We start from the raw sequence: 57,671 nt of genomic DNA, 5'->3' as shown, positions 1-57,671 counted from the left end.
TCATCGGGTCTTACCAGAAAAGTACCTTTCTTTCAGAAACCTGATTTTCAGGTTTTGCAGAGGCGTGAATATGCTGCCATGCCGTGACGGATATCAGCCCTCCTGCAATAAGGCTGCTGACTATCATGGCAGCGTATTTTATTTTTAAAGATGCCATGCTACTTCTCGCTATTTAATGCTCTTCAGTAAAGAGATATTGCCCTGCTGGACAAACGAAAAATCAACGTGGCTACCGACTTTCAGGGCCGAAATACTCTCGTCAGCCTGAAGAAAGGTGAAACGCATCGTCATCGCGGGCCAGCCCACCGCCGGGATAGCATCATGGGCAATAGTGACTTTTTTACTCGTGAGATCAATATCCTTGATAATGCCGGTCCCCTTAATAATCTGCTCTGAGGTTCCTTCACTGGCAACATTCATTCCTGCGTGCTGATGAACCTCGGCCTGAAGGCTGGCAGAAAACATTACGGCGATCGCACCGAGGACAACGGTTTTAAGTGAATTACGCATTTTTACTTTCCTGTTTAATTAAATGAATTTATTCGACCCAACCGCCACCCAGTGCGGTGAAGAGCGTAATTTCATTCACCTGACGGGCATAAATAAGGTCGAGAAGAGTTTGCTGCGTGGAGAACAGAGAACGTTCTGCATCAAGCACTTCGATATAGCTCACCGCACCGCTGGAATATAACCCTCTGGCACGTTGCAGGGTGATATTTAGCGAATCAAGATACCGCTGCTGGGCATTAATTTGCTGGTTAATGCTTTCCCGCAGCGCGAGCGCGTCAGCAACCTGTTTAAAGGCGGACTGAATTTTTTGTTCGTAATTCACAACCGACTGCTGCTGGCGAATTTCAGCCAGCTTCAGGTTGGCTTTATTTCTGCCTGCATTAAACAGGGGGATATCAATTTTAGGGATAAAATTCCACATCCCACTGCCCGTCGTGAAAAGGCTGGAGAGTTCCGTGCTGCCCGTTGAAAGTCCGCTGGTCAGTGAAATGGACGGGAAAAAGGCAGCACGTGCCGCACCGATATTCGCATCGGCCGCTTTAAGCTGATACTCCGCCTCCATAATATCCGGGCGCTGCAGCAGTATCGCTGATGAAAGATGAGGCGGCAGCCTGACCGGCGCAATATCGCTGGCGTTCATGCCGCTGTTGCCCGGCAGTGCGCGATACGTTCCGAGGACCAGCTGCAGGGCATTATTGGCCTGCGCCAGTTCACCCTCTCTTTTGGCTATCTCTGCCTGAGTGCTTTCAATCTGCCCCCGGGCCTGCTCCAGCGCCAGGACGTTTGTACTGCCGGTCACCAGCTGTTGCTCAACGAACGCGTAAGATTGCTGGTAATTCTTCAGCGTCTCCTGCGCAATACGGCGTTGTTTATAGGCCAGCTGCTGGTTGAAATAGCTCTGCGACACGTTAGAAATGAGCAGAATATGCACCGCACGACGGGCTTCTTCGCTGGCAAAAAAGTTTTGTTTGTCAGCCTCGCTCATGTTCCTGAGCCTGCCGAAGAAATCGAGTTCATAGCTTATTACTGCAAGACCTGCGTCGTACTGCTGCGAGGCAGGTTTGTCACTTTTCAGACCGCCGCTATAGGTGATACCCGAGGAGGCATTCAGCTGAGGATAACGATCCGCATCCGTCACCGTGAACTGCGCCCGGGCTTCTTCAACCTTCAGGGCGGCCATTTTTAAATCGCGGTTGTTTTCCAGGGCTTCGCTGATCAGCCCAACGACCTGGGGGTCGACAAAAAAGTGACGCCAGCCGGTATCCTGATACCCCGCCACCGCAGGTGTCAGGCCATTTCGGGATAACGAAAACTGCTGGGGCACCGGTGACGCGGGTCGCTGGTACTCAGGCGCCAGCGAGACGCAGCCTGTCAGGAAAAATACCGTACTGATGCTAAGTCGTTTTAACAGGAACATAATGGTTCAAATGAAGTCCAGAGTATTTTTAGGGTCACTCTACTGAACGCATCCTGTTTGACGGGTGACAGGATAATGACAATGTTGTCATTTTTAACGTAAGTCATTGTTAACGGCCGCGAGCACAATAGAATGTCGTCAGCAGCCAGTCAGGGGAGCAAGATGAAGATACTGATCGTCGAAGACGAAATGAAAACCGGTGAATACCTCAGCAAGGGACTGACTGAAGCGGGGTTTATCGTCGACCACGCTGACAATGGCCTCAACGGTTACCATCTCGCCATGACTGCGGAATACGATCTGCTGATTCTGGATATTATGCTTCCCGACGTGAACGGCTGGGATATTGTCCGCATGCTGCGTTCGGCCGGGAAAGGAATGCCCATACTGCTCCTCACTGCGCTCGGCACCATTGAACACCGGGTCAAAGGGCTTGAGCTGGGTGCGGATGATTATCTGATTAAGCCTTTTGCCTTTGCTGAACTTCTCGCCCGGGTAAGAACGCTGCTGAGGCGCGGAAATACGGTGATTGCGGAAAGCCAGCTTCAGGTGGCAGACCTGACGGTTGACCTCGTGTCGAGAAAAGTGAGCCGGGCGGGGAATCGCATCCTGTTAACCAGTAAGGAGTTCAGCCTGCTGGAGTTTTTCCTTCGTCATCAGGGAGAAGTGCTGCCCCGCTCCCTGATTGCCTCTCAGGTGTGGGACATGAACTTTGACAGCGATACGAACGCCATTGATGTGGCGGTAAAACGGCTTCGGGCAAAAATCGATAACGATTATGAACACAAGCTGATCCAGACGGTGCGCGGTGTGGGCTATATGCTGGAGGCGCCGGATGCGCATTAAGCCTTTCCGGCGCCCTTTTTCGCTGGCTCTTCGGCTGACCTTTTTTATCAGTCTCTCCACGATCCTGGCGTTTTTCGCCTTCACGTGGTTTATGGTGCATTCCGTTGAAAAGCATTTTGCTGAGCAGGACATCAGCGATCTGCAGCAAATCAGCACCGCGATGCACCATATCCTACAGTCACCTGCCGAACCCGAGCGGAAGAAAATCAGTAAACTCAACGAGTCGATCGCCAGTTACCGCAACGTTGCCGTTCTGCTTGTGGATCCGCAGGGAAATACCCTGTTCAGCTCGGCACACGGGGCAGCATTACGCCCTGCGATGAATACACCGGATTTTAACGTGCACCGTCGCACCCAGGATGTCTTTCTGTGGACGGTGGAGGACTCTGCTGCTTCCATGCACGCGGGGCCCGACATGAAAATGGACACGTACCGGATTATCGCCTCGTCAGGCACGGCGACATTGCAGGGCAAATCGCAGGACTACGTGATGCTGATTGGCCTCTCCATTAATTTTCATCTGCACTACCTGGATGCCCTGAAGAAGAATCTCTTCGCGATTGCCGCGGCAATCAGTCTGCTGATTATTGTTGTCATTCGTATTGCGGTACGCCAGGGCCATCTGCCTCTGCGTAACGTCAGCACCGCCATTAAAAATATCACCTCAGAGAATCTCGACGCGCGACTTGAACCGTCCCGCGTGCCCGTTGAGCTGGAACAGCTGGTGATCTCTTTCAACCATATGATTGAAAAAATAGAAGATGTCTTTACCCGCCAGGCCAATTTTTCCGCCGATATCGCGCATGAGATCAGAACGCCTGTTACCAATCTGGTGACGCAAACGGAAATTGCGCTGAGCCAGAACCGTTCTCAGAAGGAGCTGGAAGATGTGCTGTATTCCAGTCTCGAAGAGTACAACCGAATGACCCGGATGGTCAGCGACATGCTGTTCCTGGCGCAGGCGGATAATAATCAGCTCATCCCGGACCGGGCGATCTTTGATTTGCGCGCTGAAGTCATGAAAGTGTTCGATTTCTTCGAAGCCTGGGCGGAAGAACGTAACGTCACGCTGAAATTTAACGGAATGCCCTGCCTGACAGAAGGCGATCCGCAGATGTTCAGAAGGGCGATTAACAATCTGTTATCCAATGCCCTGCGCTATACGCCGGAAGGAAAAGCTGTGACCGTCTCACTCAGAGAGCAGGAAAACAATGTTGAACTGGTGGTTGCCAACCCCGGCGCGCCGATCCCGGAAGAACATCTGCCAAGGCTGTTTGACCGCTTTTACCGGGTGGATCCATCAAGACAGCGTAAAGGCGAAGGCAGCGGCATCGGCCTTGCCATCGTGAAATCCATCGTCAGCGCCCATCACGGAAAAATCCGTGTGGAATCCGATGCGGTATCGACGCGCTTTATACTTTCCGTGCCGAAGAAAACCGTTTAAGCGGTCAGCGAACCGGCCGACATACTTCCAGCACCTTCTCCCTGAGCCACCGGTGCGCGGGATCCTTTTCCATGCGCGGATGCCACATCTGTGAGACGGTAATGCTCCGGGTTTTAAACGGCAGTTCAAAGACGTGTACGCGTTCTGACATGGGCTGATTGAGCAAATACAGCGCCGGGACCATGGCAATCAGATCGGAGGCCAGCGCCACGGATAACGCCGTCGGGAAACCAGGCACAACGCTGGCGACGTTACGTTTCATCCCGCGTTCCGCCAGCGCGTCATCGACAAAACCGTGTAACGATCCGTCGGGCGAGGCCACCACATGCCCCCAGGAGATATAATCCTGCAGGCTAACTGACGGGCGCGAAGCCAGTGGATGCCCCTGGCGCACTGCGCCAACAAACCTGTCCTGAAACAGCCGTTGCAGACGTATTTCAGGCCCCATATTGCTCTGCACGCCGATTTCCAGATCGACAAGCCCCTCTCGCAGATAGCGCGATGTTTTTTCAGGTTTCGGGGAGAAACGGATACAAACGTCGGGGGCAACACTCGCGACTGCGGCAATAAGCAATGGCCCAAACGCCACCACAAAACCGTCGTTGGCTCTGATGGTGAACAGGCGCGCCAGATTCTCGACCTTCAGCGTATCGCTGGAGGGCTGGAGCACCGCCCTCGCCTCGTGTACGGCGTTGCGGGCGCGATCCCGTGTGGCTTCCGCCCAGGGGGTCAGCACCATCTGACGACCCGCCCGAACCAGAATAGGATCGCCGGTGACCTCCCGCAGCCTGCTCAGGGTTCGGCTCATGGCGGAGGTGCTCAGGTTTAAGCGTCGCGCCGCGCCCGCCACGCTGGCTTCGGCCAGCAGGACATCGAGCGCGACAAGCAGATTAAAGTCAGGATCGGTCACGAGGAATCCTCAGATAAGGCGTTATATGCAACGATTAAGTGCAAATGCTGCGTCTTCCGCCCTGTATACCTGATGATTATAGTTTCGTCATTACTATTCTTTTCTGGAGTAACGACGATGACGCTATTTTCAAACCTGCCCGGCGATGAAGGTTTATCCGGGCATGAGCGCGCCCGGGTCCTGGCCGCCGTGATGACCACCACGCTGATGGGGGTCTTTGACGGGACGATGATCAACATCGCGCTCCCCTCCATGGCAAGCGCAATGCAGGTTCCTGCCAATGTTGCTGTCTGGTTCGCCAACGGTTATTTGCTGTCAGCGGCCATGACCCTCGCCATCTTTGCCGCGCTGGCGGCGCGCGTGGGCTATCGCCCGGTGTTTCTGGCCGGGCTTGCTACCTTTACGCTTACCTCTCTCGGCTGCGCGCTGGCGAAGACCCCGGATGTGCTGATCGGAATGCGTATTCTGCAGGGCATCGGCGGCGCGGCCACCCTGAGCATCGCCCCGGCAATCCTGCGATCCGTTTTTCCCGGCAGACTGCTTGGCCGCGTTCTGGGGCTGCACGCCCTGCTCATCGCCTCCAGCACGGCGATAGCCCCGGTGCTGGGCGGAACGATTCTGAACGCGCTGAGCTGGCAATGGCTGTTCGCCATTAACCTTATTCCAGGCTGCATCGCCCTGCTGCTGGCATGGCACGCTTTACCGAAGGAATCAGCGGGTGATAAATCCTCCTTTGATGCGCCAGGCGCGGTGCTCTCCGCAACATTTCTGGGAGCCACGATCATGACGGCCAACAGTCTTCAGCGCGTCACGCAGCACATTAATCACGAAGCCATCGGCTGGGGACTTCTCGCGCTGATGAGCGCCCTCGCCTTTATCTGGCGGATTCGGCGGGCAAGTCACCCTTTATTTCCGCCCGTCATATTCCAAAACGGACGCTTTACCCTCGCTGCGCTAACCTCGCTGGCCTCGTTTGTGAGCCAGGGCATCACCTTTGTCGCGCTGCCGTTCCTGTTTCAGAGCGTGTATGGCTACAGTCCGGTGGTTTCTGCGCTGCTCTTTACCCCGTGGCCGATAGGTATTGTGCTGATTGCGCCGCACGCGGGGCGTTGGGCTGATACGATTTCCGCGCCGCTGATTTCGACCCTTGGGCTGATGATATTTGTCGGTGGGTTGGTTCTGCTGGCGACCCTGCCGGAAAGCCCATCCGTATGGAACATCTGCCTGCGCAGCCTGGTTTGCGGGATAGGGTTTGGCTGCTTCCAGAGCCCCAATAACCGGGAAATGCTCGCTAACGTGGCGCGAGACTATGCCAGCTATGCCTCCGGCGTGTTGTCTATCGTCAGGACATTCGGCCAATGTCTCGGCGCCGCTACGGTGGGCGTGCTGCTGGCGGCAACAACCGGCCAAACCCTTGATGACCGGATCGTGCATGTTGCGCTGTGGATCGCCGTCATAGCCTCGACGGGCGCCGTGTTGTTTAGCGCGAGCAGGCTGCGCCCGGCGGCGCTACACTTGCACGGGCCTACAAGATAATATGCAATATATTGATTTTAATGAACAATGTAGGCCGGGTAAGCGCAGCGCCACCCGGCAAGAAAGGCGTCTCGTTTATTTACTCCAGCGCCAGCAGCGCAAAGCTCGCCAGCCAGTGCCCGCCGCTGTAGTGGCTGCCGACAACATGCTCTACGCTTGCCATCAGGTGTTTCGCCACCGAATCACGCAGCGCCTGCTGCGCCGGATGGTTTGCGGGAAGCGCTTTTGCGATATGCTTCATACACCAGGCGCGGCTCAGGTTTAACCCGTCCAGATGGGCAATTTTCGGGTCGGTACGGTCACTCACTTGCGCCGGGCTCATCAGGGCTGCAACGGCGCCCACCTCCGGCAGAAACGCGTCGAACCAGGCCGGGAAGTCATCTGCCACCTTGCTCATCAGCAACGCTTCTGTCAGCGCACCGGAAATATACTCATCACCGCCGGGCTCGTAGTGCGCCGGGTAGCGCGTGTCGGCGAGATAAAACCGTTCCGCTGATGCCAGAATAGCCTGCTCAAGCCCGCTGTCACTCACTGTACGCGCATAGTCGAGTGCCAGCGCCAGAGCAAACGCCGTGTTGTAATGCGTCCCGACGCGGATCGGATAGGTGAGCTTGCCGAGGTAATCCACCAGACGATTGCGAATATGCTGCGTTAACGGTTCAAGCGTCTGATACCAGCCTGCGGCGTGCGGCAGCGAAGACTGTTTCAGTTCCTGGGCCAGCGCCAGCAGCCAGCCGTAGCCATACGGGCGCTCAAACGAGGCGCGGAACGGCGCAGTAAAATAGGCCAGTTCCTTAGCCACGTTCTCTTCGGTCAGGTGCTCGTCGAATAGCGCGACGATTTCATCCCGGCACGGCAATTCGGGATAGAGACGCACGCAGCGCAGCAGCAACCAGTAGCCGTGCACGGCCGAGTGCCAGTCAAAACAGCCGTAGAAAATCGGGTGCAGTTCGCGAGGCGGCAGAACATCACCATCATCATTCAGCAGGTGCATGATGTGGTTCGGGTATTCCTGGCGCAAATAGGTTAAAGGCATTCGGGCAAACGCGTCAGCCTGTTGTTGCGTTAATTTCATAACCGCTCCTTAGCGAAAAACGAGGAAATACATTAAGAACACGTTCACCACCAGCAAGGTTAACGCGGTCGGGATCTGGATCTTGATCACCTGATATTTGTCTTTCAGCTCCAGCAGCGCGGCGGGCACGATATTGAAGTTCGCGGCCATCGGCGTCATCAGCGTGCCGCAATACCCTGCGTACATGCCAATCGCCAGCAACGGCGCCGGGTTACCGTGATGCACGTTAATCAGGAACGGTAAGGCGATACCGGCACTCAATACCGGGAAAGCGGCAAAGGCGTTACCCATGATCATGGTAAACAGCGCCATCCCCACGCAGTAAATCACCACCAGCATGAAGCGGTTATCCGGGTTCACAAACAGGCTCACTACCTTTTGTACGGAGTCACCGGTATTGGCCGCCACGAATACCCCACCCAGCATGGCCAGCATCTGCGGCAGGATCACCGCCCACCCGATGGTATCGACAAGACGGCGAGACTGGCGAATCGCGTGCAGCGGCGTGCCCTTCGTCAGCCACCAGCCGGTGAGGATCGCCGCGACGCAGGCCACGCACAGCGCCGCAAGGGTGAGCTGTTTCTGGTCGAGAAGATAAACGCCGCCAATCGACACGCCCTTCAGGAACAGCGTCCCGATCACCGTCACCACGGGGATCATCAGCGCGGGCAGGAACAGCCAGTTTTTGAGCCGGTTTGACGAGGCAACCCGTTCCTCGTCAGAGGCCATTTTGTAGTGCCCCTTTCCGACAAGACCAAAGCCCGCCAGCAGCGCGATAACGATAACGCTGCCGCCGATGATTCGGTACGCCAGCGATTTGCCGAGCTCCTGAACCATCAGATCACCGAACAGGAAAATCCCGCCGAATAAAAACCAGAAAAGCGCGGTGGTGAAACGCTTCGGATTCGCGCGATCGCGCAGGGTCATGACCACCAGCAACATCACGACGAAGCCAATCAGGTAGTACACGCGGTTAATGGTGATAAGCGTCATCATTGCGCGGCCCCCTGCGTTGCCTGCTCTGCACGCCAGGCCATCACGTCACGACGGATACTGGCATCCAGGCGCAGCAGGCGTGTCATATGAATAATCAATGCCGCAATGGCCGTCGGAATGGCCCACAGGCCGATATGCAGCGGTTCAATCCCCTGAATGCCGTTCTCTTTCAGGAACGCGTCAATCAGCAGCACTGCACCAAAGGCGATAAAAATGTCTTCCCAAAGAAGACCGCGATATTGTCACACGCGGCGGCATGGGCTTTGATTTTGTCGCGGATATGCTGCGGCAGTTCACCATACTCGTTCAGAGCGGCCCCTTCAGCCATCGGCGCCAGCAGCGGGCGTACCGTCTGGGCATGCCCGCCCAGCGACATCAACCCCAGCGCGGCCGTGCCTTCACGGGCGACAAAGTAGAGCATCAAAATGCGCGCCGAGGTGGCGCTGGCGATCTTCGCGACCCAGGCCTGGGCGCGCTCTTTTAGCCCGTAATATTCCAGCAGACCAATGACCGGCAGGATCAGAATGAAGGTCGCGAGCGATCGGCTATTGACGAACTTCTCGCCAAAGGTCTCGAGCAGCATGCCGAAATCCATACCGACCAGCAGACCCGTCGCCAGCCCCGCCACCACGACCACCAGTAGCGGGTTGAAGCGCAAAGCAAAACCAATAACCACGATCGGTATCCCGATCAGCGGCAACAGCGTAGAACCGTCCATAACGTTTACCCTATCGAAAGTGAGCGTTGCGCGCCGACGGCTATTTTTTTAATTTGCGGCGAGCGATGTTGTGTTTTCGTCAGGCTTTGCAAAACCTGCGCTAAAAAGCTATATCTGAACCTCAAAAACATGTAAACAATTTATCAATAAAATGTTCTTATTTTATCGATGAGTTTACATTTCTGACTAAGGAACGTTATGACCTCAGAAAAGCGTGCTTCACCCCATCACGACGACATCAACGATGGCCGGATCGTCTCGTCCCGCCATCTGGTGTCCGAGCGCTGCGCGGAACTGTCAGAGCTGGAATACGCGCTGATCATGACCAGCAACGCGTTCAACAAATGGATGGTGCGCTGCATGACGGCTGCCGGCGAACCCGATATGGGCGCCTTTGATGTCTCACTTCTGCACCATGTGAACCACCGCGACCGCAAGAAAAAGCTGGCTGATATCTGTTTTGTTCTCAACGTGGAAGATACGCATGTGGTGACTTATGCCCTGAAAAAGCTGGTTAAAGCAGGCTACGTGACAAGTGAGAAAGCGGGAAAAGAGCTCTTTTTCTCCACCACGGAGGAAGGGAAAGCGTTATGTATGAAATACCGCGACGTGCGGGAGGCGTGTCTGATCGCGATACATGCGGAGAGCGGCATTGCAGGAAAATCCATTGGCGAAACCGCGCAGCTGTTACGCACGATTTCCTCCCTGTACGACACCGCCGCCAGGGCGGCGGCATCACTGTAAACTCAGGGCCGTCGGAAAAGAGTAATGCTGCGTCCGGCCAGCTCGAATTCTACCGCTTCGGTGATCGCCTTCCCGGTCACGGCGTCATCGGCTGTAGACAGCTCCAGCACCCATCCCCCTTCACCAAACTGTGGGATCTGGAATGCCACGCTGCCTTCAAACGGGTTGAACAGCATGAGCACATCGTGCCAGATCCCCTCTTCCTGTTTGAGATCGGGCCTGCTGATGGACACCCCGAGCGTCGAGCCCTCATCCCACTGCTCTGCCTGCTGCGGACCGCCGCCGGCGTTAAACCAGCGGATCTCCAGCCCGTCGCGCCAGCTTTCACGACGCAATAACGGTTGCGCGGCACGAAGCGCAATCAAACGTCGGGTAAACTCGCGCAGCGCGGCGTCGTTCTCGGAGAGTCCTTTCCAGTCGATCCACGAGATCTCACTGTCCTGGCAGTAGCCGTTGTTGTTGCCCTTCTGCGTGCGGCCAAACTCATCGCCGGCCAGCAGCATTGGCGTACCATGGGAAAACAGCAGCGTGGTCAGGAAATTACGCTTCTGCCTTTCGCGGGTAGCAATAATATCCGGGTTCTCCGTCGGCCCTTCTTCGCCATAGTTGTATGAACGGTTATCGTTATGGCCATCATTATTTTCTTCCCCGTTGTCGGCGTTATGCTTCTCGTTGTACGACACCAGGTCATTCAGCGTAAAGCCGTCATGGGCGGTGATGAAATTAACGCTGGCCCAGGGGCGACGCCCGCGCAGATCGTACAAGTCACCGGATCCCAGCAGACGGGCAGCAAAGTCGTTAGAGACGTTGTCCCCCTTCCAGTACTCGCGTACGGTGTCGCGGTATTTGTCGTTCCATTCACCCCAGCCTGGCGGAAAACCGCCCACCTGATAGCCGCCGGGGCCGATATCCCAGGGTTCACCAATTAGCTTCAGTCGGGATAAAACCGGATCCTGGGTCATGGCGTCGAAAAAGCCGCCGCGCGGATCAAACCCTTCCGGCTCGCGGCCCAGTATCGTTCCCAGGTCGAAACGGAAACCGTCAATATGCATCGACTCCGCCCAGTAGCGCAGCGAATCCATCACCATCTGCAGCACACGCGGGTGAGAGGTATTGACCGTGTTCCCCGTTCCTGTGTCGTTGATGTAATACCGGTGCTGGTCAGGCAGCGTGCGGTAATAGCTGTAGTTATCAATGCCTTTAAACGAGAGCGTGGGGCCAAGCTCATTGCCTTCCGCCGTGTGGTTATACACCACGTCGAGAATCACCTCGATGCCCGCATCATGATAAGCGCGCACCATATCGCGAAAGCCCTGGATCCCCGCCGGGCCGAAGTAGCGCGACGCCGGCGCAAAAAAGCCCAGCGTGTTATAGCCCCAGAAGTTTTTCAGACCGCGGTCGAGAAGATGTTGATCGTCCGGGAACCAGTGAACCGGGAGCAGCTCCACCGAGGTGATGCCGAGGCTTTTGATGTAGTCCACGGAGGCTTTATGCCCCATCCCCTCAAAGGTGCCCCGCAGTTCGGGAGGAATTGCCGGGTTCATCTGGGTAAACCCTTTTACGTGGCTTTCATACACCACGGTGTTCGGCCAGGGGATAGTGGGTCGGTTAGTGTCCTGCCAGTCACAGGCGTTCGGGTCGATAACCTTACATTTTGGCGTGAACGGGGCGCTGTCACGGGTATCAAAGCTCAAATCTAATTCGTCATGCCCCAGCGCATAGCCGAAATGGGCCTCGTTCCAGTCGATATCACCCACCAGTTCGCGGGCATAGGGGTCGATAAGCAGTTTATGCGGGTTGAAGCGATGACCGTTTTCCGGGTCATAGGGGCCGTAGACGCGATACCCGTAAAGCGTACCGGGCTTCAGATCCGGCACATAGCCGTGCCAGACTTCGTGGGTATATTCAGGAAGCTCGAGCCGGGCGATTTCCGTTTTCCCGGAGGGGTCAAACAGACAGAGCTCCACCCGCTCAGCGTGAGCGGAGAACAGCGCGAAGTTGACCCCCTTCCCGTCATAATTTGCACCCAACTGCTGGCCATGACCGGCCCGAATTTCAAACGTTGTATCCTTTGCCATTTTCGTTCTCCACGATTATTCGCAGGTAAGCAGAACCAGTACACATCCCTTTTCTGACGTTAAATCCAGCGTCTCTTGCAGCATGCGGCTTTCACCGCTGAACAGATCCCGATAGCGTTTTCCTGCCAGCGCCTCGGGTATCGCCACCGTGGTATTGCCCCACAGCGTGCGGTGATCGGTGACGCCAAAAACCAGTCGCGGCACGGCAACAATCAGCACCTCGCCGTCTTTCACCCGCGCATAGACAATCAGATGCTCCTCCCGATCGCCGGACACTTTAAGCGGCAGCCAGTCGCCATAGCGAAACAGCCCGGGATAGTGTGGACGCAGACGCAGGAGCGTAGCGGTGACAAACTGCTTCACCCTGCCGTCCTGCCAGCACGCCGGGTTTTCAAACATACCGGCATTCGCCACGCTGAGGTTTTGCACCAGCGTCGGAAAGTCCGGCTCGCGGCGGTTATCCGGATCGACAAGGCTAACGTTAAGCGCCTCGCTGCCCTGATAGATATCCGGCACGCCGGGCGCCGTCAGCTTAATCACCGTCTGGCTGAGGCTGTTCATCAGTCCGGCGCGGATAAAGGGCCGCATGGACTCGCTGAAATCATGCAGAAACAGCGTGTTGTCAGGTGAAAGCAGGTGCCGGGCATAGCGCAGCACCACGCTCTCATAGCTCTCGTTGCTGTCGATCCAGTCTGTGCGCTGTTTCGCCTCGCGCAGCGCTTTTTCGAGGAAAGTGATAAAACGCGCCTCCAGCGAGGCAAGCCCGTCGGCGTCGTCCGGCGACAGCGTGGCCGGCCAGACGCCTGCCAGCGCCTGATAGATCATCCAGGTGTCGGCGGCGTTTGGCGCGGTACCGTCATTGAGAAACCGCACCTGGGTCTGGTTCATCTGGCGCCAGCGGGCCAGATTTTCGCCCCACTGTTCCGGGGCCTCCGTCAGGGTGTAAAGCCGGGCCCGGGCATCTTCCCCGCGCTTGGTATCGTGCGTTGAGGTGCCCAGCAGCGCATCGGGCTGACGGGCCAGACGAATGCGCATCTCCTGATGAAAGCGGGATAGCGAGAACGCGCGCAGCGTCGGGTCGGCGCCCACTTCATTAAGCGCCAGCTCCAGGTTATGACGAAAGAATAGCGTGTCTTCAACGGACTTCGCCATCAGCGGCCCGGTCAACTGCTGAAAGCGGGTTCTGAAAAGCGCGGCGGACTCGCGGCACTCTTCCGGCAAATCGCCGGTAAGAATGCGGACTATCAGGCTCAGGGCGGCTTCGGATGTCTCGACGCTGGCGACCACGCGGTTAAGCAGCGCGACATCTGGCGGGGTTAACCCCTCCCGGGTGCCGTAGGTGCGGTACACCGGAAAGGCGATAAGCAGCTCGCGTAACGCGTGGCGAATATCATCGCGCTGCAGCGCAACGTCATTACGGCGGGCCAGATCGTCTGCAAGATTAAGCAGCGTGGTGAACTCGCCCTCAAAATTACGATCGGTCATCAGGCCTTTCGCATCGCGCAGTTCCGCGTGGCGATCGACCGTTACCCCCAGCGTCTCGTCGTGAATTTTTTCCAGACGCGACAGGTTATCGTCGTCGACCAGCACTTCCGCCAGCGAAGCGATAAATTCGTACCCGGTAGTACCGGAGACGGGCCACTCGGCGGGAAGCTGTTCTCCTTTAGCGAGAATTTTCTCGACCGTGATATAACAGTCCGGTCCGGTTGCCTGCCGCAGGCGCTGCAGATAGCCCAGCGGATCGGCCAGACCGTCGATATGGTCGATCCGCAGGCCATCCACCACACCCGCGTGAACCAGTTCAAGGATGAGGCGATGCGTATCGTCGAATACCGCGTCATCTTCAACACGCACGCCCACCAGACCGGTAATCTCAAAGAAACGTCGCCACGAAAGCTGTTTCGGCGCTTCCCGCCAGGACATCAATCGCCAGCTTTGTGCTTCGTGCAGTTCCGCAAGGCTCTTATCCTCGCTGAACGTGCCCGGGTTGAGCGGATATGCGGTGTCGTAATAGATCAGAGCGGCTTTGTTTGTGACAGGGTCACGTTTTAAAGTAATGGCTCCCTTCTCCAGCTCCGCCTCAAAGGTGTCCCCGAGAAACGGCAGCGTCAGCGGGCGAGACCCGTCGATATCGAAATAGCGGAAATAGCGGCTCTGCTGTCCGTACTCAATCACGTCCCGCCACCAGGTGTTTTCCAGAGAAGTCGACATATGGTTAGGGACAATATCCAGTATCAGCCCCATGCCGGCCTGCTTAAGCGCCGCGGACATGCGGTCGAAACCTTCGCGTCCGCCGATCGCAGGGTCTATTTCATTCGGGTTGGTGACGTCATAGCCGTGCGTGGAACCCGTTGTGGCAGTAAACACCGGGGAGGCATAAAGGTGGCTGATGCCGAGGTCTTTCAGATAGGGTACCAGCCCGACAACGCGATCGAAGGTCATGCCATTACGGAACTGTATACGGTACGTGGCGGAAGGGATCATAACGATGCTTCTCCATCAGCAAAGCGAACGACAATACTGTTCGGCGGCAAAATGTCGGTTACCTCCGGCCAGGCGAAACGCGTCTCCCCCGGGAGAGCGGGCGGTTTGACAGATTTATTGCCGATATTGAGCGCCAGCGAAAGCGTTCCGGACGGGAAGCGCCAGCTTACGGCCACCATCCCGGGCGCCGTCCCGATCACCTTGCCATCGACGCGACTTCCCTCGTGCAGAAGCGGAACGATATAACGATGACGCAGCGTAAGCAGATGGCGCGTGAAGCGGAGCCACGTTTTGCCGTCGTCGGTGGCAATTTTGTTCCAGTCAAGCTTTGAGCGGACAAAGGTGTTCACGTCATTCGGGTCCGGGACAGCGTCATCATGCCCGGCATGGCCAGTAAACTCTTTTGCGCGCCCTTCCCGCACCGCGTCGGCCAGATAGCCGTGAAAATCGGTGAAGAACAGGAACGGATGTGATTCACCAAACTCCTCGCCCATAAACAGCAGCGGGATATGGGGGGAAAGCAGCAGTGCAGCAAGCAGCACACGGGTTTTATTGGCGCCCGCGAGGGTGATAAGCCGCTCACCCTGGGCGCGATTCCCGGTCTGATCGTGGTTCTGAATAAAATCAACAAAGAACTGCGGTGGCTGCGTGTGACACTCCACCCCACGGGACTGGCCGGTTTGCAGCGAAACCTCGCCCTGGTAGACAAACCCTTCTGCCAGCGCCCGGGCGAATTTTTTCTCTGGTTCAAACGCAAAATCCTGGTAGTACGCATGCGTCTCACCGGTGGCAAACACGTGAGCCGCGTTGTGGAAATCATCATTCCACTCAGCGGTAAACAGCGGCGTATTGCCGTGCTCATCACGCGGATGCAGGAAAATGACGTTGCGGCTGTCTTCCGTGGTCAGGTGAACATGACGGTTCGGGATCGCCTCGCGGATCTTCTCTGCAATTTCCTGGAGAATATGCGTCTTCGAGCTGTCTTTAATCTGGTCGATGGCATCAAACCGCAGGCCGTCCAGGCGGTACTCGGTCAGCCAGTAGAGCGGCGCATCGGTAATGTACTGTCTTACCGGCTCGCGTTCGTAGGCGATCCCGTTGCCCCAGGGCGTCATCCGCTCTGCATCGAAAAAGGCAGGCGACAGCAGCGGGAGATAGTTGCCTTCCGGGCCGAAGTGGTTGAGTACGATATCCAGCACCACGGAAAGCCCGAGCCCGTGCGCAGCATCAATTAACGCGTGGAAATCCTCTGGCGTACCGTATGCGGCGTGCGGAGCATAAAGCAACACACCGTCGTACCCCCAGCCGCGGGATCCGCCAAACTGAGACACGGGCATAACTTCAAGCTGGGTAATACCCAGTTCTGCCAGGTAAGGGAGTTTTTCAATCGCGGCCCGGAAGGTCCCCTCCGGGGTAAACGTGCCGATGTGCAGTTCATAGATAACCGTCTCTTCCCACGGCCGCCCTGACCAGTCCCGGTTAACCGGCTGATAACGTCGGGGATCGATAACGATGGAGGGGCCGTTAACGTCTCTTGCCTGTGCGCGAGACGCGGGATCGGGCACCGTCATGCCGTCCTGCAGGACAAACTGATACTCTGTGCCGTGCGTAACGCCCGGAACGTCTGCCTGAAACCAACCGTTACCCACTGCCGTCATCGGCACGTCGGTGACGGCCAGACGTAGCGTCAGCGCTTTCTGTCCTTCTGCCCAGACGCGAAAACGTACAACGTCATCGGAAATAAACTCAGCACCCCACTGCTTTTGAAATGTCCTGAATTCCATTCAATGTCCTCGAATGACCCACATTTTACGCGGAACGAAGTACAAGCTTAGTTCAGGATTAAAAGTGTGTTGGCTCAGCGGATTTAACCGCTTCGTCTATTCTTTATGAACTCACTCACTACCGGGAATATTATGCAGATTCGAAAAGGATTAAATACCGACCTCGTACGCCTCGAATGTTGTGACTTCTCTTTCACCGTTAACCACATTGCACGAGAGCCTTTTCTCCATTGTGATTTGCATATTGAAGCTATCGCCGAGCCCTGGATAAAAACCTACGAGCTCGATATCCAGACACTTGAAAATCATTGTGTTAACCCGGACGCCATATTTCTTGTTGCAGAAACGAACGAGGGTGAAATAGCCGGTTTTATTACTGCATCAATTGGCTGGAATAAGTTTATCTCGGTGGATTACATAGCCGTAGATCGTACAAAACGCAGAACCGGCGCAGCACAAAAATTGATGGCCGCCGCGCATGTATGGGCGCGAAGCGTAAACGCGCCGGGACTGCGGCTTGAAACCCAAAATGTGAACGTCTCGGCCTGTCTGTTTTACCGAAACTACGGTTTCACCCTGGGCGGATACGACCGTTATCTGTACAACGCTTTACCGGAAAAAGACGAAGTTGCCCTGTTCTGGTATTACATGCTTGTGTAGCGAAAACTCGCTGCTCTACGGCCGCTATGAGTAAGATGAGCACTTTCAAAGGAGACGCGTATGCTTACCATGAAAAAACTTGCTCTTTCCACGCTGATGTCCAGTTCACTGCTTTTCTACCCTGTGCTGCAGGCTTCGGCAGAAACGCCCCAGCACGTCGTTAAACAACCGGCGGGCGGTTACCGCGTGCAGGTCGGCGATGTCATTGTCAGGTCTTTTACCGACGGAACCGTCGCGCAGGATCTGCATAAGCTGCTGCGCCGGACAACGCCGCAAAAGATTGATGCGCTGCTCGCGAAAAATTTCCAGACCAACCCGGCCGAGGTCTCCATTAACGCGTTCCTGATTGCGATCCCCGGACATAAAATTCTGGTGGATACCGGCTCGGGCCAGCTCTTTGGTCCTGATGCGGGTGGACGCCTGGTTGAAAGCCTCGCCACGCAGGGGGTTAAACCCGAGGACATTACTGAAGTCCTGCTGACCCACGCCCACTCCGATCACGCGGGCGGTCTGGTCAAAGACGGCAAGGTGGTATTCAGCAACGCACGCGTTTTCGTTGGCAAACCCGACGTCGACTTTTTCTTTAACGACGATAATCAAAAGAAAACCGGCTACGGCAAGAACTACTTTGACGTCGCGCAGAAGACCTTAAAGCCCTATCTTGACGCCGGTAAAGTGGTGCCTTTTAGCGGCACGGCTGAGATTCTTCCGGGGCTGACCGGCACGGTTCATCCCGGCCATACGCCGGGTTCAGCCTTCTACACGCTGACAAGCAAAGGCGAGAAGATCACCTTTGTCGGCGACATCATTCATGCCGGGGCGGTCCAGTTCCCGCAGCCTGGTGTGACCATCACCTACGATGAAGATCAGGACAAAGCGGCAAGCGTGCGCGAACAGGCGTTTGCGGACTTTATGAAAAACAGAGACCTGATTGCCGCGCCCCATCTGCCGTTCCCGGGTATCGGCTATGTCACCAAAGGTGAAAACGGTGGCTATGCCTGGGTTCCCGTTACCTATACCAACCGGGACGCCAGCAGCGTGAAATAAGCGGATGACGCCGTCAGGTGCGATCGAGGGTCATCAGAAATTTTTTAAGCACTTCTGAGCGAATAATTCGGTGGCACACCAGCGTCAGTTCGCTTTCCCTGAGACGGTCGAGAATGTCCACGTAAACGACATTCTCGACACTCACTGCCTTTGCTGACGCAGGCAGCAACGCCAGACCAAATCCCGCGGAGACCAGGCTTATCACCGTGGGAACATCCGTCGCATTCTGCACTACGTCCGGCTGGAAACCCGCCCCGCTACAGACGTCATAAAAGTACTGCTCCAGCCCCACGCCCTCCGGATCGCGCAGCGAGATCCATTTTTCATCCTTCACTGACGCGAGCGTCAGAGCGGAAGAGTCGGCCAGAGGATGCTGGCGATACAGCGCCAGCACCGTTTTTTCTGAGGTGAACGGCCGGCTTTGCAGATCGTCAGGCAGCGATGGCAGCGGTGCCCGAATAATCGCCACATCCAGCTGGTTACTTTGCACGGCGGCATAGAGCGTCTGCACATTGCCCGTCATCAAAGACATGGTTATCGCCGGCCAGCGGCTGTGCATCTGGCGCAGTGCAGCGGGCAGCTTACCGTCGAACATCGCACTCGACACGCATCCCAGGTTTAACACCCCCTGCTCGCCTCTCGCCGTTTGCCTGGCGTCCAGTACCGCCTGCTCAGTCAGGGAGATGGCGAGCCTGGCCTTCACCAGAAACGCGTCGCCCGCGGGCGTCAGGGTTAAGCGACGGTTCGCCCGGCTAAAGAGCGTGACGCCTAAACGTTCTTCCAGCGCCTTTATCTGCTGGCTCAGCGCCGGTTGCGCCATGTTTAAACGCTCGGCGGCCCGGTGCATGTGGAGTTCTTCGGCAACGACAATGAAATGGCGCATCTGACGAAACTGCACGGGAGACTTCCTTTTTTGATAATAAATTCATTATCAATTTAGCAGTAATGATGCAATTGATGCTATGGGTCATTGTCGTAAAAATGGAGGTATTCAACCGAGGGAGGAAAATATGGAAAACCCAGTCAACGATCTCAGAAGTGCCATCGCCTTACTGAAGCGCCACGAAGGCCAGTATATTGAAACCGATCATCCCGTCGATCCTAACGCAGAGCTGGCAGGTGTGTATCGTCATATTGGCGCGGGCGGTACGGTAAAACGCCCGACCCGCACGGGGCCGGCCATGATGTTCAACAGCGTGAAGGGCTATCCGGGCTCGCGCATTCTGGTGGGCATGCACGCCAGCCGTGAACGCGCGGCACTTTTGTTAGGCTGTGCGCCTTCTGAACTGGCAAAACATGTCGGTCAGGCGGTGAAAAAACCGGTCGCACCCGTTGTCGTCCCGGCCTCGCAGGCCCCTTGTCAGGAGCAGGTCTTCTACGCTGACGATCCGGACTTCGATCTGCGCAAACTGCTGCCAGCACCAACCAATACGCCGATTGATGCAGGCCCGTTCTTCTGCCTGGGACTGGTGCTGGCAAGCGATCCGGAGGACAGCTCGCTGACGGATGTCACCATCCACCGCCTTTGCGTGCAGGAGCGCGATGAGCTATCCATGTTCCTGGCCGCCGGTCGCCATATTGAAGTCTTTCGCAAAAAAGCGGAAGCGGCCGGAAAACCGCTGCCGGTGACGATCAACATGGGGCTCGATCCCGCTATCTATATCGGCGCGTGTTTTGAGGCCCCCACCACACCGTTTGGTTACAATGAGCTGGGCGTCGCCGGGGCGTTGCGCCAGCAGCCGGTCGAGCTGGTACAGGGCGTGGCGGTAAAAGAGAAAGCCATCGCGCGGGCGGAAATTATCATTGAAGGCGAACTGCTTCCCGGCGTGCGCGTAAGAGAAGATCAGCATACCAACACCGGCCACGCGATGCCGGAATTCCCGGGCTACTGCGGTGAGGCGAATCCGTCTCTGCCAGTGATCAAAGTGAAAGCGGTGACCATGCGCCACCAGGCAATCCTGCAAACGCTGGTGGGCCCCGGAGAAGAACATACCACCCTGGCCGGTTTGCCGACGGAGGCCAGCATCCGCAATGCGGTTGAGGAGGCGATTCCGGGCTTCCTGCAAAACGTCTATGCGCATACCGCGGGTGGCGGTAAATTCCTGGGTATTTTGCAGGTGAAAAAACGCCAGCCGTCAGATGAAGGACGCCAGGGCCAGGCAGCGCTTATCGCGTTAGCCACCTATTCGGAGCTGAAAAACATTATCCTTGTCGATGAAGACGTGGATATTTTCGACAGCGACGACATCCTGTGGGCGATGACCACCCGTATGCAGGGCGATGTCAGCATCACGAATATTCCGGGGATCCGCGGTCACCAGCTGGATCCGTCTCAGTCGCCGGATTACAGCACCTCAATTCGCGGAAACGGCATCTCCTGCAAGACCATCTTTGATTGCACGGTGCCGTGGGCGCTGAAGGATCGCTTCGAGCGCGCGCCGTTTATGGAGGTTGACCCGACACCGTGGGCACCTGAACTGTTTAAAGACAAAAAGTAAACGAACGTTCCTCTTTCTTCACCCCTCGGGGGTGAAGAATTTCACGCTTAAATTGCCGCTTCCCCTGCTTTCTTGTACCCTTTCACCGGTAACCCTGCCCCCACAAAAATTGAGACATCTGAACACCTATGACTGCACACATTTCTAACGATCCTTTGCATGGCGTAACGCTGGAGATGATGGTCAACGCCCTGGTGGCGAAATATGGCTGGAGCGAGTTGGGTGACCGCATCAAAATTAACTGTTTCAGAAAAGACCCCAGCGTTAAATCGAGCCTGAAATTTCTGCGCCGTACCCCGTGGGCACGCGCGGAGGTCGAAGCCCTGTATCTGGATTCCCTCCACGACGAGGGACATAAAGAACAGGAGGCGCCCGCCTTTAATCCCTGGGCTAACAGTCGGATTATCAAGAGCTAATACGCAAATGACGCGACACGTAAAACGGATCGGTGCGCTGGCTGGCTGCGCACTTTTACTTGTAAGCTGCTCCTCAAAACCACCAAAATCATTAGTTACCCCGCTCCCCACCGTCAGCAAACCGACCCAACAGGCAAACGAGCCGATGCGCGGGATCTGGCTTGCGACCGTCTCTCGCCTCGACTGGCCGCCGGTGGCCTCGGTGAATGGCTCCAGCGCTGACCAGCGCATCGCAATGCAAAAGCAGGCGCTTATCGCCAAGCTCGATAACCTTAAACACCTTGGGATTAACACGGTATTTTTCCAGGTAAAGCCGGACAGCACGGCACTCTGGTCATCAAAAATATTACCGTGGTCAGATATGCTGACGGGCAACATCGGCGAATATCCGGGATACGATCCGCTTCAGTTTATGCTGGATGAAGCGCACAAGCGCGGTATGAAAGTCCATGCCTGGTTCAACCCGTACCGCGTGTCGACCAACACGAAGCCGTCAACCATCGCTGCCCTGAACCGGACGGCGTATCAGACCCCGTCGAGCGTCTATGTCCAGCACCCGGAGTGGGTACGCGTCTCGGGCGATCGCTTCGTACTCGATCCCGGCATTCCGGAAGTGCGCGACTGGATAACCCGTGTCGTCACGGAAGTCGTGGCGAACTACCCGATAGACGGCGTGCAGTTTGATGATTACTTTTATGCTGAATCACCGGGATCCGCGCTGAATGATTCTCAGACTTACCGGCAGTACGGACAGGGATTTGCCTCTAAGGCCGACTGGCGAAGACACAACACGCATCAGCTGATCGTCCAGGTTTCCCGCGCGATAAAACAAACCAAACCCGACGTTGAGTTTGGCGTCAGCCCGGCTGGCGTGTGGCGTAACCGCTCCTTTGACCCGGCAGGCTCGGACACCCGGGGTGCCGCCGCCTATGATGAATCCTACGCCGATACGCGTCAGTGGGTGCAGCAGGGCCTGCTGGACTACATCGCCCCGCAAATTTACTGGCCCTTCTCCCGGGATGCCGCGCGCTATGACGTGCTGACCAAATGGTGGGCCGACGTCGTGAAGCCGACCCACACGCGTCTGTACATCGGCATCGCGTTCTACAAAGTGGGCGAACCGTCGAAAAATGAGCCGGACTGGACGGTTCAGGGCGGCGTGCCGGAACTGAAAAAACAGCTCGATCTCAATGATTCACTGCCCAACGTCAACGGCACCATCCTGTTCCGGGAAGATTACCTGAACAAGCCGCAGACGCAGCAGGCGGTCAACTATCTCAAAGGACGCTGGGGTAGCTAACCGGACGGCCGAGCAGAAACGTCCTGTTTCTGCCTGCGTTCTTTACGGCTTCGGCCCGAACATCGCTTCAAGCTGCTGCGCGTCCGGCATCCCGACAACCTGCTGCAGCTCGTTTTCCGCGTTCATATAGTAAATGGCCGGGGTGGCGTTGGCCCCCAGACTGTCCATCAGCGCCTGGTGTTTCTGCAGGATCGCTACCGTTTCGCGAGACCCTTCCCCCTCAGGCTTCGGTAACTTTTTGCCACCGGAGAGCTCGTACTCGCGCCAGGCCGAGACCGGATCTTTCGCATTCAGGATCGCGGCAGCGTTACGTCCGCTGTTAGGGTTAAGAAACGCCACCAGCAGCGTATTCAGCTGGACCTTGCCCGCCTTGACCCACGGCTGCGCCTCTGACCAGAACTGCTTGCAGTACGGACAGAACGGATCGGCGAAGACGAAGACTTTGCGCGGCGCGTTATCCGCCCCTTCCTTCAGGGGATGCGCCGCGTTGAGCGTCTTCCACATTTCGCGTCCCATAGGGGCATAGATCTCTTTCTGGAAATACCCCTCGCTGAGGTTTTTCCCTTTGTCATCGTACAGATAGCCCGAAATCACGTGCTTGCCGTCCGGGGTTAAAAAGAGCGTCACCCCCATGTCCTGATATTGCCCCAGCCAGGCCGGCGCGCCGCCGGGAGCATCCAGCTTCTTGATGATTGTAATGTTCTGCTGCTCACTGAAGTGCTTAACCACATCCGGTATAGCGTCAGCAGCCTGGACCAGCCCTGAGGTCGCCAGTGCCGAAAGTAACAGTAATTTTTTCATATCCCTCTCCGGTTTATCGGGGGCATCACGCCCCCTTCAGGTTAGCGGTTTTTCAGCGCGTCGCTGACGATTTCATCGAACTGTTCAAAAGGCACCCAGCCGGGCAGCAATCCCTCACCAATCAGCGTGGCGGGCGTACCCTGAATGCCCATTTTTTCCGCGACAAGCAGGCTGCGCTTGATCGTCATCAGACTCTCCTCATCAGGCGTGGTAACGCTGACCCCTGCCCGTTTTTGCGCTTCCTGAATGCTGGCGTCATCGTGGTACCCCTTTTTGGCCATCAGGGTATGGTTCAGTTTCATAAACGCCCCGGGATCCTGACGCCAGAGCGTGAGCGCATCGCGCGCGGCGGTCAGCGAACTTTCCGAGCGGTAAGGTAAAAACTTAAACACCACGGCGACATCGGGATGTTTTTCTACGATCTTCTCCAGATAGGGGTCGAATTTCTTGCAGTACGGGCAGTTGTAGTCGGTAAACACCACCAGGGTGAGTTTCGGATTTTTCGCGCCGATACGCGGGGAATTCGGATCGTTAAACAGAAAATCTGCGATCATCTTCTGCGCACGTTGCTCCTGATCTGGCGTCAGCGGCTGAGCGGCCATCACCTGAGCCGAGGCCAGCAGGAGCATCAGCGTGATAAGGAATTTTTTCATAATACGTTTAGCCTTTTGCATTGTTCAGGGTGGTGACCAGGGTGCGTTTATCCAGCAGCGGTGAGAGGATTTCGCCCTCCGGCAGACCAGGGCCATATACCGCATTAAACGGAATAGCGTAGCGGTTTCGCTTCGCCAGAAAATCCGCGATAAAGGCGGACGGCTGGCTCCAGTCACCGCGCAGCGCCACTACGTCCGGCTGACTCAGAGCGGAAATGATGTCTGGCTGATTCAGGACCCGATGCTCGTTAACTTTGCAGGTCACACACCAGTCCGCCGAAATATCCACAAACACCCGTTTCCCCTGAGAAAGCGCCTGCTGGATGGCGTCTTCACTCAGTGGCTGCCACGGGATGGTCTCAGCGATATGTTGCGCCGGAGCGTCCGGCGGCGAGGTAAACACTCCGCGCAGCTGATACCCGCCAAACGCCGACAGCGCGATGACCACGATCCAGAACAACGGCGAGGAGGTTTGCCCCTTCAACGCGAACAGCACCAGCGCGACAACAATCAGCACCAGCACCACGATCTGACTCACCATTGCCCCCAGATGCAGGCTCAGCAGCGTCGCCAGCCAGAGGCTGGAGGCCAGCATCATCAGGCCCAGGATCGCTTTAAGCGTGTTCATCCAGCGGCCAGGCTTCGGCAGCAGCATGGCCGTTTTGGGCACCAGGGCGACAAACAGCCACGGCAGGCTCATGCCCACGCCGAGCATCAGGAAGATGAGCCACAGGGCGTGCAGCGGCGCGCCAAGGGCAAAGGCAACTGCGGTACCGAGGAACGGTGCGGAGCACGGCGTGGCCAGCAGCGTAGCAAACATCCCTTCGCAGAAACTGCCGCCAAGCCCCGCCCCGCCTGCCGTAGCCAGTCGCCCGGTAGCGGCAGAAGGCAGCAGCATCTCAAACGTTCCAAACAGGTTCAGCGCAAAGAGGAAGGTCACGGTAACCATCAGCCCGATAAACCACGGGTTCTGGAACTGAATGCCCCAGCCCAGGGACGCCCCGGCCAGCTTCAGCCCGGTGACCATGGCGGCCAGCAGCATAAAGGAGGTGAGGATCCCGGCGCTGGTTGCCAGGAAGCGCAGCCTGATGACGCGTCTGTCCGAACCCGCCTGCAGAATACTGTTAAGCTTCATTCCCATCACCGGCAGCACGCACGGCATCAGGTTGAGGATCAGCCCGCCCAGCAGGGCAAAGAGCACCATTTTGCCCGTCCCGGCTGGGGCGGAAGGCTCGGCGGGCGTAGCGCCAACGGTCATCGTGGTTTGCTGTGCGTCACTGCCATTGGTCAGCACAAATGACAGCCTCTTTCCTTCCAGCGACGTGGGCTTATCGCCCCATTCGTCGGTGACGGGCACCGTGACCCGAAGCGTATTGCCATCGTGCTTAATGGCCGGCTCGCCGGGCAGAATATCCCCCTCCAGCGGGTCAAAGTAGATCCCCGGATTATCCCATTTCCCGTCGGTCGTTCCCGTCACCACCAGGTTGCCGTCAGAGAGCCAGGCGGACAGATCGGCGGAAACGCCAGACGTGCCCGGCACGGCCTGCATCGCGCGGTCAAAGGCGTGATGGAAACCGTCATCCACCGGCTGCGTAAAATCGAGGTGCAGCGGGTAGTCCGTCAGCAGACAAACGTTACTGCACGTGGAGAGCGTGAGCGTGCCGTCGAGCGTATCGCCCTTCACGCCGTCGAGCACGATGGGGATCGTGACCTTATCGTGATAGCCCTGCGTGGTCATACCGGAGATATCGAATCGCGACGGTACCGGCCAGGACCAGCTATCCGTAACGCCCTGCGGCCAGGTGATTTTTGGCGCGACGCCACCCTCGCCCGGCGACCGCCAGTAGGTTTTCCAGCCGGGCTTTAGCTCAACGGTGAGCAGGCCTGTAATGTGCGTTTGTTCCCTTTCCGCCTGAAAGCGGATGCGGGCGTGATCGTTTTGTGGGGAGACCAGCCAGCCGGTGTCCGCCGCATGGACAATTCCGATGCAGGACAGCCACAGGAAGACGAATCCCCTGAAGAGGTTAACCATGTTTTACTCCGTGAACAGTGAAAAATTATCGTGTGATGACGATGATTTTCATTCACGGAAAACGCAGTTTTTAAGGTGTATTCGGGGAGGCGGTGCCTGAACGGGCTGTTCCACGGGCGCAAATGCCCGCCCTTGCGTAAACAGCTGCAGCAGCGCGAAGAAGATAATAATGGCCGGTAGCGCGCCGTCGAAGAACAGCGGCTGCGCGCAAAGCAGGGAGTGCGCGCCTAGCTGACAGGGCGATGGCCCTGACTCCCCGGCGTTGCTTTGCGACGGGGCGTCTGCACTCAGGGCGATCTGCGGCTCCAGTCCCTGTAAAAAATGGTTGAGCATGACCGCACGCTGCACGAGGCAAAGCGCCATCGCGAGACAGGTAACGATCAAAAGCCATTTTCCGAGGAGCTGACGGTTGCGCATAACATTCCAGAGTGACAAGACGCCCCGATCATAAACGATAGTGATGAATCTACAAGTACCGGAAGTGTAAGGTTTTGTCTGAGGCCGCTATTCGCCCGTCAGGGCATCATAGATATCCCGCAACCGCGTGCGCAGAAACAGCACCGCCTTGTGCTTGCGGGATAACAGCGCCTGTTCGCTGGCCCCCGTCTCCTCTGCCAGCATTTTAATGCTGTAGCCGTGAAGCTCGGTCTTTTCAAACACCTCGCGCTGCGGCGGCGGCAGTTCAGACAGGGCCTGCCCCAGCTCTTCCCACAGCAGCGTTTTGAGATACTCCTCTTCCGGCGTCTGCGGGACACCGAACAGGGTTTCGGCCAGCTCGTCCTCCGGGAAGCCCTCCTCCTCTTCATCCGTAAAATAGCCGGAGAGCGACACCTCGCGTTTCTTACGCGCCCGGTCGGTCATCTCGTTACGCGCCGCGCGGAACAGCCAGGCGGCGACGTTTTCGACCGGCTGCTCCACCTTCATCAGCTGATAGGTCACTTCCTGCAAAATGTCGTCTGCGTCGTCGCGCACGGACGTTCGTCCGCGAATAAAGGCCTTCAGCCGGGCGCGGCAGGCGTTGAGCGCCGACATCAACAGGGATCCGCCCACCTCTCCGGCTTTCATCTCGCTCACTCTGCGTCCGGCGCTTTTGGCGTAGCGTCATCGCGCTTATCGTCACGATGACCGTGCCAGCCGCAGTGGCCACGCCCGTGGCGGCCAAACCCTTCACGACGCTGCTGAATAAACGCCTCGCGCTGTTCGGGCGTCATGTTCATCCAGCGCTCGTGCATCCGGCGGTGTGCGCCAAACATGCCGGGACGGAAGCCCAGTCCGCCAAAGAGAATGCGGCTAAGCACCAGAATGCCCAGCGCCTGCCAGAAACCAATGGCTTTCACGCCAAGGATTGCCGGGAGCAAGGCGTTCCACAGGGACATCACCAGCAGGCCGAGCACGATGAAAATCACCGCGCCGATGACTAAGCCCTTGCCCATACGGTGACGACCGAATCCGCGCCCGTGACTTCTGCCGTGCAGTTCAAAATCTCTCATGGTGTTACCTCGTTTATCGTAACTGATTATGGCTTGTGATGAGGTAGACGGATGAGGGAGGGAAATATTGCTGGGGGGAATGAAATAATTTTTACGGATGCGCAATCGCAGCGAGTGCCCGGCGGCGCTAACGCTTGCACGGGCCTACAGATTTCGTAGGCCGGGTAAGCGTCAGTGCCACCCGGCAGATTCAAAGAATTACGCCTGCACCGGCAACCTAAAACTCGAAATACTCCGTGAAAGCTGCTGCGCCTGCTCTTCCAGCGAGGCAGCCGCCGCAGCGGACTGCTGCACCAGCGCGGCGTTCTGCTGGGTCACGCCGTCCATTTCGGTCACCGCCTGCCCGACCTGGCTGATCCCACGGCTCTGCTCTTCCGAAGCCACGGAGATCTGCTCCATCAGCGTATTCACTTTGTTCACCGATGAAATAATCGAGTCAATCACCTCGCCCGAGCGGTTGACCAGCTCCGCACCGTTTTTCACGCTGGAAACCGACTGCGCAATAAGGCTTTCAATGTCTTTGGCCGCCACCGCGCTTTTCTGCGCGAGGGTGCGCACTTCACTGGCCACTACCGCAAAACCGCGGCCCTGCGTACCGGCGCGCGCCGCTTCCACCGCTGCGTTCAGCGCCAGAATGTTGGTCTGGAAGGCAATGCTGTTAATCACGCTGGTAATGTCTTCGATGCGCTTCGAATTCGCCGCGATGGTATTCATCGTGTCGATCACCTCGCGGGTCACCGCTTCGCCGGTATGGGCATTGTGCACCGCGTCCTGCACCAGTTTTCCGGCCTGATACACGTTATCGGTATTGTTCGCCACCGTCGCGCTCAGCTCTTCCATGCTTGCCGCCGTCTGGGTCAACGCGGAAGCCTGCTGCTCGGTACGTGATGCGAGGTCGATATTGCCGGAGGCAATCTCCTGCGCCGCGTGCGTCACGGTGTGGCTCGCATCGCGCACCTGAGCAATAGTGGCCAGCAGTGCCTGACGCATCTGCTCCATCGAGCCCATCAGGTGGTCGATTTCATTATGCGAACTCCCCTTCACCGGCACCGGAATGTCGAGCTTGCCCGCGGCGATCTGGCTGCAGTGCTCGCGCGCCAGGTTGACCGGCGCAAAGACGAAGCGCTTCATGAAGAGGCTGACGGCAACAATTACCAGCACAAACAGGCAGGCGATAACGGCAATCATCACCAGGCCGGAGACGAAATTACTGTTCGCGTCTTCGTTCAGGCTTTTGGCGTATTTCTGGTGGACGGAAAGGACCTGGTCGAGAACGATTTCGTACTGGCGGTCGAGGCGGGAAACTTCCGGGATTAGCGCGTTAAATTTAGCAACATCGTGTGCCTCAGCGGCATCGATCAGCGGCGCCAGCCCCTGGTTACGGTAGTTTTGCCAGGCATCCTGATAGGCACTCACCAGCGGCGCTTCATCCGTGAGTCGCGGCGAAGCCATAAAGGCCGCAAAGGCGTGGTCCGCTTTGGTCAGCACCTCTTTCACGGCGGCAAGCTTCGCCGCCCCGTCTGCCGAGTTGCCCGCTTCCACCATCTTCACATACTCCATCACGCGAACGCGCAGCGTACGGCTATGGTTGATGGGGTCAATAATCGACAGCACAACCTGGATCTCTTTGTTGACGTTATCCAGGGAATTATTACTTTTAATGATGAGGCCAACGCTGGTGACGGTGCTGACCACAAAGAACAAAAGCAGTGAGAACAGGACAATCAGGGATGACTTTTTCAACGACATAAACCAATACCTCAAGGAGAATTATTCCTTATGGTTATCGGCGCATCCAAAACTTAAATTAATTAAAGTTATTGATGTATCGAACGAGGCTATACCGCTGACTTATAGCGCCGCTGCAGGGTGGCATTGAGCTTGCGCTGCAACGGCTGCGGCGTCTCCCCTTCGATCAATTTGCCAATCAGATCAAAGCAATGCCACGCCAGCTGGCGATTGTCCTGGCGAATGGTATCCACCGGGATCGTCAGCGAATCGTAGAGATAGTGATCGTCAAAGCTGGCTAATCTGATATCACTTTGCATCAGGTTATGTTGACCCATATAGCGCAGTACCCCTTCCAGCAGCCCGCAGGCGGCGGTGAACAGGGCTTTCGGTGGGCGTCCCAGACGGGCGCAGAGTTCGGCGAACATTTCGTAGCCGGAGCTCGGGTGGTAGTTGCCGTGAATGATCCACTCGGGGCGCAGTTCCACACCGGCCGCTCGCAGACCTTGCTTAAACCCTTCCAGACGGTCGCGAGTCGGAGAAAGGCGCGGCTGTCCGCCCAGAAAATAGAATTCATCCGGATGCTGGCGGGCAATATCCGCCACCAGTTCCGTCGTTGGGGTGATGGAATCGGTGATCACCAGCGGCAACGTGCTGTCGTTCATATGGCGATCAAAAAGCACCACGGGCAGCTGCTCGCTGAGTTTTAGGTAGTCCGCATCATTAAGCATGCTGGAGGCGACAATCAGTCCGTCGACCTGACGCGCCACCATGTTGTTGACGACCACCGTCTCCTGCCCCGGATTTTCATCGCTACAGGAGATCAGCAGCTGGACGCCCGCCTCGCGGCACAGCGTTTCCAGCTCGTGAGAAAAGACGGCAAAGCCGTAGTTGGTGATCTCCGGCACCACCAGACCAATGGTGTGGCTACGGTTATCGCGCAGTGACCGGGCGTGAATGCTGGGCTGATAATGGTGCTCTTTCGCAATCGCCAGCACGCGTTCACGCGTCTCTTCCGCCACGCGAAGCTCTTTGCTGCGCCCGTTCAGGACCAGGCTGGCGGTGGCTTTTGACACACCCGCCAGCTCCGCGATGTCTTTAATGGTGACGCGTTTTGTTTTTCTCACAACGACTTAGATCCGGCTGCCAAAACCCTCATTCTATCATGCAGGCGCGCAGCGACCAGTAGCGTAATGTGATATCGGACGCACCTTCGAAGCGCACCCAGGCCGGATGGTCAGGAAAATAGCGGCTGCTCATCACCCCTTCGCCATGATTGATGAAAATTTCAACGCTGGAGCGGTCGCACAGGACGCGTAAATGGTGGACGTCCCCCTGCCAGTAGCGGGTCAACGTCTCACCGGTTTTCAGGCTTGCGCGTTCCAGCCGCACGCCCTGCTCATCAACCGTGAGGCGCAGCGCGCCCGCAAAATCGACGTTCACCTGCGAGGCGCTTAACTCAAACTCCAGTCGCGCGGCATCCAGAACGGGCGCATCGCTGGCACGTCCCTGCCAGTGCTGCTCCTCTTCACGCAGCGCCGCCAGCTCACGCACCGGAGTCTGCCAGAGCTTGCCGTCGCGATACTGCAATTCGCGCGGGCAGGTCATCTGGTGCATCCAGCCGTGCGACCGCGTCGGCTGAAGCATCTCTTCCCCGTCCGGTACGCCCATCCAGCCAATCAGAATGCGTCGTCCATCTTCCGCCAGCGTCGTTTGCGGGGCGTAAAACTCAAAGCCCGCGTCAAGCTCGTGCAGCTCGCCGTGCGCAAACGTGCCGCGTTCATAGCTAAACGCCCCACTCATCCAGGCGGCCGGATAGGTGTTGAGATAGCGATAAGGCTCGCGCGCCAGCCCCTGCGGACAGCAAATCAACACGTGCGTACCGTCGAGCGCGAACAGGTCCGGGCACTCCCACATATAACCTGCGTCCTTCAGGCCGTTGACCCCGTGACCAGCGATTTCACCGCAGGAAGCCCAGGCATGTAAATCAGCGGATTTAAACAGCAGCACTTTGCCGCGCTTTTGCAGATCCTGCGCGCCCAGCACCATGTACCACAGCCCGTCGTGTTGCCACACTTTCGGGTCACGCACATGACCGGTGTAGCCCTCCGGCAGCGCCAGCACCGGCCCCTGCTTTTTAAAGGTGCCGTCCGGCTGTTCCTCGGCCAGGCACTGCCAGGCGGTACGGCTGCCGTCATCGAACTTCACGTTGCCGGTATAGCACAGCGTCAGCACGCCCTGGTTATCCACGGCGCTACCGGAGTAGCAGCCGTTGCGGTCATACTCTTCGTCGGGCATCAGCGCCAGCGGCTCATGCTGCCAGTGGACCAGGTCCGCAGAACTCCAGTGCCCCCAGCATTTAAAACGATGCTCACAGTCCAGCGGATTCCACTGATAGAACAGATGGTAGCGACCGGCAAACCAGATAAACCCGTTGGGATCGTTCATCAGCCCCGTCACCGGCGCGGCGTGCCATTGCGGATAATGGCTGTCAGCCTGCGCGCGCGGCTGCCCTTTCATAACGGCCTGCAGAATCGCAGGCCAGCGGGAAGGTAACGTCATTATTCAGAGTCCGTTTTATATTTCAGCAGCAGCGAGACGGTAAACGCCACGCCGAAGGCAATCACCATGCCGATAATATAGTTGAGCAGCGAGCTGGCCTGCACGATGGCCATACCCGGAATGGCGGTCAACCCGACGGCAGTCATGTAGACATGCACAGAGACCACCCAGGCGCCCCCCACCGCGCCACCAATCAACGCGGCAATAAACGGCTTAACGAAACGCAGGTTGATACCAAAAATGGCCGCCTCGGTGATGCCCAGCATCGCAGAGAACGCCGACGGTAACGTAATGGCTTTGATTTTGGCATCGTTGGTTTTGAACCACACCGCCAGACAGGCTCCGCCCTGCGCCACGTTCGCCATGGCCCAGATCGGCAGCAGGAAGTTCACGCCAATCGACGGGTTGCCCAGCAGCCCCGCTTCAATCGCGTGGAAGCTGTGGTGAATACCGGTGATCACAATCACCGAATACAGTCCGCCAAACAGCAGCCCGGCCAGCCAGCCCGCGTGGGCGATAAGCGTGCTCAGGATAAAGGAGATACCATCCCCTAAGGCGCGTCCCGCCGGACCAATAATCAGCAAGGCGATAAAGCCAGAGATCACAACGGTGAGGAACGGCGTCAGGATCAGGTCCAGCGCATCCGGAATCACGCGGCGCAGGTTTTTCTCCACGATGCTCATAAACCAGACGGCCAGCAGCACCGGAAATACCGTGCCCTGGTAGCCAATCATCGCGATCTCCAGGCCGAAGAAGTTCATGGTGTGGAAACCGGACGCCACGCCCCAGGCGTTAGTCAGCGCCGGATGGGTCAGGATGCCGCCCAGCGTCGCGCCCAGGTACGGGTTACCTCCAAACTCCCGCGCGGCGGTAAAGCCGATCAGGATCGGCAGAATGATAAACGCCGCCGAACTGCACATGTCCAGCATGATATAGATAGCGTTGTCCGCATTGACCCAGCCGTAGGTTTTCACCATGCCGAGCAGGCCCATCAGCAGGCCGGACGCCACAATCGCGGGAATGATCGGCACAAAGATATTGGAGAGCAGACGCGCAATGCGCTGGAACGGGTTCAGCTTGCGCGCCGCCAGGTCCGCCGCCTCAGACTTGCTGGACTCGCTAATCCCCGCCGCCTGAATAAACGCGGCGTAGACTTTATTCACCACGCCCGTACCAAAAATCACCTGCATCTGCCCGGCGTTACGGAAACAGCCTTTAACGCCGTCGACCTTGCCGATCGCCTGCTGATCGGCCAGCGCGTCATCAACCAGCACCAGACGAAGACGCGTTGCGCAGTGCGCCGCGCTGGCGATATTTTCCTTGCCACCCAGCAGCGGAATAAGCTCGCGGGCGATTTGATTAAAATCCATAGATACCTCTGCCTGACTTCTTTTTTATGATGTGCGAAACGCCCCCGCCAGGCGGGAGCGTGATGGGTTAAAACCAGGTTTCCATCTGGACCCCAAAGTTCCATTCCCCGCCGGCGTTGAAACCGCTGCTGCCAAAGGCATCATCGGTGGCGTAATTATCCAGTTTGCTGCTCCAGTCCATCCAGGTGGCGAACAGGCGAAGCTCCGGGCGGCTGAAGAAATCGCCGATTTTGCTCGCTTTTAACGTCGGAGCAAAGGTCAGCTTGTAGAAACTGCCGTTGACGGCGTTTCGGTCTTTATAACCTTCCGGGTTTAAGTCCATGTACTGATAGCTTCCCTCAAACGCCAGCGCGAAATTCTGGGTCACCTCTTTAATCAGGCGGGTGTTGAGCGTGACCCACTCATAGCTGTCGCCTTTGACGTAGCGATCTTTACTGCTCTGCGCCAGGATGGCAGGCGCAATGCTCCAGCCACCGCCAATTGGCGTGACACCGTAACTTGCAAAGCGCCAGGTATCCGCCTCGGACAGCAGTGCGCCATCCGAGCCGATGCTTTTCACTTCCGCCCCCAGCCCGTGACCATACAGCAGCGCGGTTTTGGCCGTCCCCTCCCGCAGGCCGTAGAAGCTCTCGTTGTGCAAGCCCACCAGGGCATGAACGCCCGTGTTAGCGGCATCCGTTTTGATGAGATCGCCGTTCGCGTCTTTACGATCGTCATTATCTTTAGCCCGCAGGCCGCTCACCATCAGCTGGAGCGGCCCGGCGAAGTGGTTCATGCTGAGGATATAGTTCTGAACGTTATTGTCGGTTTGCTCCACGCTGCCGAAGTTGCGGCCATAGAGGGAGAAGTTACTGCGCAGCGAATCGTTCCATTTCACGTCGTAGACGCCACCACCGGTACCGGCCAGGAACACCACGTCGGAATCCAGCCAGTGAATATCAAAGTTATCGCGGTCGAAGCGTTTACCTGCCCAGAATGTACTGCCCTTCAGCGCGCCGGTGAAATCAGGGAGATTGCCCAGCTCCGCAAAGGCCTGACGAATATTGAGATCGCTGGTATCAGCTGACCAGTCGTTATAGGTTCTCTGGCCGTCGGCCAGCATCGCTTTAAAGCGCGTCGTCGCCCCGTTATCCAGGGTCTGTTTGTGCTCCAGGTTCAGCTCAACGTAGGTGTCGGCTTCATTACCCAGACGCCCTACTGCACCACCGGTTTCGCCGGCTGGGGTCAGATACGGACCGCTTTTGCTGCTGGAGGCCGCGTCATTCATCAGCAGGCCGGAACGAGCGTAGCCGTGGAACTCAAACCCGCTGCTTTGATCCGCTTTCTTCTCCAGCGCAGTGGTGCGCTGCGCCACCGCCTGGGTTGTCGACTGCGTCTGCTGCTGCGCGGCAACGAGCTGCTGCGTTTTTTGTTCTGCTTCCGTGGCGCGTTTCTCCGCCCTCTGCGCGCGCGTCTCTGCGTCCTGAAGGCGTTGTTCCATTGCGGCAAGCCGCGCTTCGATACTTGTCATATCCGTTTGGGCAAAAACAGAGGTACTTCCGGCCAGCATGCCTATCATCACGGCAAGTCTGCGTTTTTTATACATTTTGTCGCATCCCTCAAAGAAGTCATTAAACGTGCTAAATTGCTAAACCGGTTTAGGTTGCTGATACTAAACTGGTGAATTTTGGATCGGCAATCTTTTTTGCTAAACCGTTTTAGTAAGTGTGATCGGGGCGACAATTCAGGCCGTCGACCGACGGCCTGTAAAGGGAGAAATTACAGCTCGTGCTGCCAGGGCAAGGCGGTCATCGCCCCTTTCGCGGTGGTGGCTAGCGCGCCGCAGCGCTGGGCTAAGGTGATGGCGGGAACCAGTTCAAGACCGGCGGCCAGCCCGTAGAGCAGACCGGCGACGAAGGCATCCCCCGCGCCGGTGGTATCTACACACTTAACCGGGGTTGCCGGATAGTGGTTCACGGTGCCTTCATGCCAGGCAATAACGCCCTCTTTACCCTGCGTGACGAGCACCCGCCGCGCCGGACAGCGACGCATGAGTGCAGCCAGACCGGCGTGCACCTGCTCCTCACCGGTTAAAAATGCCAGTTCCTCGACGGAGAGTTTCACCACATCAGCACGTTGCAGCGCCTCTTCAAGGCTGCGTCGAAGTGCGGTTTCATCCGGCCAGAGATCCGGGCGTATATTGGGGTCAAAACTGACGTAACCGCCCGCCTTCCTGATGGCATCCATCGCCTGAAAGGCCGCACTGCGGCTGGGTTCAGCGCTTAGCGCGATGGAGCAGACGTGCAGCCATTCACCCTGGCTGAAGGTAGGCAGATCGGCAGGTTCCAGAAACAGATCGGCGCTCGGGCGCACCATAAAGGTAAACGAACGTTCGCCCTGTTCGTCGAGATCGACCACCACCGTTGAGGTGCGGTGTGCCGGGTCAAGGCGCATCCACTGCACATCGACCCGCTCGTCAGCCAGTGTGTGAGCCATAAAGCGCCCGAAAGGATCGTCTCCAACTCTGCCGATAAACGCGCTACGCCCCCCCAGGCGGGCAATACCGACCGCAACGTTTGCCGGGGCGCCACCCGGACATTGCAGTAATCTCCCTTCTCCATCAGGCAGCAGATCCACCACCGCATCACCCAGTACCCAGATTTTTTCCATGTGAACCTCGAAGCTAAACTATGTTAAACCGTTTTAGCTATTTAAGCACAGGCAGGACGACGGGGAAATAACGCGAGTGGAAAATTGCCTTAACGCACCAGGTGCGGCCAGTGAATATCTCCGACGCCGTTAAGCAGCGGGCGGGCAAACAGGAAGCCCTGGAAGCGGCGGATCCCGGCAGATTCGAGCCAGCACCACTCCTCTATTTTCTCGATACCTTCCGCCACCAGGGTGATTTCGAGATCGGAGCAGCAGCTAATAATCGAGCGTACAATCGCCTGTTTCGGACCGCTCAGGTGAATATCGCTGATAATCTCCCGGTCAATCTTAATTTTATCCGGCTGGAAGCGCGTCAGCAGAGAGAGACCGGCATAGCCGGAACCAAAATCATCAATCGCCATGCCAACCCCCTCACCGCGAAGTTGTTTAATGGCGCTGTTGAACTGATTCAGTCCGGATATCATCTCGTTTTCAGTGATTTCCAGCACCACCTGCTCTGGCTGAAGCCCGTGTTTTTTAATCTCACCGACCAGAAATTCCACTGCGCCAGGGACATTCACCAGCGACATCGGCAACAGGTTGACCGCAATTTTGTGGCTGCCAATCCCCAGCTTTTCCGCCAGCGCAAAGGCATAGGCTTTCGTCTGGAGATCGACCTGATAGAGGGTGTCCGGGTCAAGGGCGCGGAAGAACTGGTCCGGACTGCCGCCGTCATTGCTGCGGATAAGAGCTTCAAGGGAGCTGATCTTGCCTTCCGAAGGCTCAACAATCGGTTGAAGCGCAAATTGACAGGTTTGCGCGGCAATCAGGCCCAGAGACTCGCCAAAGGGTAAGGTTTCGGGTTCGAGCGCCCACTTTGCCGGATCGTAACGTCCACCCGACGGGTTCGGACGCTTATCTGTAATAAACGTCTGAATAAATTTGAATACGCGGTCATCGGAGGCCAGGTAACTGTCGAGTTTGCTGTAACGCAGCACCGATTGCAGCACCTCTTTCGGCGACTGCGTCTGCAGATCGAACAGCAGCATCCCGACGTTTTCGAATCGTCTGCGCGGGCCATAATCCCGCATCAGTTCAACCACTCCGCTGTGCCGCTTGTCATCACGGATTTTATTGAAGAGCCTGACCACGCCCTCTTCGGAACCTTCAAGAATTTGCAGAACGTCATCCCCTTTAGAGAGGAGCACACCGGTTATATTCAGCTTCGCGTTACGGCGTCTGGCGCGCTCCACCACCTCCCGGAGTTCGGTTGACGGGTGGGATAAATTCAACTGGCTTCGGTAAATGAGAGTCGTCAGCACAAAACGGGTTCCGATGAGAGAGGTGCCTTGAAGGTATTATTTAACATACTTAATCATTGCGACCTAACATATTCACACAACAGAAGAACGTTACTTTTTCTCATCCCCGATTCGGCTGTTGATCCTCTCCTCCATGTAGCCGTAGAACGAGTTTGAGGTGACCCGCATAAGCGCCTCTTTCCCGACGCTCAACACAGAGGTTTCCCCCCAGAGCGCTATCGTCCCCAGGCTAATGCCGTAGCGGTTTTTCACGTCAGGCTCCCGGCCATAGAGATCGTCATCCTGCGGGAACGGCACCGCAACGTGCGACAGGGAATAGACATCCTGCGGCCAGGACTGCCCAAGCGGCACGACCGTCTCGTGAGTGCTTCCTGCCGGCGTGATTTTCGCTACCGTTGAGAAACTGTGTTCATTCGCATTGGTAATAACCGTGACAGTGTAACGTCGATCGACAGTAGGCAGCAGCGCTGAGGTGGCCGTCCAGGACGAGGGCTTGAACAGCGGACGGAAGCTCGCCGCCTGGTTGATATCAAATACCACCAGCTCGCTGCCATTTGCCGGAAGCTGATCAAACAAGCCGCTCACCACCGCGCGGGTGCTGACGGTGGAATCCATCACCGACTGGAATGCCAGAACCGGCGGCAGCGTTGCCAGCCTGTTTTCCCGCGCCTCCCGGCCAATCTGCTCCTGCAGCGCCTTCGTCAACAGCCACGACTGGCGGGCGGCGTTCACCGGGAACGAGTTGTATTTATACGGGTTATATTCCGGGGAAATATTCAGCCACGCCGCTTTGGCAAACGCCGGGAGCAGCGCCGGTAACCCGGCGAAACCGGCGAATCGCGCGAATGCCGTCACGCCGATCATCGGCGACAGCAGCACCAGTTGCTGCGGCTTACGCAGCGATGGCACGTCAAGTGCATCGAGGGCATATTTCATCGCCAGCGCCCCGCCGTTGGAATAGCCCACCAGATGCAGGGGCACATTTTCTCCCGCCAGACGCGTCGCTTCCCGAACGGCAAGGCGCGTCGCCGCCAGCCACATCTCCCAGTCAACGTCCGTCAGCGCGCCAGGCGCGGTGCCGTGTCCGGGCAGGCGCGGAACCACGGCCACAAAGCCGTGGGCCTGATAATTCTGAGCAAGATGTCTGACGCTATAGGGTGAATCCGTCAGTCCATGGAGCAACACCACCGCGCCGCGCGGCTTTCCGGCTGGCATGAGTACAAAAGAGCGGTTGGCATCCGGTGAAAACTGACCCGGCCAGACCAGGCTCTGGCGGTAATAGCGGTTTAGCGGCGTTTGTTCCTCATGCTCTGTTTTTGCCGTCACCGCGGTATTAAGATCGGCGAAAATGGCATTTTCGCGGGCAACATACCCGGCAAAGTCGGCGCCATCGAGCTCGCGTACGGACATCTCATCTGCCCGCCAGGTATGCCAGAGATGCAGTTCAGGCCCCTGCTGCGAGAGATAGACCCGCACTGCCAGCAGGACGACCAGTACGATCCCCACCACCATCGCTATTTTCTTAACAAGCACCATCAGATGCTCGCTGACTCGCCAGGGCCAATTCGCCATGCCGGGATCCCTTTCATGTCTACTGTGTTTCTATCTTATCAAAAATGTGAACGGGCTGACGTATTCACCAAATTCATACGTGCAGATTCTGTCACTGCACCAAAAGTGAACTACGCTGCACAAATGTTGATCATCCGTTAACTAAATATTGCATGAAGTTTGCGGCAGAGCAGGCATTTCCTCGCCTGTGATCATGGCACGCGTCATGCATTGTTAACGAGGTAACACTAGATCGGCTTTTGACAGCGTGTTAACAGCGAGGCGGTATGACGACGAAACCTGAGATGTTGAGCCGTATCGAAACGATGTTTAGCCAGTTCACGCCCAGCGAAAAACGGGTCGGAAGCTGGTTGCTTGCCCACGCCGCGCAGATACCGTTTGAAACGGCTGAAAGCGTCGGTCAGGCGAGCGGGACGAGCGGGATCACCGTGGGACGCTTTCTGCGCAAGCTGGGCTACCGCAACCTGGAGGATGTCAAAAAGAGCCTGCGCGATCCGTATCAGCCCTGGGGTATGAACGAACGTCTGGACTCCTGGCAACAGCAGCGCCCCCTGCCCAACCGCCTTCAGCACGCCCTTTCGCTGGAAGTGGACGCCATCACGCAGGTGTATCAGCTCGCGCAAACGGACGTCTTCCGCCAGGTCGTACACAACCTGGCCCATGCGGATGCGGTGTTTGTGCTGGGGATCCAGTCCACCCGCGGGATTGCCAACGCCTTCTTCAGCCACCTTGAGTACCTGCGCCCGCGCGTGAGCTATTCGGAGGGGGCATCCGGAAGCTGGGTGGAATCCCTCAACTCGGGGTTTTCGCAACCTTATGTCGTGCTGACCGATACGCGCGCCTACTCCGCGATGGCCCGCCAGTACTGCCGCGTCGCGAGCGAAAAAGGCATTCCGCTGGCCTTAATCACCGACATCTGGTGTCCGTGGGCGCGGGATTATCCGATGGACTTACTGCAGGTGAAAACCGATACCGGTCATTTCTGGGATTCACTTGCCCCCGTGAGCTGTTTGTTCAACCTGCTGCTGTCGGGCGTGGTGGAAGCGTTGGGTGATGCGCTCCCGGCACGTCTGGCGGTAAACCGGCAATTACAACAAGAGTTTGGTCAATTCGAACGCTAAAGGAGCGGAGCTATGCCCGAAGAGAGTGAACTGATTGATGTGGCGAAGACATTTCCCACGCTGCATATCGATCTGAAGTACGCCACTGCCGACAACATCACCGGTCGCCCGATCTACCAAGAGGCGCTGTGCCTGCTGCATACCGACGCCGCCACCGCGCTGGCAAAAGCCATCAGCATTGCCACGCTGGCCGGGCTGAAGCTGGTGGTGTACGACGCCTACCGACCGCAGCAGGCGCAGGCCCAGCTGTGGGATGCCTGCCCGAACCCGGAGTATGTGGTCGACGTTGCGATTGGCTCCAATCACAGTCGCGGCACGGCCATCGACGTCACGCTGATGGACGAACACAATACCGTGCTGGATATGGGCGCCGGTTTTGACGAAATGCACGACCGCTCGCATCCGTATCACCCTTCCGTACCGCCGCACGCCCAGCGCAACCGTCTGCTGCTGAATGCCATCATGTTCGGTGGCGGTTTTGTCGGTATCAGCAGCGAATGGTGGCACTTTGAACTGCCGAACGCCGCCAGCTACCCGCTGCTTGATGACCGTTTTGCCTGTTTTCCCCTGACGCACACCCCTCTTTAAACCTGGAGCACTGCCATGAAAACATCGCTTCTCACGACCCTGATCGCCGCCACGCTGGTAATGAACGCTCCGCTGGCGCTGGCTGCCGTCCCGAAAGACATGCTGGTGATTGGTAAAGCCGCCGACCCGCAAACGCTCGACCCTGCCATCACCATTGATAACAACGACTGGACCGTCACCTATCCGTCCTATCAGCGTCTGGTCAAGTACAAGCCAGGCTCTACCGAGGTGGAGGGCGATCTCTCGACAGGCTGGAAAGCGTCCGACGACCAGAAAGAGTGGACCTTTACCCTGGCGGATAACGCGAAATTCTCCGACGGCACGCCGGTCACCGCCGAAGCGGTAAAACGCTCTTTTGAACGCCTGCTGAAGCTCGGCCAGGGGCCGTCTGAAGCCTTCCCGAAAGATCTGAAAATTGATGCGGTAGATGACCATACGGTGAAATTCACCCTCAGCCAGCCGTTTGCCCCCTTCCTTTACACGCTGGCAAATGACGGGGCATCCATCATTAACCCGGCAGTGCTGAAGGCAAATGCCGCGGACGATGCGCGCGGTTTCCTGGCGCAAAACACCGCCGGTTCCGGGCCGTTTATGCTCAAAAGCTGGCAGAAAGGCCAGCAGCTGGTGCTGGTGCCTAACCCACACTGGCAGGGTGAAAAACCGCACTTTAAGCGTGTATCGGTAAAAATTATCGGAGAGAGCGCCTCCCGCCGATTGCAGCTTTCCCGCGGCGATCTGGACATTGCCGACTCCCTGCCGGTCGATCAGCTCTCGGCCCTGAAGCAGGAAGGAAAAGTCGCCGTCGCGGAATACCCGTCCCTGCGCGTGACCTATCTCTACCTCAACAACAGCAAAGCGCCGCTCAATCAGGTGGATTTACGTCGAGCCATTTCATGGGCGACGGACTACCAGGGCATGGTGAAGGGCATTCTGAGCGGCAACGGCAAGCAGATGCGCGGCCCGATCCCGGAAGGCATGTGGGGCTTTGACGCCACGGCAATGCAGTACAGCTTCGATGAGGCCAAAGCGAAAGCGGCCCTGGAGAAGGTCAAAGACAAGCCCGCCAGCCTGACCTTCCTTTACTCGGATAACGATCCGAACTGGGAGCCTATCGCCCTCTCAACCCAGGCCAGCCTCGGCAAGATCGGCATTAACGTCAAGCTTGAGAAACTGGCGAACGCCACCATGCGCGACCGCGTCGGTAAAGGCGATTACGACATTGCGATCGGTAACTGGAGCCCGGACTTTGCCGACCCCTATATGTTCATGAACTACTGGTTCGAATCAGACAAAAAAGGGCTGCCGGGCAACCGTTCGTTCTATGAAAACAAAGAGGTCGACTCGCTGCTGCAGGCCGCGCTGAAAACCACCGATCAGGCAGAACGCACCAAAGATTACCAGCAGGCGCAAAAAGTGGTGATTGACGAGGCGGCCTACGTTTATCTGTTCCAGAAGAACTATCAGCTGGCGATGAACAAAGAGGTTAAAGGCTTCACCTTTAATCCGATGCTTGAGCAGGTGTTCAACATCGCCACCATGAGTAAATAACGAATTCGCCGGGGGAAAGTGTATGACGTTCTGGAGCATCGTGCGCCAGCGCTGCTGGGGATTACTCCTGGTGGTGGCCGGTGTCTGTATCATTACCTTTATTATTTCACACATGATCCCCGGCGATCCGGCCCGTCTGCTGGCCGGAGACCGTGCCAGCGACGACATCGTGCAAAACATCCGCCAGCAACTGGGGCTGGATCAGCCGCTGTATATCCAGTTTGGTCGCTACGTCGATGCTCTCGCCCATGGCGATCTCGGCACGTCCATTCGTACCGGACGTCCGGTTGCACAAGACCTGAAGGCCTTTTTCCCTGCCACGCTGGAGCTGGCCTTTTGCTCCCTGCTACTGGCGCTGGTCATCGGCGTGCCGTTGGGGATTTTGTCGGCGGTCTATCGCAACCGCTGGCTGGATCATCTGGTGCGATTAATGGCGATGACCGGCATTTCCACACCAGCCTTCTGGCTCGGTCTGGGCGTTATTGTGCTTTTCTACGGGCACCTGCAGATCCTGCCGGGCGGCGGCAGACTGGACGACTGGCTCGATCCGCCGACGCACGTCACCGGGTTTTACCTGCTGGATGCCCTGCTGGAGGGCAACGTCGAGGTCTTTCTCAATGCGCTTCAGCATCTGATTTTACCCTCGCTGACGCTGGCGTTTGTTCACCTGGGCATCGTGGCGCGTCAGGTGCGTTCCGCGATGCTGGAGCAGCTTAGCGAGGACTACATCCGCACGGCGCGCGCCAGCGGCCTGCCTGGCTGGTATATCGTCCTGCGTTACGCTCTGCCCAATGCGATGATCCCGTCGATTACCGTGCTCGGGCTGGCGCTGGGCGATTTGCTGTACGGTGCAGTACTGACCGAAACCGTCTTTGCCTGGCCGGGGATGGGTGCCTGGGTGGTGACGTCCATTCAGGCGCTCGATTTCCCTGCCGTGATGGGCTTCGCTGTCGTCGTCTCTCTGGCCTACGTATTGGTGAATCTGGTGGTCGATCTGCTTTATCTGTGGATTGACCCGCGAATTGGGCGCGGAGGTGCCGAATGATGTTAACGCAGGAAACGCCCGTCCCGGTTAAAACTGCAAGACAACGTATCAACTGGGCAAAACTGTTCTGGATGCTGCGACAAAGCCCACTCACGATAGTTGGCGGCGTGATTATGATTGCGATGCTCCTGGTGATGGTGACCTCACCGTGGATTGTGCCGCATGACCCGAACGCGCTGGATCTGACCGCCCGTCTGCAGGCACCGTCCGCACAACACTGGTTTGGTACCGATGAAGTGGGACGCGATCTGTTCAGCCGCGTCCTGGCAGGCAGCCAGCAGTCGATCGCCGCCGGGCTGGCGGTGGTGGTGATTGCAGGCGGAATTGGCTCGCTGCTGGGCTGTTTGTCCGGCGTACTGGGTGGGCGCGGCGACGCCATCATCATGCGGGTGATGGACATCATGCTCTCTATACCCTCTCTGGTGCTGACCATGGCGCTGGCTGCCGCGCTCGGCCCGAGCCTGTTTAACGCCATGCTGGCGATCGCCATTGTCCGCATTCCGTTTTACGTCCGTCTGGCGCGCGGCCAGACGCTGGTGGTCCGCCAGTTTACCTACGTGCAGGCCGCCCGCACGTTTGGCGCATCGCGCTGGCATTTGATCCGCTGGCATATTCTGCGCAATGCCCTGCCGCCGCTGATTGTGCAGGCTTCGCTGGACATTGGTAGCGCTATTCTGATGGCCGCGACGCTGGGGTTTATTGGCCTGGGTGCACAGCAGCCGACCGCCGAATGGGGGGCGATGGTGGCCGTTGGCCGTAACTACGTTCTCGACCAGTGGTGGTATTGCGCCTTTCCCGGTGCGGCCATTTTGATTACCGCCGTGGGTTTTAACCTGTTCGGTGACGGTATCCGCGACCTGCTGGATCCGAAGTCAGGAGGGAAACAGTCATGACCGAATCGGTATTACGCATTGAAGACCTGCACCTGAGCTTCCCGATTTTTCGCGGTGAGGTCCACGCGCTGAATAACGTCTCGCTGGAGATCAAAAGGGGTGAGATCGTCGGCGTGGTGGGCGAATCGGGATCGGGGAAATCCGTGACCGCAATGCTCGCCATGCGGCTGCTGCCGGAAGGCAGCTACCGGATCCATCAGGGCCAGGTGATGCTACTGGGTGAAAATGTCCTCGCGGCATCTGAGAAACAGCTCCGCCAGTGGCGCGGCGCCAGAGTGGCGATGATTTTTCAGGAGCCGATGACCGCCCTCAATCCGACGCGACAGATTGGCAAACAGATGGTGGAGGTGATCCGCCAGCATCGACCACTTTCCCGGCGGGAGGCGCAACAAAAGGCGATTACCCTGCTGGAAGAGATGCAAATCCCGGACGCGCACCAGGTGATGGCGCGTTATCCGTTCGAACTCTCCGGCGGCATGCGCCAGCGGGTGATGATCGCCCTTGCCTTCTCCTGCGAGCCGGAGCTGATCATTGCCGACGAACCGACCACCGCACTGGACGTTACCGTCCAGCTGCAGGTACTGCGCTTGCTGAAGCATAAGGCGCGGGCCAGCGGCACCTCTGTGCTGTTTATCAGCCATGATATGGCCGTGGTATCCCAGCTCTGCGACAGAATGTATGTGATGTATGCCGGTAGCGTGATAGAGAGCGGCGCCACGCAAACGCTGATCCATGCCCCAGTTCATCCCTACTCCATTGGCCTGCTGAAGTGTGCGCCGGAGAACGGTCAGCCCCGCGATCTGCTCCCGGCCATCCCCGGCACCGTCCCCAACCTCAGCCAGCTTCCGCAGGGATGCGCATTCCGCGATCGCTGCTTTGCCGCCGGGGCGAAATGCAGCGAAACCCCGCGCTTACACCCCCATGGCGCAGAAGGCCAACAGGCCGCCTGCTGGTATCCGCAACAGGAGAAACCCCATGTCTGATGTGCTGCTGGAACTGGATAGCGTGCACGTAAACTTTGCGGCACGTAAAAACTGGCTGGGCCGCGTCACCGAGCAGGTGCATGCGCTCAACGGACTCGATCTGCAGATCCGCCGGGGAGAAACGCTGGGCATTGTCGGGGAATCCGGCTGCGGTAAAAGCACGCTGGCCCAGCTGCTGATGGGCATGCTTAAGCCCAGCGCCGGGGCATACCAGCGGGTAAACCACGCGGGCGGCATGCAGATGGTGTTTCAGGACCCGCTCTCGTCGCTCGATCCGCGCTTGCCGGTCTGGCGCATCATCACCGAGCCGGTGTGGGTGCAAAAACGCAGCCCCGAACGGGAACGCCGACAGATGGCGGAAAACCTGGCGTTGCAGGTTGGCATTCGTCCGGAATATCTCGACCGGCTACCGCACGCCTTTTCCGGTGGCCAGCGCCAGCGCATCGCCATCGCCCGGGCTCTCTCGTCCGATCCGGACATCATCGTGCTCGACGAACCGACCAGCGCGCTGGATATCTCCGTGCAGGCGCAAATCCTCAATCTGCTGGTGACCCTGCAACAGCAGCGTAATCTGACTTATGTGTTAATTTCGCATAACGTCTCGGTGGTCCGACACATGAGTGACCGCGTGGCGGTAATGTACCTCGGGCAGATTGTGGAGCTGGGCAGCGCCGCGCAGGTGCTGGGGGAACCGCGCCATCCTTATACCCGTCTGTTGCTCGATTCGGTTCCCCGCACCGGTGAACCGCTGGATGAAACGCTGGCGTTACGCAAAACGGAGCTTCCCGGAAACCGTCACCTGCCCAAAGGCTGCTTTTTCCGCGACCGTTGCCCGCTGGCCACGCAGGGGTGTGAAGATCCCCAGGCTTTACAGCCCTCTCACGAGGGCCGTCACGTTCGCTGCTGGCGCAGCCTGGGTTAGATTTGCGCCATCCCGCCGTCCACAAACAGCTCGGTGGCGTTAATAAAGCTGGCCGCATCGGAGGCCAGGAACGCCACCGCTTTCCCTACTTCACCCGGCGCGCCTAAACGTCCGAGCGGGACCTGCGCGGCCAGCGCATCGTACAGCCCCTGACGGTGTTCTTCCGGCACCAAATCACCGAGCCCCGGGGTTTTGATTGGGCCCGGACTCACCACGTTGACGCGGATCCCGCGGCCCTGCAAATCCAGCGCCCAGGAGCGGGCAAAGTTGCGAACGGCGGCCTTACTGGCGCTGTAGACGCTAAAGTTTGCCGTCCCCTTAATGGAGACCGTCGAGCCGGTCAGAATAATCGACGATCCGGCGGATAACAGCGGCAGCGCCTTCTGCACCGTAAAGAGCACGCCGCGGACGTTAGTACCGAAAATACGGTCAAACTGCTCTTCGGTGATCGCGCCCAGCGGCAGCATATCACCGCCCCCCGCATTGGCGAACAGGATATCCAGACGGCCTTCCTCTTTTGCAATCCGGGCATAAACCTCATCCAGATCGCCGAGTTTAGAGACATCCGCACGAATGCCCACTGCCGTTGAAGCAATTTCAGCCACCGCCGCGTCCAGCTCGGCCTGACGACGTCCGGTGATGTACACCTTCGCCCCCTGAGCCGCCAGCTCCTGCGCCGTGGCAAGACCAATACCGGTGCTGCCCCCGGTTACCAGTGCAATTTTTCCTGAAAGAGTCGTGTTCATGTCATTTACCTTTTGTTGGGTTTGATTTGCGCGCTTTCGCTCGCGTTGAACAAACTTTAGCCCTTGCAGCATTAATGAAAAATGGGCAAAAATGAAAATGACTATTCACATACAGAAATAATCAGAGGGCCTGATGGACCAGTTAATGGCAATGCGTGCCTTTACGCGGGTGGTGGAATCCGGCAGTTTTACGCGCGCGGCGGATTCGCTGAATATGCCGATAGCCACCCTGAGCAAACTGGTGAAATCTCTCGAAACGCATCTTGAGATCCGCCTCCTGCACCGCACCACCCGCCGGGTCGTCACCACGCCTGAGGGGGCGGAATACTATGAAAAAGCACTCAGGGTGCTGATTGATATCGAAGATATTGACACCTCTTTTCGCGTTTCTCGCGCGACGCCAAAGGGGCATCTGCGCGTCGACATCGGCGGCTCCACCGCCCGCGACGTGCTCATCCCCCTGCTACCACATTTCATGCAGCGCTACCCGGATATCCGGATCGATCTTGGGGTGGCCGACCGGCCCGTAGACTTAATCAGCGGTAACGTAGACTGTGTTATTCGCGGCGGCCCGCTGAACGACTCAACACTTATTGCCCGACATCTCGGCAATGCTGAAATGGTTACCTGCGCGACGCCGGGTTATCTGAAGAATCATGGCGTCCCGGCCTATCCGCAGGAGCTGCGCAACGGCCACAAATTGATAAGCTATCTCTCTCCGGTCACCGGGCGGGCCTTTCCGTTTCGCTTCAGACAGGATGGCGAGGCGCTGGAAATCAGCATTCCACACTATCTCGGCGTCAATGAAAGCAATGCCCATCTCGCTGCTGCCGCGGTGGGACTTGGGATTGTTCAGACTTTTGAGTATTCGGCAAAGCACTATTTGCAGACGGGAACATTGACGGCAATCCTGAGCGACTGGCGCCCTGCTGCCTATCCGTTTCATGTGGTTTACCCCCAAAACCGGCATTTAACGCACCGCCTGAAGGTATTTATTGCCTGGCTGGCGGAGGTATTCCCCGCCGCGCTGAAGGGATAGCCGGGCGCGAGCCCGGCTGGGGCTTAGTTGAGTTTGTAATCGAGCGTGATGTCGGCTTTCAGCAGCTGCGACACCGGGCAGCCTGCTTTCGCTTTCTGAATGATGCCGTCAAACTGCTGAGGCGCGATGCCGGGAACAGTCACCTTGCTTTTCAGCGCAACCTTTGTGATAGCAAAACCGCCGTCGGTTTTATCCAGCGAGACGTCTGCAGTGGTATCAATGGAATCGGCGGTATAGCCCGCCTCACCCAGCATCAGCGAAAGCGCCATCGAGAAACAGGCGGCGTGTGCCGCGCCAATCAGCTCCTCAGGGTTGGTCCCCTTTTCACCCTCAAAGCGGGTGTTAAAGCCATAAGGCTGCTGATTGAGAACGCCGCTCTCGGTAGAAACCGTTCCTTTCCCGCGTTTAATGTCGCCAGACCAGTGTGCTGAACCGTGCTTATGAATAGTCATTCTTGCTCTCCTTTTGGCTTACAAAGGGTTAAGTATAGAAGGCTACTCAGATTCTGCGGCGAAGACAGAAGAGTCTTAGCCACTGAACACATGTTGCGCCAGTGCATCAAGGAATGCGCGCAGTGCGGCAGGTTGATATTCTCGGGACTGGTAAATGCCATGGATGGCAAGCGGTTTCGGCTCCAGCATGCTCAGAACCGGCACCAGTAATCCCTGCGCCAGCGCGTCAGATGCCTCACGCTCCGGCAACATGGCGATACCGCAGTGGTTAATCGCGGCGTCCATCAACAGCGATGAGATGCTGGCGCTCAGGTTGCCGCTGACGGCCACGCTCAGGCTTTCACCTTCCGGCGTAAGAAAATGCCAGGACTGCCCGGCGAAAAAGCTGTAGTGCAGGCAATTATGCTGCGCTAAATCTTCGGGACTGACGGGCGTTCCGTGCTGAGCAAGATAGTCCGGCGAAGCGCAAAGGACTGAACGACACTCCCCCAGTCGGCGGGCGATCATGCCCGGTTCGGGGGTGTCGGTAATGCGTACGGCGACATCAATACGCTCCCCTACCAGGCTCACCGGGTGGTTGTTCACATCCAGCTCGATGCGCAGCTGCGGGTAGCGCGCGAGCAGCCCGGGGAGCACCGGCGCAATCAGGTGCATGGCGGTAAAGTGTGCACAGGCGACCCGCAGCGTGCCTGACGGCAAATCTTTCTCCGACTGGCCCTCAATCTCCTGCGAGAGCTGCGAAAGCGTCCGCGTTTTCTGCAACACTTTTTCGCCGGCTGCGGTCAGCGTCAGCTTGCGCGTGGAGCGGTTAACCAGGCGTGTTCCCGCCCACTTTTCCATTTGTTCCAGGTAGCGGCTCACCATCGGGCGCGAGATCCCCAATGCGCGGGCCGCCGCGCTCAAACTTCCCAGCTCGCATATCCGGTTGTAGACCTGAGCGGCAATAACGCGATCCATATACGCTCCATTTGCTCGATTTATGAAACTAAGCATGTCTTGTTTCAGGAATTCTGGCAAATACAAATATCCGTACAATAGAGACTTTCCTGAACCACAGAGACATGATGATGAAGCTTACTCGCCTTGCACTGCTTTGCGCCCTTTTCACACCGGCTGTTTTTGCCGCGCCGTTGACGATTGACACGTATAACCCGCAGGAAAAAGGCATTTTCGCGGTCTCTTCCACGCTGGTCTCTGGCCCGAAAGAAGCCGTTCTGTTTGACGCTCAGTTCAGCGTGAAAGATGGCGAAGCGCTGGTGGAGAAAATTCGCCGCAGCGGTAAAACGCTGAACAAGATTGTGATCACTTCCGGCGATCCGGATTTCTATTTTGGTCTGCAACCGCTGGTAACAGCCTTCCCGAATGCCAAAGTGGTGGCCACGCAGCAGGTGGTTGACCATATTAAGGCCACCAAAGACGCTGGTCGTTCCGCAGGTGCTCGCCTCAACCACGTTTATGGTTGACGGGGAAAAAATCGACATTGAACAACCAGACAGTTACGCGGCTTACGTGTGGATCCCGTCTGCGAAAACGATCCTCGGTGGCACCGGTGTCTCCTGGGGTATTCACGTCTGGACGGCAGATACCCAGACGCCTGCTCGCCGCCAGCAGTGGCAGCAAACCCTGGACAATATGGCTGCGCACAAACCTGAACGCGTGATCCCGGGTCACTATCTTGGGACTCCGCCTGCCGGAACGGGCGCGATTGATTTTACGCGTGGCTACCTGCAGCATTTTGAACAGGCTTTATCCGCACACAAAGACTCCGCGGGCGTTATCGGCGCGATGAAAAAACAGTACCCGGATCTTGCCGAAGAGAGCTCCCTGGAATTAAGCGCCAAAGTAAATACCGGCGAAATGAAGTGGTAAGTTAAAAACGGCTCCTGCTATATTTCCCCCATAGCAGGAGCACCGCCCAAATATCCTCGTTGCCCAACGTCAATTTATCCCCACGTTTTAAAAGTGCATAAAAGCATGCACTTATGACATTTTCGTTTCTAAGATGAATCTTAGCCACAACGGGTAAAATATTTGCCATTCTGTTTATGAATTACATTTTTTGCGAGCCGTACCATTAAACAGACAACGACACGGAGGCAGCATGTTTACTTATTACCCGGCTAATACTGCAGCAGCACAACCTGAACTCGTTAACGCGATTGCGCAGGGTCTTCACGCCGAACACGGTGCTGTGACTGAAGATGACATTTTGATGGAACTGACCAGGTGGGTGGAATCCACGGATAATGACATCCTCAGTGACATCTACCAGCAGACCATTAACTACGTCGTCAGCGGGCGAAACGCACCTTTGTAAAAACCTGCTAAGCTGGATCTGCAACCTAAGGGGTTACATTTCGTTTGCGTAAGCAAACTGGTCCTTAAAACTATCAACAGGATTGAGGAGTTAACATGAAATCGAACCGTCAGGCACGCCACATTCTGGGACTGAACTACAAGCTTTCTAATCAGCGTAAAGTGGTGATTGAAGGCGACCACGAAACGCAAGTCACTCACGCCACCGGCAGAAAACGCCACGCGGGCAAGTAAGTTCCAGACTGAGACAGAGAACACCATCGGCAAAACCGATGGTGTTTTTGTTTATGTGTTGCGGTAATTAATATTCAGCTCCTTTATAATACCGCCCGACCGCACCCCATCGCACAGGCCAGAAAGATGACAAACAGCAGTGTCAGGGACGGATCTTCAAAAAAAGAGTGAGTGACATGGACAACAAACTGAAAAAACATCGTTCCTTATATATCCCTTATGCCGGACCGGTTTTACTCGAATTCCCCCTGCTCAACAAAGGTAGCGCCTTCAGCATGGAAGAGCGCAGCAGCTTCAACCTGCTGGGTTTACTGCCCGAAGTGGTTGAAACCATCGAAGAACAGGCAGAGCGCGCGTGGATCCAGTATCAGGGCTTCAAAACCGAAATCGACAAGCACATCTACCTGCGCAACATTCAGGACACCAATGAAACCCTCTTCTACCGCCTGGTGCAGAACCATCTGGAAGAGATGATGCCGGTGATCTATACCCCGACCGTGGGTGCTGCCTGCGAGCGTTTCTCTGAGATCTACCGTCGCTCCCGCGGGGTATTCATTTCTTACCAGAACCGTCACAACATGGACGATATTCTGCAGAACGTGCCTAACCACAACATCAAAGTCATTGTGGTCACTGACGGCGAGCGCATTTTGGGTCTGGGTGACCAGGGCATCGGCGGGATGGGTATTCCGATCGGTAAGCTGTCACTGTACACCGCCTGTGGCGGCATCAGCCCGGCGTATACCCTGCCGGTGGTGCTGGATGTGGGCACCAATAACCAGCAGCTGTTGAACGATCCCCTGTATATGGGCTGGCGTCATCCGCGTATTACCGACGAAGAGTACTACCAGTTTGTCGACGATTTCATCCAGGCCGTGAAACACCGCTGGCCGGACGTGCTGCTGCAGTTCGAAGACTTTGCGCAGAAGAACGCGATGCCGCTTCTGAACCGCTATCGCGATGAGATCTGCTCCTTTAACGACGATATCCAGGGCACCGCAGCCGTGACCGTGGGTACGCTTATCGCCGCCAGCCGCGCAGCCGGCAGCCAGCTGAGCTACCAGAAAATCGTCTTCCTCGGTGCAGGCTCCGCAGGATGCGGTATCGCCGAACAGATTATTGCCCAGACGCAGCGTGAAGGCCTGAGTGAAGAGCTGGCCCGCTCCCGCGTGTTTATGGTTGACCGTTTCGGCCTGCTGACCGACGGTATGCCGAACCTGCTGCCGTTCCAGACCAAACTGGTGCAGAAACGCGAGAACCTGAAAAACTGGGATACTGACAACGAAGTCCTCTCCCTGCTGGACGTGGTGCGCAACGTGAAGCCGGATATTCTGATCGGCGTTTCCGGACAAACCGGCCTCTTCACGGAAGAGATTATTCGTGAGATGCACAAGCACTGCGAGCGCCCTATCGTGATGCCGCTTTCCAACCCGACCTCCCGCGTAGAAGCGACGCCGCAGGACATCATCGCCTGGACCGAAGGTAACGCGCTGGTTGCGACCGGCAGCCCGTTCGATCCGGTGGTATGGAAGGATAAAACCTATCCGATTGCCCAGTGCAACAACTCCTATATCTTCCCGGGTATTGGTCTGGGCGTGATCGCCTCCGGCGCGTCTCGCATTACCGATGAGATGCTGATGTCCGCGAGCGAAACCCTCGCGGGCCACTCGCCGCTGGTCAATGATGGTGAAGGGCTGGTTCTGCCTGAGCTGAAGGACATCCACAAGGTGTCGCGCGCTATCGCGTTTGCGGTAGGTAAAATGGCGCAGCAGCAGGGCGTGGCAGTGAAAACCTCTGCCGACGCGCTGCAGCAGGCTATTGACGATAACTTCTGGATGCCTGAATACCGCAGCTATCGCCGTACCTCGATTTAATTCGCTCCGACCGTTCCCTCTCCCCGTGGGAGAGGGTTAGGGTGAGGGCATCAGACCGCATCATCGAATCCCACTAGCCAAACCCCCTTTCCCCCGCTACACTCCTTTCATCCATTAACCTACTGAATATATAAGGAGGCCAATTATGCTGTACTGTGAAATTTTCAATGTTTCACATACATTTGGTGATCGCACCCGCTCAAGCGTTATCGGTATCGTGCTGCGATAACTTCTGCTTGAGCGAAGACACCAACCCCTGAAATCCCTTCTCTCGGGCTTACTGAGTTATCGTCAGCGATGTTTGACGAGGCATAAACATGCCTGTAACTCTTGGGTAAGCAACAATGAGCACTTTACTCACTGCACAATTTTTACGTGTTGATACGGCGTTTGGCACGCTCTTCGACTCCCTTTCTTTTACGCTGAAAAAAGGCGACCGCATTGGCCTACTGGGCGATAACGGCTGCGGAAAAAGTACGCTTTTAAAGGTGCTGGACGGCACAGACTCCCCCGCCGCCGGTACGGTAGCGCTGGCCGGGCACTGCCTGATGGCGCGCATTGAGCAACATCTTCCGGACGCTATTTTCCCGCTGACCATGCTGGATGCCGTACTCGCACAGCTGCCTTTAGCTGAGCGCGATAGCCTGCGCTGGAAAGCCGAAACGCTGCTGGCCGGCATGGGCTTTACCCCGCAGGATATGACGCTGCGCTCCGCCACGCTGAGCGGCGGGCAACACACCCGGCTGCTGCTGGCGCGGGCGTTGATTCACGAGCCGGATCTGCTCCTGCTGGATGAACCCAGTAACCACCTCGATTTGCCGACCATGCTCTGGCTGGAACATTTTTTACAGAACTGGTCAGGCAGCTTCGTGCTGGTCTCGCACGACCGACAGTTGCTGGATGCCGTCACAAACGGCAGCTGGATCCTGCGCGATAAAACGCTGCACTACTTTGCCCTTCCCTGCACGGCCGCACGCAAGGCGCTTGAAGCAAAAGATGAAAGCGACACGCAGCGCCACAAGGCGGAGCAAAAGGAGATCGATCGCGTGACCGCCAGCGCGAAGCGGCTGGCGACCTGGGGCAAGGTTTACGATAACGAAGACCTGGCCCGGAAAGCCAAACAGATGGAAAAACAGGTCGAACGGCTGAAGGAGAGCCAGACGGCGCTTACGGCTGGCAGCCAGTGGACGTTAACCCTGCGCGGCGATGCGCTTCGCGCCGACCGACTGCTGGAGATAGAAAACCTCGGCGTGCCGCCTGCGCCGGGACTTTCTGAGCTGTTTAACATCGACATCGCGCGTCTGAAAAGCGGCGATCGCGTGGCGATTGTGGGTCGTAACGGCTGCGGAAAATCGTCTCTGATGAAGCTTATCTGGCGCTGTTTTAGTGATGAGCAGAGCGATACGGGGCTGAAACTTCATCCACGCGTGTCAGCTGGCTATTACGATCAGACGCTGAACCAGCTGCCGGATGACGCCACGCTGTTTGACGCGCTGGAGCCGTTCGCGCCCGACCCGCAACACAGAAAAATGGCGCTCATCAGCGCCGGATTTCCGTGGGCGCGTCACGGACAAAACGTCAGTACGCTCAGCGGTGGCGAACGCTCTCGACTGCTGTTTGTCGGCCTGACGCTTGCCCGCTATAGCCTGCTGATGCTCGATGAGCCGACCAACCATCTCGACATGGAGGGCAAAGAGGCGCTGGCGCAAACCCTGCAGCAGTTTGAGGGCGGCGTCCTGCTGGTCAGCCACGATCGTCAATTAATTAGCCAAAGCTGCAACCGTTTCTGGTTAATTGAAGAGGGAAAGCTGAGCGAATGGCATGATGCAGAATCGGTATTCGAGCGGCTGCGTGAAAGCGCGGGACTGGTAACATCCCCAGCTCCCGTCGACGCCACGACCATGCCTGTATCCCCCTCTGACGATCTGCTTGAACGGCTTGTCGCGCTGGAAACATTGCTGGAAGACGATCTCGCGCGGAAGCCAAAGCATCAAAAACCGCAGCTTCAGGCACAATGGCGTAAAGAAATTAAGGAGATAGAAGCACAGCTGTAACGCTGCGCCCGGCGAGCCTCTCGTCGGGCCAGTATTTTCCCCCTTAATTATTAGAGGAACATCCTTTTCTTAATCTGAAATCACCCTAAATGATGACATTATGTTGCGGGCACCTTGCATTACAGCGCTTAAGCATTAATCCTTGAGGAGTATTACACCTGCTATGCAGATACTCATCATGAACAAGGAGATACACATGAAGGCTGCTGTTGTTACTCAGGATCATCAGGTTAACGTTACCGAAAAAACCTTGCGCCCGCTCAAGCACGGGGAAGCCCTGCTGAAGATGGAATGCTGTGGCGTATGCCATACCGATCTTCACGTAAAGAACGGTGACTTTGGCGATAAAACCGGGGTGATCCTGGGCCATGAAGGGATTGGCATCGTCAAAGAAATCGGCCCTGGCGTGACGTCGCTGAAGGTCGGCGATCGCGCAAGCGTAGCCTGGTTCTTTGAGGGCTGTGGTCACTGTGGATACTGTAATACCGGCAACGAAACCCTGTGCCGCGATGTAAAAAATGCCGGTTACTCCGTTGATGGCGGCATGGCGGAAGAGTGCATCGTCACCGCCGACTACGCGGTAAAAGTACCGGATGGCCTGGATTCTGCTGCCGCCAGCAGCATCACCTGCGCAGGTGTCACCACTTACAAAGCGGTGAAGATCTCAGGTATTAAACCGGGCCAGTGGATTGCCATTTATGGTCTGGGTGGGCTAGGCAACCTTGCGCTGCAGTATGCTAAAAACGTCTTTAACGCCAAAGTCATCGCGCTGGATGTTAATGACGAACAGCTGAAGCTTGCCGCCAGCATGGGTGCGGATTTGACCATCAACTCCCGCAGTGAAGATGCCGCTAAAATTGTGCAGGAAAAAACCGGCGGCGCACATGCTGCTGTCGTCACTGCCGTCGCAAAAGCGGCCTTCAACTCCGCGGTGGATGCCGTGCGCGCCGGTGGTCGCGTGGTCGCGGTTGGTCTGCCACCGGAAGCGATGAGCCTGGATATTCCGCGCCTGGTGCTGGACGGCATTCAGGTGGTGGGTTCACTGGTTGGTACCCGTCAGGATCTGCAGGAAGCGTTCCAGTTTGCGGCGGAAGGTAAAGTGGTACCGAAGGTGACAATGCGTCCAATCGAAGATATCAACGCCATCTTCAAAGAGATGGAACAGGGTCAGATCCGTGGCCGTATGGTGATTGATTTACGCTCATAAGCGCTCATCATTTATCACCGCTCCCGAAAGGGAGCGGTTTTCATACAGCCGTACGAGCCTTAACGTGTGACTGTCTTGTCCGCAGATATCCGTACAACAGCAATGCGCTCATGGCCGAGAATGAGAGTATCGCCGCTGGTAGCGTGACGTAACGCCAGCTAAAGCCAAGGGTAATCATCATCCCGCCAAAGTACGCGCCAATCGCACTGCCGAGATTAAATGCCATCTGTCCCCCTGCCGCCCCCAGCATCTCACCGCCCTTCGCATTTTGCAGAAGGAGGATTTGCAGCGGCGCAGAGAGCGCAAACAGCCCGGCACAGCAGATAAAGCCCATGACCAGCGAGGCCGTTTTCTGTTCGCCAGTGGCAAAAAGCAGCAGCAGTGAGGCGACAATCACCATATCGGTGGTGGCGGCAATGCGCAGTGGGCTAAAGCGACCAGAGAGTTTACCGCTTAACAGATTGCCCAACACCATCCCAAGACCCATCAGCATCATGATGGCGGTCATCACCCCTTCCGAAAAACCGGAGACGTTAACCATAAAGGGCTTAACGAAGCTGAACCACGCAAATACACCGGCGTTACCAAACATAGTGGCGGCAAAAATCAGCCACGGTTCTGGTCTTTTCAGAAACTGGAACTGCTCGGTCAATTTGATTTCTGATTTGTCATGGAGGTGTGGCACCCAAAGGATAACCGACAGGATCACCAGCGCATCGAACACCGCAATCAGGAAAAAGGTATAGCGCCAGTTAAATGCGTGCCCCAGCCAGGTACCCAGCGGGACACCGACCAGGTTAGCCACGGTCATACCGGCGATCATCCCGGCCACGGCAACCGTTACCTTCCCCGGTGGCGCTATTTTAGAGAGGATAATCGCCCCGACGCCAAAAATGGCCCCGTGCGGAAAACCAGAAATTAAACGCCCCAGCGCCAGCCAGAAATAGGACGTGGAGAAAGTAAACAGCGCATTGCCGACAGCGCACATCGCCACCAGGAACAACAGCGTGGTTTTTAACGAGAACTTGCCCGAAAAGAGCGCCACAATCGGGGCACCAATCACCACGCCGAAAGCATAAAACGAAATCATATTCCCGGCCGAGGGAATAGAAATGCCGGTATCGTGCGCCAGTTCGGTGAGCACACCCATAATGCCAAATTCAGCCATCCCCAGGCCAAACGTGCCAAGCGCCAACGAAAAAATTGTCTTTTTCATACCACGACCACAGGTTAAAAACTCGCGACGGGCATTATTGAACAAACTTGTATGGTGAGCCAGTTCAAATCAGCTGGCTGACACGTTAATCCATTAATTCAGGTGGATTACACTTCATAGTGCGGCCTCGCTTTTTCCCGCGCCGGACAACCTGAGGATGACAATCATGGGAAGCAAGAAGAAAACCAGTGTCGCTGTTGATGTCGAAAAAAATGCCCCGCTGAAAACCAAAGAGTACGAAAAAGAGCTTCGTCGCCTCCACGTTGAACTGGTGAAGCTCCAGCAGTGGGTCGTCGCCAAAGGGTTAAAAGTGTGTATTGTTTTTGAAGGGCGCGATGGCGCCGGTAAAGGGGGCACCATAAAAGCGATCACCGAGCGCGTCAGCCCGCGCGTTTTCCGCGTTGTTGCCCTTCCCGCCCCCACCGAGAAAGAGAAAACCCAGCTCTATTTTCAGCGTTATGTTCCCCATCTGCCCGCTGCCGGGGAGATCGTGATATTCGACCGAAGCTGGTACAACCGCGCGGGCGTCGAGCGGGTCATGGGGTTCTGCACGCCGGAACAGGTGGAGAAGTTTCTCGACGGTACGCCGGTGATGGAAAAAGCGATGGTTGATTCCGGGATTATTCTGCTGAAGTACTGGCTCGAGGTGACACCGAAAGAGCAGGAGCGCCGTTTACGTGACCGTATTAACGACGGTCGTAAAATATGGAAGCTCTCGCCGATGGATATTAAATCGTTTAACCTGTGGGATGAATATACCGTAGCGCGCGATGCCATGTTTGCGGCAACCGATACCGCCTGGGCACCGTGGT

At 57.0% G+C, this 57,671-nt stretch carries 50 protein-coding genes and 3 pseudogenes (2 of these 53 cut by a window edge); 24 read left to right on the top strand and 29 right to left on the bottom strand.

Features of this window, described 5'->3' with window-relative positions:
• From O1723_RS10590 to O1723_RS10580, 3 genes and pseudogenes are all read right to left on the bottom strand, one after another.
• Positions 1 to 157 (bottom strand): annotated as a pseudogene (locus O1723_RS10590) (efflux RND transporter periplasmic adaptor subunit); it reaches 1,094 nt to the left of the window's first position.
• Positions 158 to 168: 11 nt separating this feature from the next.
• Positions 169 to 510 (bottom strand): cation efflux system protein CusF, encoded by a 342-nt coding sequence (gene cusF, locus O1723_RS10585; RefSeq protein WP_023330435.1) that lies wholly within the window; start codon positions 508 to 510, stop codon positions 169 to 171.
• A gap of 28 nt (positions 511 to 538) precedes the next feature.
• Entirely contained in the window at positions 539 to 1,927 is a 1,389-nt protein-coding gene (locus O1723_RS10580) for an efflux transporter outer membrane subunit (RefSeq protein ID WP_023337312.1), read from the bottom strand.
• 162 nt (positions 1,928 to 2,089) lie between these two features.
• On the opposite strand from O1723_RS10580, the gene O1723_RS10575 reads away from it, so the two are divergent.
• Complete coding sequence (locus O1723_RS10575; RefSeq protein ID WP_014883860.1) at positions 2,090 to 2,773, top strand: copper/silver response regulator transcription factor; 684 nt, start codon at positions 2,090 to 2,092, stop codon at positions 2,771 to 2,773.
• On the top strand, positions 2,763 to 4,217 hold the full coding sequence (locus tag O1723_RS10570) for a Cu(+)/Ag(+) sensor histidine kinase (RefSeq protein WP_023337313.1): 1,455 nt from the start codon (positions 2,763 to 2,765) through the stop codon (positions 4,215 to 4,217). The genes O1723_RS10575 and O1723_RS10570 overlap by 11 nt, the downstream gene beginning before the upstream one ends.
• Positions 4,218 to 4,221: 4 nt before the next feature.
• On the opposite strand, the gene O1723_RS10565 is transcribed toward O1723_RS10570, so the two are convergent.
• Positions 4,222 to 5,127: a LysR family transcriptional regulator gene (locus tag O1723_RS10565; RefSeq protein ID WP_014883862.1), complete on the bottom strand. Its 906-nt coding sequence runs from the start codon at positions 5,125 to 5,127 to the stop codon at positions 4,222 to 4,224.
• Between the two features lie 117 nt (positions 5,128 to 5,244).
• Here O1723_RS10565 and O1723_RS10560 point away from each other — a divergent pair, with 117 nt between their 5' ends.
• The gene (locus O1723_RS10560) at positions 5,245 to 6,663 is read left to right on the top strand and encodes an MFS transporter (RefSeq protein ID WP_023337314.1); all 1,419 of its coding nucleotides are present in this window, start codon (positions 5,245 to 5,247) and stop codon (positions 6,661 to 6,663) included.
• 79 nt (positions 6,664 to 6,742) lie between these two features.
• Here O1723_RS10560 and O1723_RS10555 read toward each other — a convergent pair whose 3' ends face one another.
• The 3 genes and pseudogenes from O1723_RS10555 to O1723_RS10545 form a co-directional block, all read right to left on the bottom strand.
• Complete coding sequence (locus O1723_RS10555; protein WP_248191050.1) at positions 6,743 to 7,738, bottom strand: DUF2891 domain-containing protein; 996 nt, start codon at positions 7,736 to 7,738, stop codon at positions 6,743 to 6,745.
• Between the two features lie 9 nt (positions 7,739 to 7,747).
• Positions 7,748 to 8,734, bottom strand: a complete 987-nt coding sequence (locus O1723_RS10550) for a DUF979 domain-containing protein (RefSeq protein ID WP_023330441.1) — start codon at positions 8,732 to 8,734, stop codon at positions 7,748 to 7,750.
• Positions 8,731 to 9,452, bottom strand: a pseudogene (locus O1723_RS10545) (DUF969 domain-containing protein). Before O1723_RS10545 ends, O1723_RS10550 begins: the two are co-directional and overlap by 4 nt.
• A gap of 198 nt (positions 9,453 to 9,650) precedes the next feature.
• Between O1723_RS10545 and O1723_RS10540 the strand changes: the two are divergent.
• Positions 9,651 to 10,196, top strand: a complete 546-nt coding sequence (locus tag O1723_RS10540) for a winged helix DNA-binding protein (protein WP_014883867.1) — start codon at positions 9,651 to 9,653, stop codon at positions 10,194 to 10,196.
• A 2-nt stretch (positions 10,197 to 10,198) separates the two neighbouring features.
• Here the strand turns inward: O1723_RS10540 and glgX are convergent, their stop codons facing one another.
• From glgX to treZ, 3 genes are read right to left on the bottom strand one after another with little or no spacing between them, the layout of a single operon-like run.
• Positions 10,199 to 12,274: a glycogen debranching protein GlgX gene (glgX, locus tag O1723_RS10535; protein ID WP_023337316.1), complete on the bottom strand. Its 2,076-nt coding sequence runs from the start codon at positions 12,272 to 12,274 to the stop codon at positions 10,199 to 10,201.
• Positions 12,275 to 12,289: 15 nt separating this feature from the next.
• Positions 12,290 to 14,758 carry a malto-oligosyltrehalose synthase gene (gene treY / locus O1723_RS10530; protein WP_032665518.1) on the bottom strand — a complete coding sequence of 823 codons (2,469 nt, stop codon included), beginning with the start codon at positions 14,756 to 14,758 and terminating at the stop codon, positions 12,290 to 12,292.
• Positions 14,755 to 16,542 carry a malto-oligosyltrehalose trehalohydrolase gene (treZ, locus tag O1723_RS10525; protein WP_014883870.1) on the bottom strand — a complete coding sequence of 596 codons (1,788 nt, stop codon included), beginning with the start codon at positions 16,540 to 16,542 and terminating at the stop codon, positions 14,755 to 14,757. Before treZ ends, treY begins: the two co-directional genes overlap by 4 nt.
• 132 nt (positions 16,543 to 16,674) lie before the next feature.
• On the opposite strand from treZ, the gene O1723_RS10520 reads away from it, so the two are divergent.
• Positions 16,675 to 17,202 (top strand): GNAT family N-acetyltransferase, encoded by a 528-nt coding sequence (locus O1723_RS10520; protein WP_023337318.1) that lies wholly within the window; start codon positions 16,675 to 16,677, stop codon positions 17,200 to 17,202.
• 60 nt (positions 17,203 to 17,262) lie between these two features.
• Positions 17,263 to 18,249, top strand: a complete 987-nt coding sequence (locus tag O1723_RS10515; protein ID WP_023337319.1) for an MBL fold metallo-hydrolase — start codon at positions 17,263 to 17,265, stop codon at positions 18,247 to 18,249.
• A gap of 13 nt (positions 18,250 to 18,262) precedes the next feature.
• Here O1723_RS10515 and O1723_RS10510 read toward each other — a convergent pair whose 3' ends face one another.
• Positions 18,263 to 19,147, bottom strand: coding sequence for a LysR substrate-binding domain-containing protein (locus O1723_RS10510; protein WP_014883873.1), 885 nt, complete (start codon positions 19,145 to 19,147; stop codon positions 18,263 to 18,265).
• Positions 19,148 to 19,259: 112 nt separating this feature from the next.
• On the opposite strand from O1723_RS10510, the gene O1723_RS10505 reads away from it, so the two are divergent.
• The 3 genes from O1723_RS10505 (at position 19,260) to O1723_RS10495 (ending at position 22,463) form a co-directional block, all read left to right on the top strand.
• Positions 19,260 to 20,747, top strand: coding sequence for a UbiD family decarboxylase (locus O1723_RS10505; RefSeq protein ID WP_014883874.1), 1,488 nt, complete (start codon positions 19,260 to 19,262; stop codon positions 20,745 to 20,747).
• A gap of 128 nt (positions 20,748 to 20,875) precedes the next feature.
• Positions 20,876 to 21,163 (top strand): VF530 family protein, encoded by a 288-nt coding sequence (locus O1723_RS10500; protein ID WP_014883875.1) that lies wholly within the window; start codon positions 20,876 to 20,878, stop codon positions 21,161 to 21,163.
• A gap of 7 nt (positions 21,164 to 21,170) precedes the next feature.
• A complete protein-coding gene (locus tag O1723_RS10495; RefSeq protein WP_014883876.1) occupies positions 21,171 to 22,463 on the top strand; it encodes a glycoside hydrolase family 10-like protein in 1,293 nt (430 codons plus the stop codon).
• A 42-nt stretch (positions 22,464 to 22,505) separates the two neighbouring features.
• Here O1723_RS10495 and dsbG read toward each other — a convergent pair whose 3' ends face one another.
• The 14 genes from dsbG to O1723_RS10425 all read right to left on the bottom strand — a co-directional run bounded on the left by dsbG (position 22,506) and on the right by O1723_RS10425 (position 38,621).
• Positions 22,506 to 23,264, bottom strand: coding sequence for a thiol:disulfide interchange protein DsbG (gene dsbG, locus O1723_RS10490; RefSeq protein WP_014883877.1), 759 nt, complete (start codon positions 23,262 to 23,264; stop codon positions 22,506 to 22,508).
• Between the two features lie 41 nt (positions 23,265 to 23,305).
• On the bottom strand, positions 23,306 to 23,917 hold the full coding sequence (locus tag O1723_RS10485) for a DsbA family protein (RefSeq protein ID WP_014883878.1): 612 nt from the start codon (positions 23,915 to 23,917) through the stop codon (positions 23,306 to 23,308).
• Between the two features lie 7 nt (positions 23,918 to 23,924).
• Complete coding sequence (locus tag O1723_RS10480) at positions 23,925 to 25,949, bottom strand: protein-disulfide reductase DsbD family protein (RefSeq protein WP_014883879.1); 2,025 nt, start codon at positions 25,947 to 25,949, stop codon at positions 23,925 to 23,927.
• Positions 25,950 to 25,997: 48 nt separating this feature from the next.
• Positions 25,998 to 26,366: a hypothetical protein gene (locus O1723_RS10475; RefSeq protein WP_014883880.1), complete on the bottom strand. Its 369-nt coding sequence runs from the start codon at positions 26,364 to 26,366 to the stop codon at positions 25,998 to 26,000.
• Between the two features lie 87 nt (positions 26,367 to 26,453).
• Positions 26,454 to 27,014, bottom strand: a complete 561-nt coding sequence (locus O1723_RS10470) for an RNA polymerase sigma factor (RefSeq protein WP_014883881.1) — start codon at positions 27,012 to 27,014, stop codon at positions 26,454 to 26,456.
• A 5-nt stretch (positions 27,015 to 27,019) separates the two neighbouring features.
• Positions 27,020 to 27,439, bottom strand: a complete 420-nt coding sequence (locus tag O1723_RS10465; protein ID WP_014883882.1) for a hypothetical protein — start codon at positions 27,437 to 27,439, stop codon at positions 27,020 to 27,022.
• Between the two features lie 198 nt (positions 27,440 to 27,637).
• Entirely contained in the window at positions 27,638 to 29,188 is a 1,551-nt protein-coding gene (locus tag O1723_RS10460) for a methyl-accepting chemotaxis protein (protein ID WP_014883883.1), read from the bottom strand.
• 89 nt (positions 29,189 to 29,277) lie between these two features.
• On the bottom strand, positions 29,278 to 30,294 hold the full coding sequence (locus O1723_RS10455) for a LacI family DNA-binding transcriptional regulator (protein WP_014883884.1): 1,017 nt from the start codon (positions 30,292 to 30,294) through the stop codon (positions 29,278 to 29,280).
• A 28-nt stretch (positions 30,295 to 30,322) separates the two neighbouring features.
• Positions 30,323 to 31,729 carry a sucrose-6-phosphate hydrolase gene (locus O1723_RS10450; RefSeq protein ID WP_014883885.1) on the bottom strand — a complete coding sequence of 469 codons (1,407 nt, stop codon included), beginning with the start codon at positions 31,727 to 31,729 and terminating at the stop codon, positions 30,323 to 30,325.
• Complete coding sequence (locus O1723_RS10445) at positions 31,729 to 33,099, bottom strand: sucrose-specific PTS transporter subunit IIBC (protein ID WP_014883886.1); 1,371 nt, start codon at positions 33,097 to 33,099, stop codon at positions 31,729 to 31,731. The genes O1723_RS10450 and O1723_RS10445 overlap by 1 nt, the downstream gene beginning before the upstream one ends.
• Before the next feature lie 67 nt (positions 33,100 to 33,166).
• A complete protein-coding gene (locus O1723_RS10440) occupies positions 33,167 to 34,684 on the bottom strand; it encodes a carbohydrate porin (RefSeq protein ID WP_014883887.1) in 1,518 nt (505 codons plus the stop codon).
• Between the two features lie 173 nt (positions 34,685 to 34,857).
• A complete protein-coding gene (locus tag O1723_RS10435; RefSeq protein ID WP_014883888.1) occupies positions 34,858 to 35,748 on the bottom strand; it encodes an aminoimidazole riboside kinase in 891 nt (296 codons plus the stop codon).
• 89 nt (positions 35,749 to 35,837) lie between these two features.
• Positions 35,838 to 37,049 (bottom strand): diguanylate phosphodiesterase, encoded by a 1,212-nt coding sequence (locus tag O1723_RS10430; RefSeq protein ID WP_023330455.1) that lies wholly within the window; start codon positions 37,047 to 37,049, stop codon positions 35,838 to 35,840.
• A 90-nt stretch (positions 37,050 to 37,139) separates the two neighbouring features.
• Positions 37,140 to 38,621, bottom strand: a complete 1,482-nt coding sequence (locus tag O1723_RS10425; RefSeq protein ID WP_248191048.1) for an alpha/beta hydrolase — start codon at positions 38,619 to 38,621, stop codon at positions 37,140 to 37,142.
• A 266-nt stretch (positions 38,622 to 38,887) separates the two neighbouring features.
• On the opposite strand from O1723_RS10425, the gene O1723_RS10420 reads away from it, so the two are divergent.
• From O1723_RS10420 to O1723_RS10390, 7 genes are read left to right on the top strand one after another with little or no spacing between them, the layout of a single operon-like run.
• Positions 38,888 to 39,742 carry a MurR/RpiR family transcriptional regulator gene (locus O1723_RS10420; RefSeq protein ID WP_023337322.1) on the top strand — a complete coding sequence of 285 codons (855 nt, stop codon included), beginning with the start codon at positions 38,888 to 38,890 and terminating at the stop codon, positions 39,740 to 39,742.
• 12 nt (positions 39,743 to 39,754) lie between these two features.
• Complete coding sequence (gene ddpX / locus O1723_RS10415) at positions 39,755 to 40,330, top strand: D-alanyl-D-alanine dipeptidase (protein WP_014883892.1); 576 nt, start codon at positions 39,755 to 39,757, stop codon at positions 40,328 to 40,330.
• 15 nt (positions 40,331 to 40,345) lie between these two features.
• Positions 40,346 to 41,878 (top strand): ABC transporter substrate-binding protein, encoded by a 1,533-nt coding sequence (locus O1723_RS10410; protein ID WP_023337323.1) that lies wholly within the window; start codon positions 40,346 to 40,348, stop codon positions 41,876 to 41,878.
• 22 nt (positions 41,879 to 41,900) lie between these two features.
• Positions 41,901 to 42,923, top strand: a complete 1,023-nt coding sequence (locus O1723_RS10405; RefSeq protein WP_014883894.1) for an ABC transporter permease — start codon at positions 41,901 to 41,903, stop codon at positions 42,921 to 42,923.
• On the top strand, positions 42,920 to 43,816 hold the full coding sequence (ddpC, locus tag O1723_RS10400; protein ID WP_014883895.1) for a D,D-dipeptide ABC transporter permease: 897 nt from the start codon (positions 42,920 to 42,922) through the stop codon (positions 43,814 to 43,816). Before O1723_RS10405 ends, ddpC begins: the two co-directional genes overlap by 4 nt.
• Entirely contained in the window at positions 43,813 to 44,799 is a 987-nt protein-coding gene (locus O1723_RS10395) for an ABC transporter ATP-binding protein (protein ID WP_014883896.1), read from the top strand. Before ddpC ends, O1723_RS10395 begins: the two co-directional genes overlap by 4 nt.
• Complete coding sequence (locus O1723_RS10390) at positions 44,792 to 45,721, top strand: oligopeptide/dipeptide ABC transporter ATP-binding protein (RefSeq protein WP_023337324.1); 930 nt, start codon at positions 44,792 to 44,794, stop codon at positions 45,719 to 45,721. The genes O1723_RS10395 and O1723_RS10390 overlap by 8 nt, the downstream gene beginning before the upstream one ends.
• Here O1723_RS10390 and O1723_RS10385 read toward each other — a convergent pair.
• Entirely contained in the window at positions 45,718 to 46,467 is a 750-nt protein-coding gene (locus O1723_RS10385; RefSeq protein ID WP_023337325.1) for an SDR family NAD(P)-dependent oxidoreductase, read from the bottom strand. The genes O1723_RS10390 and O1723_RS10385 overlap by 4 nt on opposite strands.
• Positions 46,468 to 46,600: 133 nt before the next feature.
• Here O1723_RS10385 and O1723_RS10380 point away from each other — a divergent pair, with 133 nt between their 5' ends.
• On the top strand, positions 46,601 to 47,506 hold the full coding sequence (locus O1723_RS10380) for a LysR family transcriptional regulator (RefSeq protein WP_038421147.1): 906 nt from the start codon (positions 46,601 to 46,603) through the stop codon (positions 47,504 to 47,506).
• Positions 47,507 to 47,529: 23 nt separating this feature from the next.
• On the opposite strand, the gene O1723_RS10375 is transcribed toward O1723_RS10380, so the two are convergent.
• Both O1723_RS10375 and O1723_RS10370 read right to left on the bottom strand, forming a co-directional pair.
• Positions 47,530 to 47,958: an OsmC family protein gene (locus O1723_RS10375; RefSeq protein ID WP_014883900.1), complete on the bottom strand. Its 429-nt coding sequence runs from the start codon at positions 47,956 to 47,958 to the stop codon at positions 47,530 to 47,532.
• Between the two features lie 75 nt (positions 47,959 to 48,033).
• Positions 48,034 to 48,915, bottom strand: coding sequence for a LysR family transcriptional regulator (locus O1723_RS10370; RefSeq protein ID WP_023337327.1), 882 nt, complete (start codon positions 48,913 to 48,915; stop codon positions 48,034 to 48,036).
• A 110-nt stretch (positions 48,916 to 49,025) separates the two neighbouring features.
• Here O1723_RS10370 and O1723_RS10365 point away from each other — a divergent pair.
• The 6 genes and pseudogenes from O1723_RS10365 (at position 49,026) to adhP (ending at position 55,643) form a co-directional block, all read left to right on the top strand.
• Positions 49,026 to 49,827, top strand: a pseudogene (locus tag O1723_RS10365) (MBL fold metallo-hydrolase).
• A gap of 232 nt (positions 49,828 to 50,059) precedes the next feature.
• A complete protein-coding gene (bdm, locus tag O1723_RS10360; protein ID WP_023337329.1) occupies positions 50,060 to 50,275 on the top strand; it encodes a biofilm-dependent modulation protein in 216 nt (71 codons plus the stop codon).
• A 95-nt stretch (positions 50,276 to 50,370) separates the two neighbouring features.
• Positions 50,371 to 50,508: a stationary-phase-induced ribosome-associated protein gene (sra, locus tag O1723_RS10355; protein ID WP_008501714.1), complete on the top strand. Its 138-nt coding sequence runs from the start codon at positions 50,371 to 50,373 to the stop codon at positions 50,506 to 50,508.
• 176 nt (positions 50,509 to 50,684) lie between these two features.
• The gene (locus tag O1723_RS10350; RefSeq protein ID WP_023330463.1) at positions 50,685 to 52,382 is read left to right on the top strand and encodes an NAD-dependent malic enzyme; all 1,698 of its coding nucleotides are present in this window, start codon (positions 50,685 to 50,687) and stop codon (positions 52,380 to 52,382) included.
• A gap of 344 nt (positions 52,383 to 52,726) precedes the next feature.
• Positions 52,727 to 54,436, top strand: a complete 1,710-nt coding sequence (locus O1723_RS10345; RefSeq protein ID WP_023337331.1) for an ABC-F family ATP-binding cassette domain-containing protein — start codon at positions 52,727 to 52,729, stop codon at positions 54,434 to 54,436.
• Between the two features lie 196 nt (positions 54,437 to 54,632).
• The gene (adhP, locus tag O1723_RS10340; protein WP_023337332.1) at positions 54,633 to 55,643 is read left to right on the top strand and encodes an alcohol dehydrogenase AdhP; all 1,011 of its coding nucleotides are present in this window, start codon (positions 54,633 to 54,635) and stop codon (positions 55,641 to 55,643) included.
• A gap of 40 nt (positions 55,644 to 55,683) precedes the next feature.
• Here the strand turns inward: adhP and araJ are convergent, their stop codons facing one another.
• Complete coding sequence (araJ, locus tag O1723_RS10335) at positions 55,684 to 56,859, bottom strand: MFS transporter AraJ (protein WP_023337333.1); 1,176 nt, start codon at positions 56,857 to 56,859, stop codon at positions 55,684 to 55,686.
• 166 nt (positions 56,860 to 57,025) lie between these two features.
• Between araJ and ppk2 the strand changes: the two genes are divergently transcribed.
• Positions 57,026 to 57,671: the 5' portion of a polyphosphate kinase 2 gene (gene ppk2 / locus O1723_RS10330; protein WP_023337334.1), read on the top strand. It continues 173 nt past the right edge of the window; only the first 646 of its 819 coding nucleotides appear in the window; the start codon lies at positions 57,026 to 57,028; the stop codon falls past the right edge of the window.

The sequence above is a fragment of the Enterobacter cloacae complex sp. HYC080_NIDB genome, assembly GCF_056673325.1.
The sequence above is the reverse complement of the archived record's forward strand: the minus strand, read 5'-3'. Positions and strand labels throughout refer to the sequence as shown.

What these genes read in the sequence shown, in the direction of transcription:
- cusF (WP_023330435.1), bottom strand. Translation starts at nt 510, where the DNA reads ATGCGTAATTCACTTAAAACCGTTGTCCTCGGTGCGATCGCCGTAATG.
- O1723_RS10580 (WP_023337312.1), bottom strand. Translation starts at nt 1,927, where the DNA reads ATGTTCCTGTTAAAACGACTTAGCATCAGTACGGTATTTTTCCTGACA.
- O1723_RS10575 (WP_014883860.1), top strand. Translation starts at nt 2,090, where the DNA reads ATGAAGATACTGATCGTCGAAGACGAAATGAAAACCGGTGAATACCTC.
- O1723_RS10570 (WP_023337313.1), top strand. Translation starts at nt 2,763, where the DNA reads ATGCGCATTAAGCCTTTCCGGCGCCCTTTTTCGCTGGCTCTTCGGCTG.
- O1723_RS10560 (WP_023337314.1), top strand. Translation starts at nt 5,245, where the DNA reads ATGACGCTATTTTCAAACCTGCCCGGCGATGAAGGTTTATCCGGGCAT.
- O1723_RS10555 (WP_248191050.1), bottom strand. Translation starts at nt 7,738, where the DNA reads ATGAAATTAACGCAACAACAGGCTGACGCGTTTGCCCGAATGCCTTTA.
- O1723_RS10550 (WP_023330441.1), bottom strand. Translation starts at nt 8,734, where the DNA reads ATGATGACGCTTATCACCATTAACCGCGTGTACTACCTGATTGGCTTC.
- O1723_RS10540 (WP_014883867.1), top strand. Translation starts at nt 9,651, where the DNA reads ATGACCTCAGAAAAGCGTGCTTCACCCCATCACGACGACATCAACGAT.
- glgX (WP_023337316.1), bottom strand. Translation starts at nt 12,274, where the DNA reads ATGGCAAAGGATACAACGTTTGAAATTCGGGCCGGTCATGGCCAGCAG.
- treY (WP_032665518.1), bottom strand. Translation starts at nt 14,758, where the DNA reads ATGATCCCTTCCGCCACGTACCGTATACAGTTCCGTAATGGCATGACC.
- treZ (WP_014883870.1), bottom strand. Translation starts at nt 16,542, where the DNA reads ATGGAATTCAGGACATTTCAAAAGCAGTGGGGTGCTGAGTTTATTTCC.
- O1723_RS10520 (WP_023337318.1), top strand. Translation starts at nt 16,675, where the DNA reads ATGCAGATTCGAAAAGGATTAAATACCGACCTCGTACGCCTCGAATGT.
- O1723_RS10515 (WP_023337319.1), top strand. Translation starts at nt 17,263, where the DNA reads ATGCTTACCATGAAAAAACTTGCTCTTTCCACGCTGATGTCCAGTTCA.
- O1723_RS10505 (WP_014883874.1), top strand. Translation starts at nt 19,260, where the DNA reads ATGGAAAACCCAGTCAACGATCTCAGAAGTGCCATCGCCTTACTGAAG.
- O1723_RS10500 (WP_014883875.1), top strand. Translation starts at nt 20,876, where the DNA reads ATGACTGCACACATTTCTAACGATCCTTTGCATGGCGTAACGCTGGAG.
- O1723_RS10495 (WP_014883876.1), top strand. Translation starts at nt 21,171, where the DNA reads ATGACGCGACACGTAAAACGGATCGGTGCGCTGGCTGGCTGCGCACTT.
- dsbG (WP_014883877.1), bottom strand. Translation starts at nt 23,264, where the DNA reads ATGAAAAAATTACTGTTACTTTCGGCACTGGCGACCTCAGGGCTGGTC.
- O1723_RS10485 (WP_014883878.1), bottom strand. Translation starts at nt 23,917, where the DNA reads ATGAAAAAATTCCTTATCACGCTGATGCTCCTGCTGGCCTCGGCTCAG.
- O1723_RS10480 (WP_014883879.1), bottom strand. Translation starts at nt 25,949, where the DNA reads ATGGTTAACCTCTTCAGGGGATTCGTCTTCCTGTGGCTGTCCTGCATC.
- O1723_RS10475 (WP_014883880.1), bottom strand. Translation starts at nt 26,366, where the DNA reads ATGCGCAACCGTCAGCTCCTCGGAAAATGGCTTTTGATCGTTACCTGT.
- O1723_RS10470 (WP_014883881.1), bottom strand. Translation starts at nt 27,014, where the DNA reads ATGAAAGCCGGAGAGGTGGGCGGATCCCTGTTGATGTCGGCGCTCAAC.
- O1723_RS10465 (WP_014883882.1), bottom strand. Translation starts at nt 27,439, where the DNA reads ATGAGAGATTTTGAACTGCACGGCAGAAGTCACGGGCGCGGATTCGGT.
- O1723_RS10460 (WP_014883883.1), bottom strand. Translation starts at nt 29,188, where the DNA reads ATGTCGTTGAAAAAGTCATCCCTGATTGTCCTGTTCTCACTGCTTTTG.
- O1723_RS10450 (WP_014883885.1), bottom strand. Translation starts at nt 31,729, where the DNA reads ATGACGTTACCTTCCCGCTGGCCTGCGATTCTGCAGGCCGTTATGAAA.
- O1723_RS10445 (WP_014883886.1), bottom strand. Translation starts at nt 33,099, where the DNA reads ATGGATTTTAATCAAATCGCCCGCGAGCTTATTCCGCTGCTGGGTGGC.
- O1723_RS10440 (WP_014883887.1), bottom strand. Translation starts at nt 34,684, where the DNA reads ATGTATAAAAAACGCAGACTTGCCGTGATGATAGGCATGCTGGCCGGA.
- O1723_RS10435 (WP_014883888.1), bottom strand. Translation starts at nt 35,748, where the DNA reads ATGGAAAAAATCTGGGTACTGGGTGATGCGGTGGTGGATCTGCTGCCT.
- O1723_RS10425 (WP_248191048.1), bottom strand. Translation starts at nt 38,621, where the DNA reads ATGGCGAATTGGCCCTGGCGAGTCAGCGAGCATCTGATGGTGCTTGTT.
- O1723_RS10420 (WP_023337322.1), top strand. Translation starts at nt 38,888, where the DNA reads ATGACGACGAAACCTGAGATGTTGAGCCGTATCGAAACGATGTTTAGC.
- ddpX (WP_014883892.1), top strand. Translation starts at nt 39,755, where the DNA reads ATGCCCGAAGAGAGTGAACTGATTGATGTGGCGAAGACATTTCCCACG.
- O1723_RS10410 (WP_023337323.1), top strand. Translation starts at nt 40,346, where the DNA reads ATGAAAACATCGCTTCTCACGACCCTGATCGCCGCCACGCTGGTAATG.
- O1723_RS10405 (WP_014883894.1), top strand. Translation starts at nt 41,901, where the DNA reads ATGACGTTCTGGAGCATCGTGCGCCAGCGCTGCTGGGGATTACTCCTG.
- ddpC (WP_014883895.1), top strand. Translation starts at nt 42,920, where the DNA reads ATGATGTTAACGCAGGAAACGCCCGTCCCGGTTAAAACTGCAAGACAA.
- O1723_RS10395 (WP_014883896.1), top strand. Translation starts at nt 43,813, where the DNA reads ATGACCGAATCGGTATTACGCATTGAAGACCTGCACCTGAGCTTCCCG.
- O1723_RS10390 (WP_023337324.1), top strand. Translation starts at nt 44,792, where the DNA reads ATGTCTGATGTGCTGCTGGAACTGGATAGCGTGCACGTAAACTTTGCG.
- O1723_RS10385 (WP_023337325.1), bottom strand. Translation starts at nt 46,467, where the DNA reads ATGAACACGACTCTTTCAGGAAAAATTGCACTGGTAACCGGGGGCAGC.
- O1723_RS10380 (WP_038421147.1), top strand. Translation starts at nt 46,601, where the DNA reads ATGGACCAGTTAATGGCAATGCGTGCCTTTACGCGGGTGGTGGAATCC.
- O1723_RS10375 (WP_014883900.1), bottom strand. Translation starts at nt 47,958, where the DNA reads ATGACTATTCATAAGCACGGTTCAGCACACTGGTCTGGCGACATTAAA.
- O1723_RS10370 (WP_023337327.1), bottom strand. Translation starts at nt 48,915, where the DNA reads ATGGATCGCGTTATTGCCGCTCAGGTCTACAACCGGATATGCGAGCTG.
- bdm (WP_023337329.1), top strand. Translation starts at nt 50,060, where the DNA reads ATGTTTACTTATTACCCGGCTAATACTGCAGCAGCACAACCTGAACTC.
- sra (WP_008501714.1), top strand. Translation starts at nt 50,371, where the DNA reads ATGAAATCGAACCGTCAGGCACGCCACATTCTGGGACTGAACTACAAG.
- O1723_RS10350 (WP_023330463.1), top strand. Translation starts at nt 50,685, where the DNA reads ATGGACAACAAACTGAAAAAACATCGTTCCTTATATATCCCTTATGCC.
- O1723_RS10345 (WP_023337331.1), top strand. Translation starts at nt 52,727, where the DNA reads ATGAGCACTTTACTCACTGCACAATTTTTACGTGTTGATACGGCGTTT.
- adhP (WP_023337332.1), top strand. Translation starts at nt 54,633, where the DNA reads ATGAAGGCTGCTGTTGTTACTCAGGATCATCAGGTTAACGTTACCGAA.
- araJ (WP_023337333.1), bottom strand. Translation starts at nt 56,859, where the DNA reads ATGAAAAAGACAATTTTTTCGTTGGCGCTTGGCACGTTTGGCCTGGGG.